The 54,825-nt window shown below is 59.7% G+C and carries 57 protein-coding genes (2 of these 57 running past the window's edge); 28 read left to right on the top strand and 29 right to left on the bottom strand.

Annotated elements, in window-relative coordinates; genetic code table 11:
- From BOP93_RS20910 to BOP93_RS20865, 10 genes are all read left to right on the top strand, one after another.
- Positions 1-389, top strand: partial view of a LysR family transcriptional regulator ArgP gene (locus BOP93_RS20910; RefSeq protein WP_104504512.1) — the 3' end only. Its footprint begins 505 nt before the window's first position; only the last 389 of its 894 coding nucleotides appear in the window; its start codon lies off the left edge, out of view; the stop codon is at positions 387-389.
- 52 nt (positions 390-441) lie between these two features.
- On the top strand, positions 442-1,440 hold the full coding sequence (locus BOP93_RS20905; RefSeq protein WP_104504511.1) for an NAD-dependent epimerase/dehydratase family protein: 999 nt from the start codon (positions 442-444) through the stop codon (positions 1,438-1,440).
- A gap of 127 nt (positions 1,441-1,567) precedes the next feature.
- Positions 1,568-2,392 (top strand): ATPase, encoded by an 825-nt coding sequence (locus BOP93_RS20900; RefSeq protein ID WP_104504510.1) that lies wholly within the window; start codon positions 1,568-1,570, stop codon positions 2,390-2,392.
- A gap of 263 nt (positions 2,393-2,655) precedes the next feature.
- The gene (locus tag BOP93_RS20895; protein ID WP_104504509.1) at positions 2,656-3,915 is read left to right on the top strand and encodes an AGE family epimerase/isomerase; all 1,260 of its coding nucleotides are present in this window, start codon (positions 2,656-2,658) and stop codon (positions 3,913-3,915) included.
- 104 nt (positions 3,916-4,019) lie between these two features.
- Entirely contained in the window at positions 4,020-5,306 is a 1,287-nt protein-coding gene (locus tag BOP93_RS20890; protein ID WP_104504508.1) for an ABC transporter substrate-binding protein, read from the top strand.
- Positions 5,307-5,463: 157 nt separating this feature from the next.
- The gene (locus BOP93_RS20885; RefSeq protein WP_104504507.1) at positions 5,464-6,372 is read left to right on the top strand and encodes a carbohydrate ABC transporter permease; all 909 of its coding nucleotides are present in this window, start codon (positions 5,464-5,466) and stop codon (positions 6,370-6,372) included.
- Complete coding sequence (locus BOP93_RS20880; protein WP_104504506.1) at positions 6,365-7,210, top strand: carbohydrate ABC transporter permease; 846 nt, start codon at positions 6,365-6,367, stop codon at positions 7,208-7,210. The genes BOP93_RS20885 and BOP93_RS20880 overlap by 8 nt, the downstream gene beginning before the upstream one ends.
- Before the next feature lie 2 nt (positions 7,211-7,212).
- The gene (locus BOP93_RS20875) at positions 7,213-8,373 is read left to right on the top strand and encodes an ABC transporter ATP-binding protein (protein WP_104504505.1); all 1,161 of its coding nucleotides are present in this window, start codon (positions 7,213-7,215) and stop codon (positions 8,371-8,373) included.
- 202 nt (positions 8,374-8,575) lie between these two features.
- Positions 8,576-9,922, top strand: a complete 1,347-nt coding sequence (locus BOP93_RS20870) for a carbohydrate porin (protein WP_065887680.1) — start codon at positions 8,576-8,578, stop codon at positions 9,920-9,922.
- A gap of 99 nt (positions 9,923-10,021) precedes the next feature.
- Entirely contained in the window at positions 10,022-10,867 is an 846-nt protein-coding gene (locus BOP93_RS20865) for a D-hexose-6-phosphate mutarotase (RefSeq protein WP_104504504.1), read from the top strand.
- Positions 10,868-10,988: 121 nt separating this feature from the next.
- Here BOP93_RS20865 and BOP93_RS20860 read toward each other — a convergent pair whose 3' ends face one another.
- Positions 10,989-11,849 carry a MurR/RpiR family transcriptional regulator gene (locus BOP93_RS20860; protein ID WP_170039859.1) on the bottom strand — a complete coding sequence of 287 codons (861 nt, stop codon included), beginning with the start codon at positions 11,847-11,849 and terminating at the stop codon, positions 10,989-10,991.
- Positions 11,850-12,069: 220 nt separating this feature from the next.
- On the opposite strand from BOP93_RS20860, the gene zwf reads away from it, so the two are divergent.
- Genes zwf through BOP93_RS20845 form a run of 3 tightly spaced genes read left to right on the top strand, consistent with a single transcriptional unit; the run spans position 12,070 to position 14,919 of the window.
- On the top strand, positions 12,070-13,536 hold the full coding sequence (gene zwf, locus BOP93_RS20855) for a glucose-6-phosphate dehydrogenase (protein ID WP_104504503.1): 1,467 nt from the start codon (positions 12,070-12,072) through the stop codon (positions 13,534-13,536).
- Positions 13,523-14,236 (top strand): 6-phosphogluconolactonase, encoded by a 714-nt coding sequence (gene pgl / locus BOP93_RS20850; protein WP_104504502.1) that lies wholly within the window; start codon positions 13,523-13,525, stop codon positions 14,234-14,236. Before zwf ends, pgl begins: the two co-directional genes overlap by 14 nt.
- 17 nt (positions 14,237-14,253) lie before the next feature.
- On the top strand, positions 14,254-14,919 hold the full coding sequence (locus BOP93_RS20845) for a bifunctional 4-hydroxy-2-oxoglutarate aldolase/2-dehydro-3-deoxy-phosphogluconate aldolase (RefSeq protein ID WP_104504501.1): 666 nt from the start codon (positions 14,254-14,256) through the stop codon (positions 14,917-14,919).
- Positions 14,920-15,600: 681 nt separating this feature from the next.
- On the opposite strand, the gene BOP93_RS20835 is transcribed toward BOP93_RS20845, so the two are convergent.
- Entirely contained in the window at positions 15,601-16,776 is a 1,176-nt protein-coding gene (locus BOP93_RS20835; protein ID WP_104504500.1) for an aminotransferase class V-fold PLP-dependent enzyme, read from the bottom strand.
- Positions 16,777-16,790: 14 nt separating this feature from the next.
- Entirely contained in the window at positions 16,791-17,027 is a 237-nt protein-coding gene (locus BOP93_RS20830; RefSeq protein WP_104505342.1) for a DUF3820 family protein, read from the bottom strand.
- Between the two features lie 205 nt (positions 17,028-17,232).
- Between BOP93_RS20830 and BOP93_RS20825 the strand changes: the two genes are divergently transcribed.
- Entirely contained in the window at positions 17,233-17,700 is a 468-nt protein-coding gene (locus tag BOP93_RS20825) for a ferritin-like domain-containing protein (protein WP_104504499.1), read from the top strand.
- Between the two features lie 172 nt (positions 17,701-17,872).
- Here BOP93_RS20825 and BOP93_RS20820 read toward each other — a convergent pair whose 3' ends face one another.
- The 3 genes from BOP93_RS20820 to BOP93_RS20810 form a co-directional block, all read right to left on the bottom strand.
- Positions 17,873-19,231 (bottom strand): sialidase family protein, encoded by a 1,359-nt coding sequence (locus BOP93_RS20820; protein WP_104504498.1) that lies wholly within the window; start codon positions 19,229-19,231, stop codon positions 17,873-17,875.
- Positions 19,232-19,557: 326 nt separating this feature from the next.
- Positions 19,558-20,028, bottom strand: coding sequence for a MaoC family dehydratase (locus tag BOP93_RS20815; protein WP_065949403.1), 471 nt, complete (start codon positions 20,026-20,028; stop codon positions 19,558-19,560).
- A 57-nt stretch (positions 20,029-20,085) separates the two neighbouring features.
- The gene (locus tag BOP93_RS20810) at positions 20,086-21,030 is read right to left on the bottom strand and encodes an alpha/beta hydrolase (protein WP_104504497.1); all 945 of its coding nucleotides are present in this window, start codon (positions 21,028-21,030) and stop codon (positions 20,086-20,088) included.
- A gap of 213 nt (positions 21,031-21,243) precedes the next feature.
- On the opposite strand from BOP93_RS20810, the gene fadD2 reads away from it, so the two are divergent.
- Both fadD2 and fadD1 read left to right on the top strand, forming a co-directional pair.
- Positions 21,244-22,932 (top strand): long-chain-fatty-acid--CoA ligase FadD2, encoded by a 1,689-nt coding sequence (gene fadD2 / locus BOP93_RS20805; protein WP_104504496.1) that lies wholly within the window; start codon positions 21,244-21,246, stop codon positions 22,930-22,932.
- A 380-nt stretch (positions 22,933-23,312) separates the two neighbouring features.
- Positions 23,313-25,004 carry a long-chain-fatty-acid--CoA ligase FadD1 gene (gene fadD1, locus BOP93_RS20800; RefSeq protein ID WP_104504495.1) on the top strand — a complete coding sequence of 564 codons (1,692 nt, stop codon included), beginning with the start codon at positions 23,313-23,315 and terminating at the stop codon, positions 25,002-25,004.
- Positions 25,005-25,121: 117 nt separating this feature from the next.
- Here fadD1 and BOP93_RS20795 read toward each other — a convergent pair whose 3' ends face one another.
- Positions 25,122-25,499 carry a hypothetical protein gene (locus BOP93_RS20795; protein WP_104504494.1) on the bottom strand — a complete coding sequence of 126 codons (378 nt, stop codon included), beginning with the start codon at positions 25,497-25,499 and terminating at the stop codon, positions 25,122-25,124.
- 200 nt (positions 25,500-25,699) lie between these two features.
- Here BOP93_RS20795 and BOP93_RS20790 point away from each other — a divergent pair, with 200 nt between their 5' ends.
- From BOP93_RS20790 to def, 3 genes are all read left to right on the top strand, one after another.
- On the top strand, positions 25,700-25,885 hold the full coding sequence (locus BOP93_RS20790; RefSeq protein ID WP_065887705.1) for a CsbD family protein: 186 nt from the start codon (positions 25,700-25,702) through the stop codon (positions 25,883-25,885).
- Positions 25,886-26,066: 181 nt separating this feature from the next.
- Positions 26,067-27,020 (top strand): YihY/virulence factor BrkB family protein, encoded by a 954-nt coding sequence (locus BOP93_RS20785; RefSeq protein WP_104504493.1) that lies wholly within the window; start codon positions 26,067-26,069, stop codon positions 27,018-27,020.
- Positions 27,017-27,556: a peptide deformylase gene (gene def, locus BOP93_RS20780; RefSeq protein ID WP_104504492.1), complete on the top strand. Its 540-nt coding sequence runs from the start codon at positions 27,017-27,019 to the stop codon at positions 27,554-27,556. The genes BOP93_RS20785 and def overlap by 4 nt, the downstream gene beginning before the upstream one ends.
- Positions 27,557-27,751: 195 nt before the next feature.
- Here def and BOP93_RS20775 read toward each other — a convergent pair whose 3' ends face one another.
- Positions 27,752-28,150, bottom strand: a complete 399-nt coding sequence (locus tag BOP93_RS20775; RefSeq protein ID WP_104505341.1) for a GNAT family N-acetyltransferase — start codon at positions 28,148-28,150, stop codon at positions 27,752-27,754.
- Positions 28,151-28,332: 182 nt separating this feature from the next.
- Between BOP93_RS20775 and BOP93_RS20770 the strand changes: the two genes are divergently transcribed.
- Positions 28,333-29,259, top strand: a complete 927-nt coding sequence (locus tag BOP93_RS20770; protein WP_104504491.1) for an aliphatic sulfonate ABC transporter substrate-binding protein — start codon at positions 28,333-28,335, stop codon at positions 29,257-29,259.
- Positions 29,260-29,494: 235 nt separating this feature from the next.
- On the opposite strand, the gene BOP93_RS20765 is transcribed toward BOP93_RS20770, so the two are convergent.
- From BOP93_RS20765 to BOP93_RS20735, 7 genes are all read right to left on the bottom strand, one after another.
- Positions 29,495-29,965, bottom strand: coding sequence for a hypothetical protein (locus tag BOP93_RS20765; RefSeq protein WP_104504490.1), 471 nt, complete (start codon positions 29,963-29,965; stop codon positions 29,495-29,497).
- Between the two features lie 133 nt (positions 29,966-30,098).
- Complete coding sequence (locus BOP93_RS20760; protein WP_104504489.1) at positions 30,099-31,508, bottom strand: MFS transporter; 1,410 nt, start codon at positions 31,506-31,508, stop codon at positions 30,099-30,101.
- An 11-nt stretch (positions 31,509-31,519) separates the two neighbouring features.
- Positions 31,520-32,257 (bottom strand): NAD-dependent epimerase/dehydratase family protein, encoded by a 738-nt coding sequence (locus BOP93_RS20755; RefSeq protein WP_104504488.1) that lies wholly within the window; start codon positions 32,255-32,257, stop codon positions 31,520-31,522.
- 16 nt (positions 32,258-32,273) lie between these two features.
- A complete protein-coding gene (locus tag BOP93_RS20750) occupies positions 32,274-32,906 on the bottom strand; it encodes a glutathione S-transferase family protein (RefSeq protein ID WP_104504487.1) in 633 nt (210 codons plus the stop codon).
- A 263-nt stretch (positions 32,907-33,169) separates the two neighbouring features.
- Positions 33,170-33,610: a hypothetical protein gene (locus tag BOP93_RS20745; protein ID WP_104504486.1), complete on the bottom strand. Its 441-nt coding sequence runs from the start codon at positions 33,608-33,610 to the stop codon at positions 33,170-33,172.
- Positions 33,611-33,762: 152 nt separating this feature from the next.
- A complete protein-coding gene (locus BOP93_RS20740) occupies positions 33,763-33,993 on the bottom strand; it encodes a DUF6124 family protein (RefSeq protein ID WP_420220238.1) in 231 nt (76 codons plus the stop codon).
- Between the two features lie 316 nt (positions 33,994-34,309).
- Positions 34,310-35,341, bottom strand: a complete 1,032-nt coding sequence (locus tag BOP93_RS20735; RefSeq protein ID WP_162303236.1) for a LacI family DNA-binding transcriptional regulator — start codon at positions 35,339-35,341, stop codon at positions 34,310-34,312.
- A gap of 212 nt (positions 35,342-35,553) precedes the next feature.
- On the opposite strand from BOP93_RS20735, the gene BOP93_RS20730 reads away from it, so the two are divergent.
- The gene (locus tag BOP93_RS20730; RefSeq protein WP_104504484.1) at positions 35,554-36,087 is read left to right on the top strand and encodes a gluconokinase; all 534 of its coding nucleotides are present in this window, start codon (positions 35,554-35,556) and stop codon (positions 36,085-36,087) included.
- An 83-nt stretch (positions 36,088-36,170) separates the two neighbouring features.
- Complete coding sequence (locus BOP93_RS20725; RefSeq protein WP_104504483.1) at positions 36,171-37,523, top strand: GntP family permease; 1,353 nt, start codon at positions 36,171-36,173, stop codon at positions 37,521-37,523.
- A 121-nt stretch (positions 37,524-37,644) separates the two neighbouring features.
- On the opposite strand, the gene alaC is transcribed toward BOP93_RS20725, so the two are convergent.
- Positions 37,645-38,862 (bottom strand): alanine transaminase, encoded by a 1,218-nt coding sequence (alaC, locus tag BOP93_RS20720; protein ID WP_104504482.1) that lies wholly within the window; start codon positions 38,860-38,862, stop codon positions 37,645-37,647.
- A 195-nt stretch (positions 38,863-39,057) separates the two neighbouring features.
- On the opposite strand from alaC, the gene BOP93_RS20715 reads away from it, so the two are divergent.
- On the top strand, positions 39,058-39,540 hold the full coding sequence (locus BOP93_RS20715; protein WP_104504481.1) for a GyrI-like domain-containing protein: 483 nt from the start codon (positions 39,058-39,060) through the stop codon (positions 39,538-39,540).
- Positions 39,541-39,560: 20 nt separating this feature from the next.
- Here BOP93_RS20715 and BOP93_RS20710 read toward each other — a convergent pair whose 3' ends face one another.
- The 4 genes from BOP93_RS20710 to BOP93_RS20695 all read right to left on the bottom strand — a co-directional run bounded on the left by BOP93_RS20710 (position 39,561) and on the right by BOP93_RS20695 (position 42,524).
- Positions 39,561-40,769, bottom strand: coding sequence for a type II toxin-antitoxin system HipA family toxin (locus BOP93_RS20710; RefSeq protein ID WP_104504480.1), 1,209 nt, complete (start codon positions 40,767-40,769; stop codon positions 39,561-39,563).
- A complete protein-coding gene (locus tag BOP93_RS20705; RefSeq protein WP_104504479.1) occupies positions 40,762-41,016 on the bottom strand; it encodes a helix-turn-helix domain-containing protein in 255 nt (84 codons plus the stop codon). Before BOP93_RS20705 ends, BOP93_RS20710 begins: the two co-directional genes overlap by 8 nt.
- Before the next feature lie 48 nt (positions 41,017-41,064).
- Positions 41,065-41,577, bottom strand: coding sequence for a GNAT family N-acetyltransferase (locus tag BOP93_RS20700; RefSeq protein WP_104504478.1), 513 nt, complete (start codon positions 41,575-41,577; stop codon positions 41,065-41,067).
- Between the two features lie 92 nt (positions 41,578-41,669).
- Positions 41,670-42,524: a LysR family transcriptional regulator gene (locus BOP93_RS20695; protein ID WP_104504477.1), complete on the bottom strand. Its 855-nt coding sequence runs from the start codon at positions 42,522-42,524 to the stop codon at positions 41,670-41,672.
- A gap of 88 nt (positions 42,525-42,612) precedes the next feature.
- On the opposite strand from BOP93_RS20695, the gene BOP93_RS20690 reads away from it, so the two are divergent.
- Positions 42,613-43,050, top strand: a complete 438-nt coding sequence (locus tag BOP93_RS20690) for a multidrug/biocide efflux PACE transporter (RefSeq protein ID WP_104504476.1) — start codon at positions 42,613-42,615, stop codon at positions 43,048-43,050.
- Positions 43,051-43,061: 11 nt separating this feature from the next.
- On the opposite strand, the gene BOP93_RS20685 is transcribed toward BOP93_RS20690, so the two are convergent.
- On the bottom strand, positions 43,062-43,823 hold the full coding sequence (locus BOP93_RS20685; protein WP_104504475.1) for an SDR family NAD(P)-dependent oxidoreductase: 762 nt from the start codon (positions 43,821-43,823) through the stop codon (positions 43,062-43,064).
- 105 nt (positions 43,824-43,928) lie between these two features.
- On the opposite strand from BOP93_RS20685, the gene BOP93_RS20680 reads away from it, so the two are divergent.
- Complete coding sequence (locus tag BOP93_RS20680; protein ID WP_104504474.1) at positions 43,929-44,825, top strand: LysR family transcriptional regulator; 897 nt, start codon at positions 43,929-43,931, stop codon at positions 44,823-44,825.
- Positions 44,826-44,992: 167 nt separating this feature from the next.
- Here the strand turns inward: BOP93_RS20680 and BOP93_RS20675 are convergent, their stop codons facing one another.
- The 4 genes from BOP93_RS20675 to BOP93_RS20660 form a co-directional block, all read right to left on the bottom strand.
- On the bottom strand, positions 44,993-46,597 hold the full coding sequence (locus tag BOP93_RS20675; protein WP_104504473.1) for an inorganic phosphate transporter: 1,605 nt from the start codon (positions 46,595-46,597) through the stop codon (positions 44,993-44,995).
- Between the two features lie 96 nt (positions 46,598-46,693).
- Positions 46,694-47,722 carry a transporter gene (locus BOP93_RS20670; protein ID WP_065887744.1) on the bottom strand — a complete coding sequence of 343 codons (1,029 nt, stop codon included), beginning with the start codon at positions 47,720-47,722 and terminating at the stop codon, positions 46,694-46,696.
- A 158-nt stretch (positions 47,723-47,880) separates the two neighbouring features.
- Complete coding sequence (locus BOP93_RS20665) at positions 47,881-48,189, bottom strand: PepSY domain-containing protein (RefSeq protein ID WP_104504472.1); 309 nt, start codon at positions 48,187-48,189, stop codon at positions 47,881-47,883.
- Between the two features lie 91 nt (positions 48,190-48,280).
- Positions 48,281-49,432 carry a glycerophosphodiester phosphodiesterase family protein gene (locus tag BOP93_RS20660; RefSeq protein WP_065887746.1) on the bottom strand — a complete coding sequence of 384 codons (1,152 nt, stop codon included), beginning with the start codon at positions 49,430-49,432 and terminating at the stop codon, positions 48,281-48,283.
- A 232-nt stretch (positions 49,433-49,664) separates the two neighbouring features.
- Between BOP93_RS20660 and BOP93_RS20655 the strand changes: the two genes are divergently transcribed.
- The gene (locus BOP93_RS20655) at positions 49,665-49,988 is read left to right on the top strand and encodes a DUF2025 family protein (protein ID WP_104504471.1); all 324 of its coding nucleotides are present in this window, start codon (positions 49,665-49,667) and stop codon (positions 49,986-49,988) included.
- An 88-nt stretch (positions 49,989-50,076) separates the two neighbouring features.
- Here the strand turns inward: BOP93_RS20655 and BOP93_RS20650 are convergent, their stop codons facing one another.
- Entirely contained in the window at positions 50,077-50,784 is a 708-nt protein-coding gene (locus tag BOP93_RS20650; RefSeq protein ID WP_104504470.1) for a CTP synthase C-terminal region-related (seleno)protein, read from the bottom strand.
- Between the two features lie 80 nt (positions 50,785-50,864).
- Between BOP93_RS20650 and BOP93_RS20645 the strand changes: the two genes are divergently transcribed.
- The gene (locus BOP93_RS20645; RefSeq protein ID WP_104504469.1) at positions 50,865-51,749 is read left to right on the top strand and encodes a LysR family transcriptional regulator; all 885 of its coding nucleotides are present in this window, start codon (positions 50,865-50,867) and stop codon (positions 51,747-51,749) included.
- On the opposite strand, the gene BOP93_RS20640 is transcribed toward BOP93_RS20645, so the two are convergent.
- The 3 genes from BOP93_RS20640 to BOP93_RS20630 all read right to left on the bottom strand — a co-directional run bounded on the left by BOP93_RS20640 (position 51,746) and on the right by BOP93_RS20630 (position 54,560).
- Positions 51,746-52,264, bottom strand: coding sequence for a DUF1003 domain-containing protein (locus BOP93_RS20640; protein WP_104504468.1), 519 nt, complete (start codon positions 52,262-52,264; stop codon positions 51,746-51,748). The two genes, BOP93_RS20645 and BOP93_RS20640, sit on opposite strands and share 4 nt — an antisense overlap.
- Before the next feature lie 74 nt (positions 52,265-52,338).
- Complete coding sequence (locus BOP93_RS20635) at positions 52,339-53,658, bottom strand: methyl-accepting chemotaxis protein (RefSeq protein WP_104505339.1); 1,320 nt, start codon at positions 53,656-53,658, stop codon at positions 52,339-52,341.
- Positions 53,659-53,933: 275 nt separating this feature from the next.
- Entirely contained in the window at positions 53,934-54,560 is a 627-nt protein-coding gene (locus BOP93_RS20630) for a TetR/AcrR family transcriptional regulator (RefSeq protein ID WP_104504467.1), read from the bottom strand.
- Positions 54,561-54,681: 121 nt separating this feature from the next.
- On the opposite strand from BOP93_RS20630, the gene BOP93_RS20625 reads away from it, so the two are divergent.
- Positions 54,682-54,825: the 5' end (the start) of an MBL fold metallo-hydrolase gene (locus BOP93_RS20625; RefSeq protein ID WP_104504466.1), read on the top strand. The gene runs 915 nt beyond the window's last position; the window shows 144 of its 1,059 coding nt (coding positions 1-144); the start codon lies at positions 54,682-54,684; its stop codon lies off the right edge, out of view.

The following is a 54,825-nucleotide window of genomic DNA, read 5'->3' as shown; positions in this document are numbered from 1 at the left end:
CCAGCCCCGGGTTTATAGCGCGGCATTTCCCGACTGGCGTGCAAGCCGATCAATTGGCCGGTACGCCGGCGCTGGTATTCGGGCCGGATGATTTCCTGCAACACCGTTACCTGGCTTCGCTCGGTGTAAATGGCGGTTTCGAGCACCATTTATGCCCGTCATCCGAAGGCTTTATCCGCCTGATGGAAGCCGGCCTGGGCTGGGGCCTGGCGCCTGAATTGCAGGTGCGCGCCTCGCTGGAAAAAGGCCTGCTGGTCGAATTGCTGCCAGATAAGCCCATCGATGTGCCGCTGTACTGGCATCATTGGCGCAGTGGCGGGCACTTGTTGGGCCTGTTGACCGAGCACCTGGCCCGGGTCTGTGGGCAGTGGTTGGTGCCGTTGAAGTGATGGCGCGCGTCAAGGCAATAGCGATGAAAAACGAAAGAACATGGGGTAGTGCATGAAAATTCTGGTCACCGGCGCAAGCGGCTTCATCGGCGGACGCTTTGCGCGTTTCGCCCTGGAGCAGGGCCTGGATGTGCGGGTCAACGGGCGACGCGCGGACAGCGTGGAACACCTGGTACGGCGCGGTGCCGAGTTTATCCAGGGTGATCTGAACGATGCCGACCTGGTGCGCAACCTGTGCCGTGACGTCGAGGCCGTGGTGCATTGTGCCGGTGCAGTCGGGCTGTGGGGCAAGTATCAGGATTTCCATCAAGCCAATGTGCTGGTCACCGAGAACGTCGTCGAAGCGTGCCTCAAGCAGCGGGTCGGGCGACTGGTGCATCTGTCGTCGCCTTCCATCTACTTCGATGGGCGCGACCACGTGGGGCTGACCGAAGAGCAGGTACCCAAGCGCTTCAAGCATCCCTATGCCGCGACCAAATACCTGGCGGAGCAGAAAGTGTTCGGCGCCCAGGAGTTCGGCCTGGAAGTACTGGCCCTGCGCCCGCGTTTCGTCACCGGCGCCGGTGACATGAGCATCTTCCCGCGGCTGTTGAAAATGCAGCGCAAGAACCGCCTGGCCATCGTCGGTGACGGCCTTAACAAGGTCGATTTCACCAGTGTGCACAACCTTAACGAGGCGTTGCTCAGCAGCTTGCTGGCGCCAGGTTCCGCGCTGGGCAGGGCCTACAACATCAGCAATGGCACGCCGGTGCCGGTGTGGGATGTGGTCAACTATGTGATGCGACAAATGGACCTGCCTCAGGTCACCCGCTACCGGTCCTATGCCTTGTCCTGCAGTGTGGCGGCGTTGAACGAGGCGTTTTGTGCGGTATGGCCGGGGCGGCCGGAGCCGTCGTTGACGCGCCTGGGCATGCAGGTGATGAACAAAAATTTCACCCTCGACATCAGCCGGGCGCGGCATTATCTCGATTACGACCCCAAAGCCAGTCTGTGGAGCGCCCTCGACGAGTTCTGCCTGTGGTGGAAGGCCCAGGCGCCGGGCCACCCATAAGCTCACAACCTGCAACACATCGGGAACCGAACGGCGGACGGCATGTCGACCCATGCGCCGGGAGCACGGTTTATACTCCCGCCGCTCGGCTCCTCGGCTGGCCATCTTATTGATTCAGGATAGATTCATGCGTAACGATGCTAAAGACGATTTCGACAACGTTCCCAGCCTGCGGGCAGATACAGGGGACGATGATGATTTCGTGCCGACAGCCGCCACCTCGGTGCGCTCGCGCACAACGCCTGTGGTCAAGGTTAAAAGAGCCAGCACCGGCCCGCTGTGGGCGCTGGTCGGCGCCTTGCTGATCGCCTTTGCGGGCCTGGCCTGGTGGAGCTTCCAGCAGATTTCCCTGATGGGCCAGCAATTGGTCGCCACCCAGGAAAGCTTTGCGCGCATCAGCGAAGAAGCGGCGGGGCGCCTGCAGGATATTTCCGGCAAGGTCGTGGCCAGCGAGGCCAATGTAAACAACGGCAGCGAAGCGCTGAAATTGCAGATCAAGCAGCTGGAAACGCAGTTGCTTGAGCAGGGCAAGCAACAAGTGGGCGTAGCCGGCCAAGCCACCGAACTGGATCAGCGCCTGGCGCAGATGAGTGCGAGCACCGCGGAGCTGACGAGCGCGAATGCCAAGTTGCAGGGCCAGGTCCAGGCGCTGACTGATGCTGTCGCCACGCTCAAGGCGGCGCAGGGCGAGATCAAGGATCTGGCCAATGAGGTAGCGACCTTGAAGAAACAAGGCAATCCGGCTGCCGCCATCGCCCGACTCGAGCAGGACGTGCTGGTGCTCAAGAGTGCACAGGAAAACCAGCCCGCCAACACCGATGCGCCGACCAATAAAGAGTTCGACGTATTCCGCATCCAGACCACGCGCAATATCACCACATTGCAGAGCCAGGTGCAGAATTTGAACCAGCGCCTCAATGCGCCGGCGGCGGCTACACCGCTGGGTCAATGACCCGTTCTGTGGACTGTGAATGCAATCAAACTGTGGGAGGGGGCTTGCCCCCGATTGCGGTGTGTCAGTCACGAAAATATTGACTGATTCACCGCTATCGGGGGCAAGCCCCCTCCCACATTTGAACTGTATTAGTCAGGTAAATCGCTGTTGCTCGAAGCTTTGTCACCGCCCGGTGACATTTATTGTCCCCTTCGTTACTTGCCACTCCCGCGCCCTTGTTTAGACTCCGGTCACCCCACAAAAAACAATAAGGGCCCCCCATGACCATGCAACCACTGCCTCCCAGCAGTTGGCTGAACGCGCCTGCCCACCACGCCTGGCTCGCGGCCGAAGGCCAGCGCCTGTTGACCTTTGCCAAGGCGTCGCGCCTGCCGGACGGCTTCGGCAATCTGGATGACACTGGCCAACTGCCGGCCGGCGCCCGCGCCGAAACCATGAACACCGCCCGCATGACCCACAGCTTCGCTATGGCCCATGCCATGGGTTTGCCGGGCTATGCCGATTTAGTCGCGCACGGCGTTGCGGCCCTGAGCGGCCCGTTGCACGATAGTGAACACGGTGGCTGGTTCGCCGTGCCCGGTGCGCTTGATGGCAATACCGGCAAGGCCGCTTACCTGCATGCCTTCGTGGCCCTGGCCGCCAGCTCTGCCACAGTGGCCGGTGCACCCGGCGCGCAAAGCCTGTTGAACGATGCTGTTCATATCATCGAACAGTTCTTTTGGAGTGAGGAGGAGGGCGCCATGCTCGAATCCTTCGCCCGGGACTGGAGCGGCGTCGAAGCCTATCGCGGTGCCAACAGCAACATGCACGCCACCGAGGCCTTCCTGGCCCTGGCCGATGTGACGGGCGACACGCGCTGGCTGGACCGCGCGTTGCGTATCGTCGAACGTGTCATCCATGCCCACGCCGCCGGTAACCGTTTCATGGTGATCGAGCACTTCGATACCCAGTGGAATCCGTTGCTCGCTTACAACGAAGACAACCCGGCCGACGGCTTCCGTCCCTACGGCATCACCCCCGGCCATGGTTTCGAATGGGCGCGGCTGGTGCTGCACCTGGAAGCGGCGCGCGAGCAGGCCGGGCTGGCTACGCCGGACTGGCTGGTGACAGATGCCCAAGGGCTGTTTGCCAGTGCCTGCGACTACGCCTGGGCGGTGGATGGTGCGCCGGGCATTGTCTACACCCTGGACTGGAACCTGCGCCCGGTTGTGCGTGAACGCCTGCACTGGACCCATGCCGAAGCCAGCGCTGCTGCCCAGGCGCTGCTCAAGCGCACCGGCCAGTTGCATTACGAGACCTGGTACCGGCGGTTCTGGGAGTTTTGCGAAACCCAGTTCATCGACCACCTCCAGGGCAGTTGGCACCACGAACTCAGCCCGCACAACCAACCCAGCAGCAGGATCTGGGGTGGCAAGCCGGACCTGTACCATGCGTGGCAAGCCGTGTTGCTGCCTGCATTACCCTTGGCACCCAGCCTGGCCAGTGCATTGGGCGGCGGACTTTATGTCACCAAGTGGTGACATTTGTACGTCCCTTTGTTACCTGCGCCTGGAAAATCCCTGTTTAAACTCCGTGCAGCGCAAGCTCTAGACTTGCATGCATAACAACAAGAAAAGGTACTCAGATGAACGCGATTAATCGCCTCGCCGTTGCTATTTCCATGGCCTCGTTGTTTCCCCTCAGTGCATTTGCCGCCGACTCCAAAGGTACGGTTGAAGTGGTGCATTGGTGGACCTCGGGCGGTGAAAAGGCGGCTGTGGATGTCCTGAAGGCCCAAGTCGAGAAAGACGGCTTCACCTGGAAAGACGGTGCGGTCGCAGGTGGCGGTGGCGCCACGGCCATGACCGTGCTGAAAAGCCGTGCGGTCGCCGGTAACCCGCCCGGTGTTGCCCAGATCAAAGGCCCCGACATCCAGGAATGGGCGTCCACTGGCCTGCTCGACACCGACGTACTCAAAGACGTCGCCAAAGAAGAAAAGTGGGACTCCCTGCTCGACAAGAAAGTCTCCGATACCGTGAAGTACGACGGTGACTACGTGGCCGTTCCGGTGAATATCCACCGTGTGAACTGGCTGTGGATCAACCCGGAAGTCTTCAAGAAAGCCGGCATCACCAAGAACCCGACCACCCTCGAAGAATTCTATGCCGCCGGCGACAAGCTGAAAGCGGCGGGCTTCATTGCGCTCGCTCACGGCGGCCAGCCTTGGCAGGACAGCACCGTGTTCGAAGCGGTGGTGCTCTCGGTGATGGGCGCTGATGGCTACAAGAAAGCCCTGGTCGATCTGGATAACGCTGCGCTGACCGGCCCGGAAATGGTCAAGTCGCTGACCGAACTGAAAAAGGTCGCGACCTATATGGACGTCGACGGCAAAGGTCAGGACTGGAACCTGGAAGCCGGTAAAGTCATCAACGGCAAGGCCGGCATGCAGATCATGGGTGACTGGGCCAAGTCCGAATGGACCGCCGCCAAGAAAGTCGCCGGCAAGGACTACGAGTGCGTAGCCTTCCCAGGCACCGACAAAGCCTTCACCTACAACATCGACTCCCTGGCGGTATTCAAGCAGAAAGACAAAGGCACCGCTGCCGGTCAGCAGGACATTGCCAAGGTCGTGCTGGGTGAAAACTTCCAGAAAGTCTTCAGCATCAACAAGGGTTCGATCCCTGTGCGCACCGACATGCTCACTCAAATGGACAAGCTGGGTTTCGACTCCTGTGCTCAGACAGCTGCCAAAGACTTCCTGGCAGACGCCAAGACCGGCGGTCTGCAGCCAAGCATGGCGCACAACATGGCCACCACCCTTGCGGTACAGGGTGCCTTCTTTGACGTAGTGACCAACTACATCAATGACCCGAAAGCCGACCCGGCCGACACCGCCAAGAAGTTGGGCGCTGCGATCAAGTCTGCCAAGTAACGCAGCAACTGCAGGAGCGAGCTTGCTCGCGAAAAACTCAAGGTCACCGCGTTCATCCTGTATGCACGCGCTATCGTTGAAGTCCTTCGCGAGCAAGCTCGGCTCCTACAGGGTTCGGTTCACCTGCTAGCCCTTTTTCCCTGTACTGGATTTTCCCATGAGTTCTGTTGCTGTGTTCAGCAAGGCCTCGCCGTTCGATGCATTGCAGCGCTGGCTCCCCAAACTGGTGCTGGCGCCGAGCATGTTCATCGTGCTGGTGAGCTTCTACGGCTACATCCTGTGGACGTTCGTGCTGTCGTTCACCACCTCCACGTTCCTGCCCAGCTACAAATGGGCGGGCCTGGCTCAATACGAGCGGCTGTTCGACAACGACCGTTGGTGGGTGGCGAGCAAGAACCTGGCCGTGTTCGGCGGCATGTTCATTGGTATCACCCTGGTGATCGGTGTGACGCTGGCGATTTTCCTCGACCAGAAAATCCGCCGCGAAGGTTTCATTCGCACCATTTACCTGTACCCGATGGCGCTCTCGATGATCGTCACCGGTACCGCGTGGAAATGGCTGCTCAACCCGGGCATGGGCCTGGACAAATTATTGCGCGACTGGGGCTGGGAAGGCTTCCGTCTCGACTGGCTGATCGACCCCGACCGCGTGGTCTACTGCCTGGTGATCGCCGCTGTGTGGCAAGCTTCGGGCTTTATCATGGCGATGTTCCTGGCCGGCCTGCGCGGTGTTGATCAGTCGATCATCCGCGCCGCGCAGATCGACGGCGCGAGCCTGCCGCGCATCTACTGGAGCGTGGTGCTGCCAAGCCTGCGCCCGGTGTTCTTCAGTGCGGTGATGATCCTGGCGCACATTGCGATCAAGAGCTTCGACCTGGTGGCGGCGATGACGGCCGGCGGCCCGGGCTATTCGTCCGACCTGCCTGCCATGTTCATGTACTCGTTCACCTTCAGCCGCGGCCAGATGGGCATGGGCTCGGCCAGTGCAATCCTGATGCTCGGTGCGATCCTCGCGATCATCGTGCCGTACCTGTATTCCGAGCTGAGGACCAAGCGTAATGACTAGTCTCGCCGCCAAACCTGCCGTCAGCCTGAGCCGTATCGCGATCTACGCGGTGCTGATTCTCGCGGTGCTGCTGTACCTGGTGCCGCTGGTAGTGATGCTGCTCACCAGCTTCAAGACCCCGGAAGATATCAGCACCGGCAACCTGCTGAGCTGGCCGACCGTGGTCAGCGGTATCGGCTGGGTCAAGGCCTGGGACACCGTGGACGGTTACTTCTGGAACTCGATCAAGATCACCGTGCCCGCTGTACTGATCTCCACCGCCATCGGCGCGCTGAATGGCTACGTGCTGTCGTTCTGGCGCTTCCGTGGTTCGCAGCTGTTCTTCGGCCTGTTGCTGTTCGGCTGCTTCCTGCCGTTCCAGACGGTGCTGCTGCCGGCCTCGTTCACCCTCGGCAAGATGGGCCTGGCCAGTACCACCACCGGCCTGGTGTTTGTGCATGTGGTCTACGGCCTGGCGTTCACCACGCTGTTCTTCCGTAACTACTACGTGAGCATTCCGGATGCGCTGATCAAGGCGGCCCGCCTGGACGGTGCCGGTTTCTTCACCATCTTCCGTCAGATCATTCTGCCGATGTCGACGCCGATCATCATGGTCTGCCTGATCTGGCAGTTCACTCAGATCTGGAACGACTTCCTGTTCGGCGTGGTGTTTTCCAGCGGCGACTCCCAGCCCATCACGGTGGCGCTGAACAACCTGGTCAACACCAGCACCGGCGCCAAGGAATATAACGTGGATATGGCGGCGGCGATGATCGCCGGTCTGCCGACCCTGCTGGTCTATGTGATCGCAGGCAAGTATTTCGTGCGCGGCCTCACGGCCGGCGCGGTCAAGGGGTAATCATGGCTACGCTTGAACTTCGCAATGTAAACAAGACCTATGGCGCCGGCCTGCCCGACACCTTGAAGAACATCGAACTGTCGATCAAGGAAGGCGAATTCCTGATCCTGGTCGGCCCTTCGGGTTGCGGCAAGTCCACCTTGATGAACTGCATCGCGGGCCTTGAGACCATCTCCGGCGGCGCGATCATGATCGGTGATCAGGATGTGAGCGGCATGAGTCCCAAGGATCGCGACATCGCCATGGTGTTCCAGTCCTACGCGCTGTACCCGACCATGAGCGTGCGCGAGAACATCGAGTTCGGTCTGAAAATTCGCAAGATGCCCCAGGCCGACATCGACGCCGAAGTGGCACGCGTGGCCAAGCTGCTGCAGATCGAGCATCTGCTAAACCGCAAGCCGGGCCAGCTCTCCGGCGGCCAGCAACAGCGCGTGGCCATGGGCCGTGCATTGGCGCGTCGGCCGAAGATCTACCTGTTCGACGAGCCGCTGTCGAACCTCGACGCCAAGCTGCGCGTCGAAATGCGCACCGAAATGAAGCTGATGCACCAGCGCCTGAAAACTACCACTGTCTACGTGACCCACGATCAGATTGAAGCGATGACCCTGGGCGATAAAGTGGCGGTGATGAAGGATGGGATCATCCAGCAATTCGGCACGCCGAAAGAAATTTACAACGACCCAGCCAACCTATTTGTGGCAAGCTTTATCGGTTCACCACCGATGAACTTCGTTCCCATGCGCCTAAAACGCCAGGACGGTGGTCTGGTGGCGGTGCTCGACAGCGGCCAGGCCCGTTGCGAGCTGGCGCTGAACATGAATGACGCAGGTCTGGAAGATCGCGATGTGATCCTGGGCCTGCGCCCGGAGCAGATCGTGCTGGCGGCGGGCGAGGGCAATGGTTCGTCGAGCATTCGTGCCGAAGTCCAGGTGACCGAGCCGACCGGCCCGGACACCCTGGTGTTCGTGCAGCTCAACGACACCAAGGTCTGCTGCCGTTTGGCGCCGGACGTGGCACCGCAGGTAGGCGAGACCCTGACCCTGCAGTTCGACCCGGCCAAGGTGTTGCTGTTCGACGCCAAGACCGGTGAGCGATTGGGTACCGCAGCTGCATCGCCGGCACAGGGGCATGCCGGCAACGTGACCCAGTTCAAGGGCCGTTGAAGCATTTGTAGGAGCGAGCTTGCTCGCGAAGGTCGTTAACGATGACGCAACGCTCCTGGTTTAGCGTGGCACTCTCGGGTTTTTCGCGAGCAAGCTCGCTCCTACAGTACTGTGATTAATGGTTAACTTGTTGTTTTAGCTAAAAAATGTAACCCGCGTTAGATAAAAACAGTTTAATAACAATAAAGACGAGGATGTAGGGATGAAAAAGCAACACAACAACACTCGGCTGTTCTGCCAACTGTCAGCAGCAGCAGCCCTCGTATTGTCCGCCAATGCGATGGCGGCCGATGCATTCAGCGCCGATTCCAAGTGGATGACCGGCGATTGGGGCGGCGAGCGTACCAAGCTGATCGAGCAAGGTATCGACATCAAGGCCGATTACGTCGGGGAAATGGGCTACAACGCCCACGGTGGCTACAACGACGACAAGACCGGTCGTTACTCCGACCAGTTCGGTCTGGGCGTGGCACTGGACCTGCAAAAGCTGTGGGGCTGGGATAACACCCAGGCCAAGATCCAGTTTACCAACCGTAATGGCCAGAATATCTCCAATGACCGCATTGGCGACCCGCGTGCCGGCACCTTGAGTTCGTCTCAGGAAGTGTACGGCCGTGGCCATATGGTGCGCCTGACCCAGTTCTGGGTTCAGCACCAGATGTTCGACAACAAGCTGGACGTGAAACTCGGTTACTTCGGCGAAGGCGAAGACTTCAACACCTTCCCGTGCGACTTCCAGAACCTGTCGTTCTGTGGCTCCCAGGTCGGTAACTATGTAAACACCTGGTACAACTGGCCGGTCGCCCAGGCCGCGATCCGCGTGAAGTACAACATTACGCCTGAGCTGTATGCGCAGATTGGTGCCTACAACCAGAACCCGTCGCAACTGGAGCACGGCAACGGCTTCAAACTCAGCGGCAGCGGTACCAAAGGCACCGTGATCCCGGTGGAGTTGGTCTGGTCGCCGAAAGTCAACAACCTGCCAGGCGAGTACCGTGTGGGTTACTACAAAAGCGCGGCCGATGCTCCGGATGTACGTGAAGACGTCAACGGCAACGATGCGGTCCTCACTGGTGCAAACTTGCGTACCCGCAGCAGCAAGAAAGGCTACTGGTTCGTTGCCCAACAGCAACTCACCACGCATAACGGCGACGCTACCCGTGGCCTGAACATCGCGGCCAACGCGACCTTCCACGACAAGGAAACCAACCTGGTCGACAACTACCAGTCGTTGATGCTGGTGTACAAGGGCCCATTCGACGCACGTCCAAAAGATGACGTCGGCATTGGCGTCGCGCGCCTGCACGTCAACGATGACGTGAAGAAGAACTCGGAGCTGCTCAATGCCGCCAACGGCATCAGCGACTACGATAATCCGCTGTACACGCCGATTCGCGAGACTGAGTACAACGTCGAACTGAACTACGGTTTCCACGTCACCAACTGGCTGACCGTGCGTCCTAACCTGCAATATGTTGTCCAGCCCGGTGGCGTGGACAAAGTCGACAACGCGCTTGTAGCGGGCCTGAAGATTCAGTCTACGTTCTAACGCTGTTGCGATAAGCTCCTCTCTCTGTGCGCATTTTGCGGATAGCCATGGCTATCCGCTTTTTTTTGCGTGGCACTGTGATATTCAGGACTGTGGCACATGCATGAGCAACCGCTGCAACGCTTTTTCAAGTCCCTGCGCGAGCGTCCGGTGTTCGCCTGGGAGCGCTTTCAGATGCGCGATGTGTTGGTGATCGACCATCCGCTGTGCCAGGCGGTATTCAGTCGCCAAGGCGCGCAATTGCTGCACTTTCAGCCCGCTGGCCAGAAACCCTGGCTGTGGTGTGCGGCCAAATGGCCCCAAGTCGGCGCGATCCGCGGTGGCGTGCCGGTATGCTGGCCGTGGTACGGCCGTCACCCCAGCGAAAACGCCTGGCCTTCCCATGGCTGGGCACGCTTGATCGACTGGAAACTGCTCGACAGCAGCACCGATGACGACGGCGTGCGCCTGCATTGGCAGTTGCAGTTGTGCGACTGGCAGGTAGACCTGCATGCGCAATTGGGCGAAACCCTGGAGTTGCGCCTGAGTACCGAGCATCAGGACGAGCTGCCGTGCCAATTGAGCCATGCGTTGCACGCTTACTGGCGTATTGGTCACGTTGACGAGGTAGCGCTGTCTGGGCTTGACGGTGCGCAGGGTTATGACCAGCTCAATCGCCAGGTCTGCCAGCAGGAAGGTGAGCTGCGGGTCGATGGTGGGTGCCAGCGGGTGTTCCAGCACGAGGGCGAATTGCAGCTCAAGGACCATGCCTGGCAGCGTGAACTGTGCATCGACACCGGCGACAGCGCCGACACGGTGGTGTGGCACCCGGGTAGCCGGCCGCTATTGGGCGTGAGTTTTAACGAAGCGTCAGGATTTGTGTGTGTGGAATCGGCGATGGCCGGTGCGAGCCTGGCGCCCGGGGAGCGGGCGCATTTGAGTCTGCAGGCCAGGGCAGGGGTCTAGTGGTGTGGCTGATGGCCTCATCGGGGGCAAGCCCCCTCCCACTTTTGAATGGGTTCACAAATCAAAATGTGGGAGGGGGCTTGCCCCCGATGAGGCCAGTAAAGCCAACATAGATGCCGGCTTAGTTGAACTCATCCCCCACCGGATACCGGCTGTCATTCAGGCTCTCCTTGATCTTGCGCAAGTGCGGCTGGAAATCCACGCCACGGCGCAACGTCATGCCGGTCGCCAGCACATCGAGTACCGTCAGCTGAATGATCCGCGACGTCATCGGCATGTAGATATCGGTGTCTTCCGGCAGCGGAATGTTCAGGCTCACGGTACTGGCCTTGGCCAACGGCGAGTTCTCGGCCGTCACCCCCAGCACCGATGCACCGTTTTCCCGCGCGATACGCGCCACTTCCACCAACTCACGGGTACGCCCGGTGTAGGAAATGATCACGAACAACTCACCCGTATGTGCCACCGAGGCGATCATGCGTTGCATCAGCACGTCGGCGTGGGCAGTCACCGCCAGGTTGAAACGGAAGAACTTGTGCAGCGCATCCATCGCCACCGGTGCCGAGGCGCCCAGGCCGAAAAAGTGGATCTGCCGCGCCTGGATCAACAAGTCCACGGCCTTGCTGATCAGGGCCGGGTCCAGGGCCTGGCAGGCGCTGTCCAGGGAGGCAATGGCGCTGCCAAAAATCTTCTGGGTGTAGGCCTCGGGGTTATCATCGGCTTCCACGGCGCGGCTGACATACGCCGCGCCACTGGCCAGACTTTGCGCCAGCTGCAATTTAAGTTCAGGGTAACCGCTGACGCCGAACGAACGGCAGAAACGGTTGACCGTCGGTTCACTGACCGAGGCGGCCTGGGCAAGGGCGGCGATCGAGAAGCGGGTGGCCTGCTGCGGGTTGAGCAGGATGACCTCGGCGACTTTTTTCTCGGCCTTGTTCAATTCTTCGAGGCGGTTCCGGATTTGTTCCAGAAGATTTCGCACGCGGTCCATTCAGTCTTTCCTTCGGGCGACGATGCAAATAAAAAGGCGGTAACCAATCGATGAGTGGCTTTTCGCGGTGGCCTATCCTACTGAGGGTAGCCGAACACCACCACACGCAATGCGTATTTGCGGAAAATGTTGTGGTTATTACTACATTTTTCCTTGAGTGATGCCTTGAAAAAAGGTATTTGTAGCTTAACTTGATAAAAGAACAAACATCATGCCTTCGATAACCGTGGAACCCTGCACCTTTGCCCTGTTTGGCGCCTTGGGTGATCTGGCGCTGCGCAAGTTATTTCCTGCTCTCTATCAACTCGATGGCGCCGGCCTCCTGCACGATGACACGCGCATCCTGGCCCTGGCCCGCGAAGCCGGCTCCGAGCAGCAGCACCTGGCCCATATCGAACAAGAACTGCGCAAGTACGTCGGCAAGGAACTCGACGAAGCCGTGGCCCAGCGTTTCCTGGCGCGCCTGGCGTATTTGCATGTCGACTTCATGAAGGCCGACGACTACGTCGGGCTTGCCGAAAAAGCCGGCAGCGAACAGCGCCTCATCGCCTACTTCGCCACCCCGGCCGCCGTATATGGCGCGATCTGCGAAAACCTGTCCAAGGTCGGCCTGGCAGAAAACACCCGCGTGGTGCTGGAAAAACCGATCGGTTCGGACCTCGAATCCTCGCGCAAGGTCAACGACGCCGTGGCGCAGTTTTTCCCGGAAAGTCGCACCTATCGCATTGACCACTACCTGGGCAAGGAGACGGTACAGAACCTGATCGCCCTGCGTTTTGCCAACAGCCTGTTCGAAACCCAGTGGAACCAGAATTACATTTCCCACGTGGAAATTACCGTGGCCGAGCAGGTCGGCATCGAAGGCCGTTGGGGCTACTTCGACAAGGCCGGCCAACTGCGCGACATGATCCAGAACCACCTGCTGCAGTTGCTCTGCCTGATCGCCATGGACCCGCCGGCCGACCTGTCCGCCGACAGCATCCGTGACGAGAAGGTCAAGGTGCTCAAGGCCCTGGCGCCGATCAGCCCGGAAGGCCTGACCACCCAGGTGGTGCGCGGCCAGTACATTGCCGGCTACAGCGCTGGTAAAGCGGTGCCGGGCTACCTGGAAGAAGAGAATTCCAACACCCAGAGCGACACCGAGACCTTTGTTGCCCTGCGCGCCGATATCCGTAACTGGCGTTGGGCCGGGGTGCCGTTCTACCTGCGCACCGGCAAGCGCATGCCGCAAAAGCTGTCGCAGATCGTCATCCACTTCAAGGAACCGTCCCACTATATTTTCGCCCCCGAGCAGCGCTTGCAGATCAGCAACAAGCTGATCATCCGCCTGCAGCCGGACGAAGGTATCTCCTTGCGTGTGATGACCAAGGAGCAGGGCCTGGATAAGGGCATGCAACTGCGCAGCGGTCCGCTGCAACTGAATTTTTCCGACACCTATCGCAGCGCACGCATCCCCGATGCCTACGAGCGTTTGCTGTTGGAAGTGATGCGCGGCAATCAGAACCTGTTTGTTCGCAAAGATGAAATCGAAGCCGCGTGGAAGTGGTGTGACCAGTTGATCGCCGGGTGGAAAAAATCCGGTGATGCGCCCAAGCCGTACGCGGCGGGTTCCTGGGGGCCGATGAGCTCGATTGCACTGATCACGCGGGATGGGAGGTCGTGGTATGGCGATATCTGAATTGAAACTGCCTCAGGGCGTTACTGCCCATGAGTATCGTACGCCGGTGTTGCTGGCCGAAGGCCTGGCCACTGAAGTGGCCGAACAATTGCGCGCGGCCATCAGCGCTCGTGGCGCGGCGACGTTGGTCGTGTCCGGCGGCCGCAGCCCCGTGGCGTTCTTCCAGAACCTGGCCAGGCAGGTCCTGGACTGGTCCAAAGTCACCATCACCCTGGCCGATGAGCGCTGGGTGCCGGTAGAACACGCCGACAGCAACGCCGGCCTGTTAAAGCAGCACCTGTTGCAAGGCCCGGCGGCCGAGGCCCGGTTCCTCAGCCTGTACAGCGCTGCCGCCAACCTGGAAGACGCTGCCGAGCAGGCCGATCGCCTGCTGGCCGAGTTGCCGGCCATCGATGTGCTGGTGCTGGGCATGGGCGATGACGGCCACACCGCATCGCTGTTTCCCGACAGCCCGAACCTTGCCCAGGCCTTGCAGGCCGACGGTACCCGCCGTTGCTGGCCGATGCTGGCGCCGACCGTGCCGCACCAGCGCCTGACCATGAGTCGCGCATTGCTGGCGACGGCCCACTACACCGTACTGTCGATTTCCGGCAGTTCGAAGTTGACCACCTTGAGCGCCGCGCTGGCCGGTGACGATGTCGCCGCCATGCCGATTCGCGCGTTTTTGCAACCTACATTAGAGATTTACTGGTGCCCATGAGCCAAGGATCAGCCGCTATGAAAAGCCCTCAACCGACCGTGTCCATGGCGGATAAAGTTGCCCTGATCGACAGCCTCTGCGCCAAGGCGCGGATCCTGCCGGTGATCACCATCGTCCGTGAACAGGACATCCTGCCGCTGGCCGATGCCTTGGCCGCCGGTGGCCTGACCGCATTGGAAGTGACCCTGCGTTCCGAGTTCGGGCTCAAGGCTATCCAGGTGCTGCGCGAGCAGCGCCCTGAACTGTGCACCGGTGCCGGCACTGTGCTGGACCGTCATATGCTCGAAGCGGCAGAAGTGGCCGGCTCGCAGTTTATCGTCACCCCCGGCATCACCCGCGACCTCCTGGAAGCCTCGGTACACAGCCCGATCCCGCTGCTGCCCGGCATCAGCAATGCGTCCGGCATCATGGAAGGCTATAGCCTGGGTTATCGCCGCTTCAAGCTGTTCCCGGCCGAGGTCAGCGGCGGTGTGGCGGCGATCAAGGCCTTGGGTGGCCCGTTCGTTGAAGTGAAATTCTGCCCGACCGGCGGCGTCGGCCCGGCCAACATCAAAAACTACATGGCGTTGAAAAACGTGATGTGCGTGGGCGGTAGCTGGATGCTTGATCCCGAGTGGGTCAGGAACGGCGACTGGGCGCGCATCCAGGAAGTCACCGCCGAGGCGCTGGCGCTGCTGGATTGATCTGATTTATCGAATCGTTGTTGCTGTGCTTAACGGCATTTTTGCGGTGCACTTGGTCGGTGTACCGCTTTTTTTTGCCTGTAGATCCAGGCCACCACACATTCCAATGTGGGAGGGGGCTTGCCCCCGATGACGGCCTCAGAGCCGACCAGGATGTTGTGTCGATCCTGACCCAAATGTGGGAGGGGGCTTGCCCCCGATGACGGCCTCAGAGCCGACCGGGATGTTGTGTCGATCCTGACGTGTGGGAGGGGGCTTGCCCCCGATGGCGGCCTCTGGGCCGACCAGGATGTTGGATCAGATCGAGTACATATCCGTTTCTGCGGTAACGGCCACTTAGGGTTCCGCCCTGACGGCGGCTCACTTTTGAAAAGCGCAAAAGTAAGCAAAACGCTCTTGCCCCACCACTCGGCACCTCGCTTGGGCTCGGTGTGCCCGAACGCAGGCTTGAATCCGTGGGCCGCCGCAATGGGCCATCCCTGGCCCAGTGCGGCTAACCCGGCGTCCTGCCGGGTTACCCACGGATTCAAGCCTGCGTTCGGCCAGCGTGGTTTAACGGGGCGCCTAGGATCAAAAGCAGATCAAGATCAAGAGCGACTCGCTTCGCATCGTGGTTACGGTTGGGCGCTACAGAGTTGTGTGGATACCTATGGCCATCGGGGGCAAGCCCCCTCCCACATTTTAATCTGCGTTTAGTTGGGTAATTGCGTGGACCAACACATCGATGTCCGCAGCGGTAGTCACCAGCCCCGGCGTCACTCGAATACAGGTGCCAAACGCCGCGCCCGAGCGGGTTGTGGTGAACACGTCATACTCCTTGAGCAACCTGTCGACCATCACCTGCTGATCGCGCCCAATGAACTTGAACGCAGTAATCGCGCAATACAGCCTCGGGTCATCCGGCGTCAGCACCTCAATGCCCGGCAACTCGCGCACCTGGCTCACCCACATGTCCCGCAGATAGTTGACCCGCGCACCTTTGGCCGCCGCGCCACCCAGTTGCAGATGCTCGTCAAGCACCAATGGCAAGGTCATCAACGCCGGAAAGTTCGGCGTGCTGTAGGGCGTACGTGCCCGTACATCCGTGGCGGGGTAGTGGAATTCGCCCATGTCCGGGTCGATATCCGGCAGGCGTTCGGGGGCAATGTAGAGAAAGCCCAGGGTCAGCGGCGCGCCGATCCATTTGTGCAGGTTGAAGCCGGCGAACTGAATGCCCAGTTCGCCAAGGTCGAAATCGATCTGGCCCAGGGCGTGGGCGCCGTCGAGGATCACGTCGACCCCCTGATCACGTGCAGCCCTGGCAATCGCCGCCACCGGCATCACCAGGCCGGTACGGTGGGTGACATGGGTCAGCGCCATCAGCTTCAGGCGCGGGTATTGATCGAAGGTGTCGCGATAGGTCTGCACCAGGCTGTCGAAACTGGCCGGGTGTGTGTGGGAGATTTCGATCACTTCGACACCGCGTACGCCGGCCAGCCAGCGCATCGCACCTTTGACCGTGTCGTACTCCAGATCACTGATCAGCACCTGATCGCCCGGTTGCAGGCGGTTGTAGTTGCGGATCAGCGACTGCAAGGCTTCGGTGGCGTTGCGGGTGAAGGCCACCGAGTCGGGGTCTGCATTGATCAACGCGGCCAGTTGGCGGCGAATCTCGATATTTTCCCCTTGTTCGAAGCGCTGACGCACATACACCGAGTTGCTGCGGTTGATAAACGCCACGTGCTCCAAGTACTGCGCCTGGACTGCACGGCTCATGCGCCCGAAGTAACCATTTTCCAGATTGATCGGGCCCGGCTCCAGTTCGTAGCGCTGGGCGATGGCCCGCCAGTGAGGTTCGTTGTTTGCATTCCTTGGCATGGCGTGACTCTCAATTAATGGCGAGGGGCGGGTTTACCGTGTTTGACGCGCAGCGGCTCGAGCAATTCGGCCAGGCCGTTGTGGTCGATTTCCTGCATCAAGGCCAGCAAACCGCCCAGTTCTCCATGGGGAAATCCCTCGCGGGCGAACCAATTCAGGTAAGGGCCGGGCAGGTCGGCGATGATTCGGCCTTTGTATTTGCCAAAGGGCATTTCGCGTGTGATCAGCAATTCGAGTTTTTCGGGGTTCATGGTTTTGAGCAGTGAAAGCGAGACCTTCGAAAATACAGGCATTCTGCATGAAGGCCAAATGACAGATCATGCAAATAACATACATACAGATGGTTCAATTATTATTAACTTATTGAATTTAAAGATAAAAGTGATTTTTCAAAACCTGGCACGGGCGCTGCAATCATTAAGGCAACCTTCCTCAATCCACACAAGGAATTGAAAAATGACTGACATCAACAAAGAATCGATCTCTGTACTGAATGACCTGATCGAGACCAGCATCGATGGCCAGAAAGGTTTTAAAGAGTGCGCTGAAGACATCAAGCACCCTGAACTCAAAGCCCTGTTCGCCAAGCGCTCCGCCGATTGCGCCACTGCCGCCGCCGAGCTGAAGACCGCCGTGCGTGCTCTGGGTGGCGATCCGGAAGACTCCGGCAGCATGGCCGGTGCACTGCATCGCGGTTGGGTTGACGTGAAGTCGATGGTGACCGGCAAGGACGAAGAGTCCGTGCTGAACGAAGCCGAGCGCGGTGAAGACCACGCACTGAAGGCTTATCGTGAAGCGATCGAGAAGATCAACAAGCACAACCTGCTGGGCATTCGTGACCTGGTTGAGCGTCAGTATCACGGCGTGCAGCGTAACCATGATCAGGTCAAAGCCCTGCGTAACCAGGCACGTGCTCAGTCTTGATTTGAACGCTGTACGGCTGCATGCCCGTTGACTGATAGGCAACGCGTAACAAAATCCGAGGTCCCTTTGGGCCTCGGATTTTTTTTCGCCTGCACGCAGCGCCGCCAGTCCTCAAGGTTCAAGAGATACCACGTTGTCAGGTTTTGATAAGCGTGACCTCGGCGCTTGCGGCTCAGCTCCTGTGTTTTTTATAGGCGTACACGGGGTGGAAGTCTTTGGAGATCTGGTCGATTGGCGAGGGAAGCGTGGCGGTGCTGATGGGTTTGAGCCGAAACTTGTTCCTGATTTGAAACATTTCCCTCTCCTTGTCATCCGGTGCAAATAAAAACACCATGCCCTCAATGTCGAGTACTCGGCCTATTTCATCCGCAACGCGTTCGGTAATAGGCGCCCCCATCAAGGTAATGATTTTAACTTGCTCGCAGGCGATGGGAAAATCAGGATCATCGTAAGTAGCGACCGGCATGATGTTCGGGATTGCACTGTGGCGGTTGACGCCATTGGAGACGGGCTGACGGTATAAATTCAGATTAACGGCCGCGTCGAAACCGGATATCAAGGTACCTGCGTGGATGCGTCCTTCTCCCCAGACATCGAGTAGAGGCACGGTTCGGTTAATAATTTGATAATGCTGAAAGGCGTACGACAGGGAGTGGTCATTATTTCGATAGAAGCAATAAAGCAGCCCTTCGTATTCTACCAGGCACGGACTGTTTGAGATGCCGTCCTTCACGATAATCTTGTCAGGGCACCACGTTCCATTGTCCAGATAGTTGACACAGAGACTGGTGTGTTCGGACTTTACGGTACGTGCGCTGAAGAGGCTGTCGTTGTAAACATAAAGGGAAGGGCTTTCCGAAACATTGGCAGACAGGCTCATTTCGTGAGACCACTGTATACCGTCAAATTTAATACACCAGGCAGTTTTGGTATTTGCCTTGTGATAGGCGCAGTAGAGTTCGCCCTTGTACACGGCAAGGGTCGGTGATTCAGTTATCTCAAGGTTGCGGATATGCTGATCCTGGTCCCAGTCGGTGCCATTGAATGTCGAATACCACAGGGTGCCGCGGTCTTCCTCCCAGCCTTGATGGAAGCAATATAATTTATCCTGATAAACCGCCAGGGAGGGGGAGGTCAAGATGCCTTTCTTCGTGGTAATGACGTTTGACCAGGTGTCTCCGTTAAAGGTCGTGTACGTTAACTTTTGCGAGTCGCCACCGGGCCGAAATGCGCAATAGATTTTATTGTCGTACACCGCTACTGCAGGCGTACCGGTGACATAGATATGAGGGATGGTGTGTTTGGCAGTGTTTTTCAGTTGGCCCGAGGGCGTGCGCTGGAAGATCAGGTAATCGACTTTACCGTTGTCGATGCTGCCATAGTGTTGAATAAAGACATATAACTCGCCTCTGAAGACCACCGCGCTGATACTGGCCGACGATCTATCAGGCAGGTGCGTACCGCTGAACCAAGTTCCCGATTCCTTGAACGTGTTGTTTTCATAAACCACATTGTCGAGTGGGTTCTTCATTGTATAGTTTCCTGGCGTGTTCTAGATACGTTGTCAGTCGTACAGTGGAAAGGGCGACTGAATAGGCAACCGGCAATACATATTGAAAGCCTGTTGATTTTTATCGAACGTACAGAACCGGGCCAGTCCGTATTGCGGGCGCTGGACGTGGGACAACGCCCTGTTCACTGAGGGTCGTTGCGTGGGGATTACCCGCGGGCAAGTGTATGTGTACTAGGTTAGTTGCACGGTATGAATAAGACGGGTGTAAAGCAGGTGCCGGACGTGAAGTACGGTTATCGATCAGGACGGCCAATGGAAGGCCGTCCCTTACCCGATGCCATGGGTCAGCCAATGCTGATCGGCGGCAGTTCGGTCAGCGTCACAACCTGCTGCTTACGCGGCGCAAGGATCTCCGCTTCGCCATCCACTACCAGCTCATCACGCTGATTGAACACGCGAGTGGCGATGCGTACACGGAACTTGGGCAGCTTCTCCAGGATTTCCAGGCGCACCGTCAGGGTGTCACCGATTTTGACCGGCTTCTGAAAGCTCATCTGCTGGCCAATATAAATCGTGCCCGGCCCAGGCAATTCGCAGGCCACGGCCGCGCTGATCAGCGCACCACTGAACATGCCATGGGCGATACGCTCCTTGAACATGGTCGCCTTGGCATAGTCGGCATCCAGGTGCACCGGGTTGTGATCGCCGGACATGGCGGCGAACAACTGGATATCGCGCTCTTCGACGGTCTTGCTGAAGCTGGCGGTCTGGCCGACTTCGAGGGCCTCGTAGGGAGTGTTGGTTACCTGGGTCATCTAAACGTGCATCCTGTGGCTAATCGGTAATTTAATGGGTTGATTTTAAACGTAAAGTCATTCGCAGCGGGTGGGCCTGCGCAAGGTCAGGGCGTGTTCGAGCCACGTCAGTACATCTGCCGTGACGTCGTCGCGGTTGGTTTCGTTGAACACTTCATGACGTGCCTGCGGGTAGATCGTCAATTGCAGGTGCTGGCAGCCGGCCTCACGCAGGGCATGGGCCAGGCTTTTGAGACGCTTGCCTTCACTCACCGGATCACATTCACCGCCGATTACCAGAATCGGCAGGCCCGGATCGATCTGCGCGAGATTGGACGCTTTGCTGATGTGCTGCAAGCCGCCGAGCAGGTCGATCCACAGTTGATTGGTGCAGCGGAAACCGCACAGCGGGTCATGGATGTACTTGTCGACTTCATCCGGGTCGCGGCTGAGCCAGTCGAAGGCGGTGCGATTGGGTTTGAACGCCTTGTTGAATGAACCGAACGACAGGAACTCAATCAACGCACTGCGCCCACGCAGGCCCTGGCGTGCGCGCTCGATACGAGCAACCAGCCGCGCTGCGCGGTACAACGCCACCGGCTGGAAATTCGAACCGCTCAGAATTGCGCCGTGCAGGCTGGCACTGTGATGCAGCATATACGCCTGGGCGATATAGCTGCCCATGCTGTGGCCCAGCAAGATGATCGGCAGTTCCAGGTGCTGCTGGCCGATGTGCTGGTTGAGGCTGGCCAGATCGCCCACGACCTTGTTCCAGCCATCGCTCTGGGCATAAAGCCCCAAGGTGCCCTCATCGGCGGTGCGGCCATGTCCGCGCTGGTCCAACGCATATAAACCGTAGCCGGCGCCGCACAATGCCTGGGCCAGGCGTGCATAGCGCCCGCTGTGCTCGGCCATGCCGTGGGACAGCATCACCAGGGCCTTGGGGGGAACGTCAGGCATCCATTGATTGACGAACAGGCGGCTGTGGTCGTTTGCGGTCAGCCAGAAAGTGCGGTGGTTCATGGCGGTTCCTTTGCTCAGGGTCGTTGCAGTGTATAGCTCATCTGCCGCAGGGCGGGGTATCTGCCTATGCCTTAGCAACAAGATTCATACAATCAATGACACAGTTCAGCGTATTTGCCTGTTTGGCCATTACTGCTAACGTCCTCCAAGCTCCGCTCTTTATAGCTGCACCGAGAAGCGGCCGGACCTGTTCAGGTAAAGAGGACAAGAATAATGCAACCTGATTTCTGGAATGACAAACGCGCCGCGGGCGTTCCCAACGACATCGACCTCACCAGTTACAAATCGGTGATCGAAGTCTTCGAGCGCTCCTGCAAGACCTTTGCCGACCGTCCGGCCTTCAGCAACATGGGCATTACCCTGACCTACGCCGAGCTCGAGCGCCACAGCGCGGCGTTCGCCGGTTACCTGCAGCGGCACACCGATCTCAAGCCGGGCGAGCGCATCGCGGTACAGATGCCCAACGTGCTGCATTATCCAATTGCCGTTTTTGGCGCACTGCGCGCCGGGCTGATCGTGGTCAATACCAACCCGTTGTACACCCCGCGTGAAATGCGTCACCAGTTCAAGGATGCCGGCGTGCGCGCACTGGTGTACCTCAACCTGTTCGGTTCGCGGGTCCAGGAGGTGTGCACCGACACCGAGATCGACTACCTGATCGAAGCCAGAATGGGCGACTTCATGCCCGCCGCCAAGGGCTGGCTGGTCAACACAGTGGTCGACAAGGTGAAGAAGATGGTTCCGGCCTACCACCTGCCGCGCGCGGTGTCGTTCAAGCGCGCCCTGGGCATGGGCGCCGGCCTGGGTGTGACCCGCCACCCGGTCACCCTCGGCGATGTCGCTGTGCTGCAATACACTGGTGGCACCACCGGCCTGGCCAAGGGCGCGATGCTCACTCACGGCAACCTGGTGGCGAATATGCAGCAGGTACGGGCGTGCATGTCCCAGACCGGCGACGATGGTCACCCGTTGATCAAGGAAGGGCAGGAGGTGATGATTGCGCCGCTGCCGCTGTACCACATCTATGCGTTTACCGCCAATTGCATGTGCATGATGGTGTCCGGCAACCACAACGTGCTGATCACCAACCCTCGGGACATTGGCGGGTTCATCAAGGAACTGAAGAAGTGGCGTTTCACCGGGTTGCTGGGGCTCAACACACTGTTTGTGGCGCTGATGGACCATCCGGATTTCAAGAGCCTGGACTTTTCCCATCTCAAGCTGACCAACTCCGGCGGCACGGCGTTGATCAAGGCCACCGCCGAGCGCTGGCAGCACATCACCGGTTGCGCGATCGGCGAGGGCTACGGCCTGACCGAAACCTCGCCGGTGGCCAGCACCAACCCGTATGGCAATAAGTCGCGACTGGGCACCGTCGGCATTCCGGTGCCGGCCACGGCCATGAAAGTAATCGATGACGAGGGCACCGAGCTGCCGCTGGGCGAGCGCGGCGAACTGTGCATCAAGGGCCCGCAGGTGATGAAAGGCTATTGGCAGCAACCGCAGGCCACCGCCGAAGCGCTGGACGCCGAAGGCTGGCTCAAGACCGGCGATATCGCTGTGATCGATGCCGATGGCTTTATCCGCATTGTCGATCGCAAGAAAGATCTGATTATCGTGTCGGGCTTTAACGTGTACCCCAACGAAATCGAAGACGTGGTGATGGCCCATCCAGCCGTGGCCAACTGCGCGGTGATCGGCGTGCCGGACGAGCGTACCGGGGAGGCGGTGAAGCTGTTTGTGGTAGCGCGGGCCCAGGGGGTGAGCCTTGAGGAGTTGAAAGCGTACTGCAAGGCCAACTTCACGGGGTACAAGGTGCCCAAGCATGTTGTGCTCAGGGATTCGCTGCCGATGACGCCAGTCGGCAAGATTCTGCGCAGGGAGCTGCGCGACATCGCCTGATTTGAAATAGGGTCAAAATGTGGGAGGGGGCTTGCCCCCGATGGCAGTGGTTCAGTCAACACAGTGGGTGACTGACACACCGCCATCGGGGACAAGCCCCCTCCCACATTTGTTATTTGTCGCTCAGTAAGCCCATTCCAGAGCGGATTTCAGTGGTATAGAATCTTTGCTCTAAAAATGACCATTGGATATTCTTGAGTCATGTTTATGACTGTAGGGCCCGCTTTTGGCTCTAGGCGGCCCTTGGCAAAGCTGCTACTCTCGGCGCGCTTTGTGACGTCTAGGCCTGCTTGAAAGCGCCAGATTCACCTTAAAACACACACCAATAATAATCGCATCAAATGCGATGATGAATTCGCGTCGCTGAGGAGTGGGCTTCCATGAACGAAGACTTTTGGAAGGATAAGTACCCCGCCGGGATTGCTGCACAAATCAATCCGGACGAGTATCCGAATATTCAGGCGGTACTGAAGCAGTCCTGCCAGCGCTTCGCCAACAAACCGGCTTTCAGCAACCTGGGCAAGACCATCACCTACGGTGAACTGTACGAATTGTCCGGCGCGTTTGCCGCCTACCTGCAACAGCATACCGACTTGAAGCCCGGCGATCGAATCGCCGTGCAACTGCCCAACGTCCTGCAGTACCCGGTCGCTGTATTCGGCGCCATCCGTGCCGGGCTGATCGTGGTCAACACCAACCCGCTGTACACCGCGCGGGAAATGGAACATCAATTCAACGACTCCGGAGCCAAGGCCCTGGTCTGCCTGGCCAACATGGCGCACCTGGCTGAAAAAGTCGTGCCCAAGACCGCCGTCAAGCACGTGATCGTGACCGAAGTGGCCGACCTGTTGTCGCCGTTCAAGCGCCTGTTGATCAACAGCGTGATCAAGTACGTGAAGAAATTGGTCCCGGCGTATCACCTGCCGCAAGCGATCAAGTTCAATGACGTGCTGGCCAAGGGGCACGGCCAAGCGGTCAGCGATGCCAACCCGGCCAGCGGCGATGTGGCGGTGTTGCAGTACACCGGCGGCACCACCGGCGTGGCCAAAGGCGCGATGCTCACCCATCGCAACCTGGTCGCCAACATGCTGCAATGCAAGGCGCTGATGGGCTCCAACCTCAATGAAGGTTGCGAAATCCTGATCACGCCGCTGCCGCTGTACCACATCTATGCGTTCACCTTTCATTGCATGGCGATGATGCTGATCGGCAACCACAACATCCTGATCAGCAACCCGCGCGACTTGCCCGCGATGGTCAAGGAACTGTCTAAGTGGAAGTTCAGCGGCTTTGTCGGCCTCAACACGTTGTTCGTGGCACTGTGCAACAACGAAGGTTTCCGCAAGCTGGATTTCTCCGCGCTCAAGGTCACCCTGTCAGGCGGCATGGCGCTGCAACTGGCGGCGGCCGAACGCTGGAAGGCCGTGACCGGTTGTGCCATCTGCGAGGGCTACGGCATGACTGAAACCAGCCCGGTGGCCACTGTGAACCCGATCCAGCATATCCAGATCGGCACCATTGGCATTCCGGTGCCTTCCACCGTGTGCAAGGTGATTGCCGACGACGGCACCGAGTTGGCGCTGGGCGAAACCGGCGAGCTGTGCGTCAAGGGCCCGCAAGTGATGAAGGGCTATTGGCAGCGTGAAGACGCCACCGCCGAGATGCTCGACAGCGAAGGCTGGCTGAAGACCGGTGACATCGCGATCATCCAGCCCGATGGCTACATGCGTATTGTCGACCGCAAGAAGGACATGATCCTGGTCTCGGGCTTCAACGTGTACCCCAACGAACTGGAAGACGTGCTGGCAGGCCTGCCGGGTGTGTTGCAGTGCGCGGCCATCGGCGTACCGGATGAAAAGTCCGGGGAGCACATCAAGCTGTTCATTGTGGTCAAGCCGGGGGCTACCCTGACCAAGGAGCAGGTGATGGAACATATGCGCGCCAATGTCACCGGCTACAAGGTGCCCAGGGCGGTTGAGTTCCGCGATGCGTTGCCGACCACCAACGTGGGCAAGATCCTGCGGCGTGAATTGCGCGACGAAGAACTCAAGAAGCTCGGCCTTAAAAAGTAACGCAAACCAAATGTGGGAGGGGGCTTGCCCCCGATAGCAGTGGTTCAGTCAACACATTGAGTGACTGACACACCGCCATCGGGGGCAAGCCCCCTCCCACATTTTTTGATCGCGTTCTTACAGAGCGAACTGGGCGAAGCCGATTCCCGCACCCGCCGGTCGCACATCCTTGAGGAACGAGTCCTTGTCGGCGCTCAGTTCCAGGGTGATCTCCGGCTTGCGTTTGCCGGCATTGCGCACCACCAGCCCTTCGAGGTTTTCGCGCAGGAACAGGGTCGGCACCTTCAGGTGCAGCAACTGGTCGGTGTCGGCGTTGTGCATCAACAGGTGGATCCACTCGTACTGGCCCACGCCGATCCGCACCAGGGGCAGGTCGAACCACCAGATGTTGCGTTTGCGGTCCAGGTCGGTGAAATGACAGTTGTTGACGCCGAGTACGGCACCCCCCAGTTCCTGGTTTCTGCGGGCGATGGCCTGTGCTTTATCGAGTTTCATAACCTTCCTACGGGAGCTGTTATTCAGCGTGTGAGCCTGAATGTGCCGGGCATTCTCGTGGGTTGGCTGCAAAACATAAAGGCAAACCTGCCCCTTTCGATGAAATGCCTGCTGAAAATAATTGAAACTCTGGCGCGTGGCGTTGAGTCAACCGCAGCGTAGTGACCAAAAACCATTTGATTGTTATCAGGAGTAATACCATGGGCAGCACTTCCGATAAGGTAAAAGGCATGGCCAACGAAGCCGTCGGTAACGTCAAGCAAGGCGTCGGCAAGGCTACCGATAACGACAAGCTGCGTGCTGAAGGCGTGATCCAGGAAAAGAAAGGTGAAGCACAGCAGGCAGTGGGCAAGACCAAGGATGCGGTGAAAAAAGCCACCGAGTAACACGGCTTGACTGGCTCCCCTCCAGCAGCCCGACGGCCATCCACGGATGGCCGTTTTTGCAGGTGCTGGCGCAACTAAACTTCAGAAATTGTTTCAAAGTCGCCAAATGGGCTACTTTGATGTAGAAAACGGCCCCTGAGTCGCCCACGACTTCAACTCTTTGCGGCGAAAGGAGACGCTAATGATTTTTCCGGTCCTCGATGGTCTCAAGCTGCACAAGGTGCTGGTGCGCACCGTCACCGAATTCGTCGACGACGAGATGCCCACCTATGCCTCGGCACTGGCGTACCAGATGCTGTTCTCGCTGTTTCCCTTCCTGCTGTTCCTGATTGCGCTGATCGGTTTCCTGCACCTGCCGGACTTTTTCACCTGGCTGCGTCTGCAGTCGGAGCTGGTATTGCCGCCCCAGGCCCTGGAGCAGGTCAACCCGGTGATCGACCAACTGCAGCAATCCAAGGGTGGGCTGCTGTCGGTGGGTATCGTGATCGCCCTGTGGACCGCCTCCGCCGGTGTGCGCCTGATGATGAGTGCGATGAACGCGGCGTATGACGTGGTGGAGGGGCGGCCGATCTGGAAGCGTTTCCCGCTGTCGATTTTCTACACCGTCGGCATCGCCGGCATGCTGCTGGCCGCCGCCGCGCTGATGGTGCTCGGCCCGCAAGTGATGGAGTGGCTGGCAGGGCAGATCGGCATGCAGGAGTTCGTCGTCACCCTGTGGACCATCCTGCGCTGGCCGCTGATCGTGATCCTGCTGATGTTTGCCGTGGCCCTCATGTATTACGTGATGCCGGATGTGGAGCAGGAGTTTCGCTTTATCACCCCCGGTTCCGTGCTCGCGGTGGTGGTGTGGATCGTCGCTTCCCTCGGCTTTGGCTACTACGTCAAGACCTTCGCCGACTACAACGCCATGTACGGCAGCATCGGTGCGATCATCGTCCTGCTGCTGTACTTCTATATTTCTGCCGCCGTGCTGCTGCTCGGCGCGGAGATGAATGCCGTGATCGAACACATGTCCGCCGAAGGCAAGGACCCCGGTGAGAAGGAAATCGACGGACCCGGCAATACGACTGAAAAACAGCATGTCTCAGGCTTAGGCCGCGACCACTCCAAGCCCCTCATCGAGCCTGATCAATGATTCGTGAAATCCTCAAAATGGGCGATGAACGTCTGCTGCGCGTCGCCCCGCCAGTGCCGCCGGAAATGTTCGACAGCCCCGAACTGTGGCAACTGATCGATGACATGTTCCAGACCATGGAACACGTAGGCGGCGTCGGCCTGGCCGCGCCGCAAATCGGTGTAGACCTGCAATTGGTGATCTTTGGTTTCGAGGCCAGCGAGCGCTACCCGGACGCGCCGCCGGTACCGCAGACTATCCTGATCAATCCGTTGATCACCCCGCTCAGCCCGGTGCTGGAAGAGGGGTATGAGGGTTGCCTGTCCGTTCCGGGCCTGCGCGGGGCCGTGGACCGTTACCAGCAGATCCGCTACGAAGGTTTCGACCCCAAGGGCGAGCCGATCGTACGTTTTGCCGATGGCTTTCATGCGCGGGTGGTGCAGCATGAATGCGACCACCTGATCGGTCGCCTGTACCCGTCGCGGATTACCGACTTCAGCAAATTCGGCTTTATCGAGGTGATGTTCCCGGAACTGGCCCCAACCACGGACGAATAACCAGCAGACTACAGCAGGTCCAAATGTGGGAGGGGCTTGCCCTTTGTAGGAGCGAGCTTGCTCGCGAAAGAAGTCAACGATAACGCGTGCTTCCTGAATGAACGCGGTGCCTGTGGGTTTTTCGCGAGCAAGCTCGCTCCTACCCACCGCTATCGGGAGCAAGCTCCCTCCCACATGGGTTGTGTGTCATCCAGGTTATTGCAGTCCCATCGCAATCATCGGCTTGTTGCGCTTGTAACGCATCAACCGCTCACTGAGCGATTGCGGCAGCACCGTGTCTTGAGAAAACCCCATGCGCTGGTACAGCGTTTCAAGGTCCGGATGGCACAGCAACCAGACAGTGCCGTCCCTATCCGCCACTGCCTGTTGAACCAATTGCGCTGCCAGCCCCTGGCCGCGATAGGCCGGATCAACGAACACGCCCGTCAGCCACTGCCCACCGGCCACGGGTGTCAGGCACAACCCGGCCACAATCTCGCCGTCTCTTGCCACCCACAACTGCCCACCCTTGAGCGCCTTCATTGATGAGTTGTGGCTGCGGTAAAACTTGTTCAGCAACGGCCATAGCGGCGCTGCCAGCCGTTCGATGTGCATGGTCAACCAATTAAAAGGGGCGAGGCGCGCATTGTAACTGTTGCTGGCAGAGCGCAAACAGCGGCTGCCCTCATCGTGCATAAAGTTATAAGAAGATGAATTTTAAATATTTTTAAAGAATAAGTGGGCTTGTTAGGATCGCTCCCATCCGCACCCGCCGCCAAGCCCAAGGAAGCGCTCTTATGCTGAAAATGATTGCTGTCGTCGTTCTTTCACTGGTCGCTGCCAACGTACTGGCCGCCGATCCCTCCACGCTGCGCATTGGCTATCAGAAAAGCTCGGTGAGCATGGTGCTCGCCCGTGAGCACAAGCTCTTCGAAGCCGCGCTGCCCGGCACACAGGTGCAGTGGACCGAGTTCCTCGGTGGCCCGCCGCTGATCGAGGCGCTGAACGCCGGCAGCCTGGACATCGGCAATATCGGTGACATCCCGCCCATTTTCGCCCAGGCCGCCGGTATCGAGTTGCAGTACATTGCCGTCGAGCCCAATGACGGCAAGACCGAAGCCGTGCTCGTGCCCAAAGCCAGTACGATTCAGAGCGTGGCCGAACTCAAGGGCAAGCGTGTGGCCCTGCTCAAGGGGTCCAGCGCGCACAACCTGTTCCTCAAGAGCCTGCTGCGCGCCGGCTTGCAGTGGAAGGATGTGAACGTGGTGTACCTGTCGCCGTCCGACGGCCGCGCCGCATTCGAGCAGGGCAAGGTGGACGCCTGGGTCGTGTGGGACCCGTATTACTCGGCCGCCGTGGTCGACGGTGCCGCCCGTGTGCTGGGCACCGGCGAAGGCCTCAATCCGGCCGGCAGCTTCTTCGTGACCAGCGGCGCGTTTGCCCGGCAAAATCCCTACGCCATCGCTACCATTATCCAAACCCTCGGCAAGGCACAGCGCCTGTCGCTCGACCAGCCCGAGGCCAGCATTGCGCTGATGGCCAAGACCCTGGGCCTGCAACCGGCCGTGGTCAAAAGCTACTTCGAGCACCGCTCGCCGGCGCCGATCCGGCCGCTGCAGGGGGGCGACATCGCCACTCAGCAAGGCACCGCCGACCTGTTTTTCGCCAATGGCCTGATCCCGAAAAAGATCGATGTGCAGCAGGTTGTGTTCAAGGGGCCATAGGCCACTGGAGAAGCTGCTTTCAGCGCCCTGCAGGCGATAGACAGCCAGGTGGAAGAAGTGAGGCCTCCGGCGTATGGGCATTGCATGGTTGCCTCAAACGCTGCTGATCTCATGTGAAAGATATTCAACATGTGGGAGGGGGCTTGCCCCCGATGCGGTGTGTCAGCCACGACTTATTGACTGATCGACCGCTATCGGGAGCAAGCCCCTCCCACATTGTTTTCAGCGGTGTGGCTTAGATGGCTGCCAGGGTGTCTTTCATTGCCTGCGCCTGTGGCGCAGCCGTCTTCGCCGCGACCTGCTGCTGTTGCTGCTCCTTCAAGCGCTCAGCCACTTGCCTGGCAATGGCGTCTTGCTTTTCCTGTGGCAGTGCCTGTACCTGCTCCTCGGTCAAACCTTGCTCCTTGAGCATTTGCTCACGAATGCGTTCGGCCGGGGATTTGCTCATATATTCGGTGAGTTCAGCCCGTGCCCCCGAGGTCGGCGCATTGGCCTGCAGCTGCACGCGAGTCTTGGCAAAGGCCTCATCGATGCGGTCGCTCGCCTTGTCCAGTTCCTTCTGCGCGGGCGGCATTGTCACGCTTTGCTGTGCAGCCTGCAGGGCGCCGCTGTACAACGCGCTGGCGGCGGCATTGGCCGGGTCCATGTCGGGCCGCTTGATCTGTTGAGCCGTCGAAGCGGCTTGGGTGGAGTTGTTAACCAGCATGATCGGTCACCTGTGCAAATATGCGGTGTGACAGCTGGAGCAATTAGCATGCCGGGCGCACGGTGCGCGTTTTTGCTGGGGGGCAAGCAGCCGTCGCGGCAAACTCTGTCCCGTCGACGGCCAAGCGTTGCCGTCAGTGGGCGATATGCTCCAACGCCAGGTTACGCGTACGCGGCCCGAACCAACTGATGGTGATCATCACGATCAACATGCTGCTGGCAATAAATGCCAGCACGCCCGGCGTGCCCAGGTGTTCAAGGATAAAACCGATCAGCAGGCTGCTGAATACCGTGGACAAGCGGCTGAACGAATAACAGAACCCCACCGCGCGCGCACGGATATTGGTGGGGAACAATTCACTCTGATACGAGTGATAGCTGAAGCTCAGCCAGGCATTGCAGAAGGTGATCATCACCCCGCAGAAAATCAGTCCCACCGCCGTGGTTTGCAGGGCGAACAGGCTGCCGAAGATCACCGCGCCCATGGCCGAGCCGACGATCTGCCATTTGTTTTCAAAACGGTTGGCGACCTTCACGAACAGCAACGGGCCCAGCGGGTAGGCGAGGGTGATGATAAAGGCATAGAGCAGACTGTGGGTCACGCTGACGCCCTGGCCCGACAGCAAGGCCGGCAGCCAGTTGCCAAAGCCGAAGAAACCAATCGCCTGGAACACGTGGAACACGATCAGCATCAAGGCGCGGCGACGGTAGGGCGGCTGCCAGATATCGGCGAAACGGCCGCTGCCCTGCACGCTGACAGCCTCCGGCTCTGGCGCATCCAGGGGTTTGCCGTGATCCTTCAGGCAGCGCGCCTCCAGGTTGTCCATGATCGCGCCGGCTTCCTCGAAACGACCTTTCTGTGCCAGCCAGCGCGGTGACTCCGGCAGGCGCTTGCGCAGTTGCCAGATAAACAGCGCAAACACCGCACTGCTGAGCACCACCCAGCGCCAACCGGAGATGCCGAACGGCGCCTGGGGCACCAGCCACCAGGACATCAGCGCCACCGCCGGCACCGACAGGAACTGGATGAAAAACGCAAAGGCAAACGCCGAACTGCGCATGCGCTTGGGCACCAGTTCCGACAGGTAGGCGTCGATGGTCACCAACTCGATGCCCAGGCCAATGCCCACCAGAAAGCGCATGCCGATAATGCCCACGGCCGACGTCTGGATGCCCATCAACACCGTGGCGACGGTGTACCAGATCAAGGCAAAGGTGAAGATCGCCCGGCGCCCGAAACGGTCCGCGATGGGGCTTAGCAGGCTGGCACCGAGGAACAGGCCGAGGAAGGTGGCCGAGGCGAACGCTGCCTGGTCAGAGAAGCCAAACACGCCCTCGTTGCCGGTGTGGAAGATCCCGTCGCTGATCAGGCCGGGGCTGATATAGGCGGTCTGGAACAGGTCATACAGCTCGAAGAAACCACCGATCGACAGCAAGGCCACCAGGCGCCAGATGCTGGCGGCTGCGGGGAGGCGGTCGATGCGTGCGCTGATATGGGCGGCGCGGGTCGGGTCGATGCCGTCGGAGGCAGAAAATGAAGGCATGGCGGGAAAACTCAATAGGTAATGGGGATTTCAAAGGCTTGAAACGCATCATCCACAGGACGGTAGCCCAGCACCCGCGTGGTTTCGCTCAGGTCCAGGCGCTTGAAACGGTTATTGGAAATGCCATGGGCGACCAAGTGTTTCACGCCCTCGGCCTCTACCGAACGCTGCAACAATTGCACGGCATCGCGGGGGCTGAGCCAGGCGCTGAGGTCGCGGGCGTTGTTCAGGCCGTGGGTTTCGGGGAATTCAAAGGCGCCAATGCGCAGGGCGATGGTCGACAGCGATGTCTTGGCTGCGTAGTAGCCACACAGCGCCTCGCCGTAGCATTTGGTCACGCCATACAGGTTGGCGGGCATCACCGGCATGCCAGGCGTGATCTGGCGATCCACCGGGTAGCCTTCGATGGTTTGCGCGCTGCTGGCAAATACCAGGCGCTGCACGCCGGCGTTCACGGCGGCTTCGAACAGGTAGGTCGTAGCGAGGATATTGTTGGGCAACAGGTCGTCGAACGTGGCGTCGGCGTTGGGAATGCCCGACAGGTGCACGATTACATCGATGCCTTCGAGCAGGGTGGCGAGGCCGGATTTATCACTGAGATCGGCGTGTACGAAGCGGTGATCGCCCCAGTCGAAGTCCGGCGTGATGCGGTCAGTGAGGCTGAAACGGTAGCGATCTTTCGAGGCCTGGAAAAATGTCTTGCCGATTCTGCCGCAGGCGCCGGTAAGCAGTACGTTGAGTCCGTTCACGAGGTTGTCCCTGTGTTCAGTTGTGGCCGTCGAGAGCGAAGGTCCTGAAACCGGCGTGCTGGCTGAGCCGCTGGTAGTAGGCGGCAACGGCCGGGTAGGGCGGACGCTCCATCGGCGTCACCTGCCAGCGGTGTACCGAGAGACCGATCAGGATATCGGCAAGGGTGAACTCATCGCCGGCCACATACGCACCGGTCCTGGCCAACTGCTGTTCGAGAATGCCCATCTTGTCGTTCCACACCTGCACGGCGGCGGCAATCTGCGTCGCGTCCAGCCCATCGGGATTGTTACGCACCAGCGCGGTGAACGCGTCGCCCCAGGCACGGTTGAGTTCGGTGGCTTGCCAGTCGATCCATTGCTCGATGCGGGCCCTTGGCGCGGGCTCGAAGGGCAGCAGGTCCGTGCGTTGATACAGGCCGACGAGGTAGCGGCAGATGGTATTGGACTCCCACAGCACGCCGTGGTCGTCGATCAGCACCGGAACCTGGGCGTTGGGGTTCAGGGCGAGGAACTCGGTGGACTGGGTAGGCTTGAAACCGATGCCCCAGTCCTCGCGCACATAGTCGATGCCTAGTTCCTGGCAGGTCCAGAGTACTTTGCGCACGTTGATGGAGGATGCACGACCCAATATTTTCAGTGAATGTCCCATGGTGCTTCCCTGCGCTTGTGAATGGCAGAGGCAATTTAACAGACGTTTGGTGACGATAGCGAGGTGGTGCCGTCAGCAAGAAAAGGCGAGCAATTGTCCGTTCACGGAAAATGTCGCCTTGATATGGGAAGAGGCTCAGCGGGTGATTGGGCTATTTGCTGCATTTATAATTCAGATATCGTGCAGTCGTGTGGTCATCAATAGCAGTGCTCCTAACTGCCCGCCCTTGCCGAATGAAACAGAAGGACTTAAACAGCATCATGTCAGGCACTCGGTCCGGTGATTGTAAGGACGCCGTTCTGCACCGCCATGGGTTGTTCGTCGGGTGTATTTGTTGATGTGAATGCAAACGTTGCGTCTATCTCAAGCTTTTCAAAATCAACGCTCTTCAACACAAACTTCCCTTCCTCGGCATGGTAATACCATCCAAAGTTTTCATGTGCGTGGTAGTAATAAGCAAACACTTCCGGGTTTTCCGGGTTGATTTTAAAGTCATAAGTGCCTGGGGTAATTTTTTTATTCATCCTGATATACACCATGCGGGGATTTGCCTTTCCATCATATGCCACGATGCTATAGTCGGTCGCGCTTGCGTCGTAAAAATTCACGCTATCTGAAGTGAATGGAGTCGCCGCGAATGATACGTTGCAACCTACTACGCCTTTGGCAAATATAGTTTTTTGCCCTTTTTTTGATGTGTGCATGACGAGGTCCTTTTTAGTAGGGATTGGTGGAAGACAATGCAGCCAACAACTCACTTATAGGACATTGCCATGCACTCGCCTACTGTCAAAGTTGACAGGTATGGGGGGCTGCACTTTCGACAGTGTGTAGAGAGAGCACTTTTCGCTCATGATTAAGCCAGCGGTGCGTGTTGGTCCATTGCCTTACCTACCATCAAGACGCTCAGTTCACTCAATTGATGAATGGCGAGTGCTATATCGCGGTGCTTGCCAGTGAGGTCATCGGACAGGTCGAGCAGCAAGGTACTGACGGAGCATATGGTTTCGTAGCTGTTGATCAGCAGGGTTTCGGTGGGGGTGTTGGGGATGACAGTGAAGAGCGTATGCATGGGGATGCTTTGCATTATTGAAGTACCTGATCTGGGCTGATACCTCATCGCTACTAAACGAGGGTGGCAGCTGCACGCAGGTTAGTAGACCGGTATCCCACACAAACCCGGCGCACCCGAAGGCGCCCTACGCACAGCCACCGTCAAGCATCGGCAGGCTCATGCATCTTGTGTGGAGACGTTCGGGCTACTAAACCCGATCACCGAGAAATTCAGCGACCGGCCAACCTTAGAGACCGCCACCCAGGCGCACAAGCCGGCGGATTCTGACGTAAGCGTAGGTAACGGAGCAAGGCGCTTGGCCTAATGTCAGCCGCTTCCTACAGACGTCCTACGTACTCTCGCGCACCTGCAACTCAAACCCCATATCCACCACCGGCTTGGCGATCCGGTTACCCGCCATGATCGTCAGCAAATGCTCCGCTGCACGCCGGCCAATGGCTTCGCGTGGCGTGCTGATGCTGCTCAGGCGCGGCACCATGAACGAGGAGGCGGGCAGGTCGTTGAAACCCAGCACGGCGACACGCTCCGGCACTTTGATGCCGTGGCGCAGGGCTTCGAGCAAGGCGCCCTGGGCCAGGTCGTCGTTGCCGAAGAAAATCGCGTCCACATCCGGATGAGTGGCCAGTAGTTGCAAAAACAACTCGCCACCCAGGCCCACCGAAGAAGGGCGGGGCGTCAGCAATTCCAGCGCCGGGTCGTATAGGCCGGCCTGCTGCAAAGCGCGCCGAAAGCCTTCGCCGCGCAACAAGGTGCGCTGGTCCAACTGCGCGCCGATATAGGCCAGGCGCTTGCGGCCGCGCGCGAGCAAATGCGCCGCTGCCGTTTCACCGGCGGCCAGTTGGGAAAAGCCCACGCAGTTCACCCCGGCGTTGGGGTCCAGGTCCATCATGTACACGCAGGGCACGTTACTGGTCTCGACCATCCGCCGCGCGCTTTCGGTGCGGTCGAACCCGGTCAGCAGCAAGCCCCGTGGCTGGTAGGCCATGTAGTTGCGCAGCAGGTTTTCTTCTTCGTCGCGGCAGTAGTGGGAGTTGCCGATCAGCACTTCAAAGCCCTTGGGCCGCAGTACTTGGTGAATGGCTTCGAGGGTTTCGATAAACAGCAGGTTGGACAACGACGGCACCAGTACCACCACCGAATGGCTCTGGGCCGACGCCAGGGCGCGGGCGGCGGGGTTGACCACGTAGCTCAGTTCGGCGGCGGCCTGCTGCACTTTCTCCACCAGCTCGGTGGCGACCGTGCTGATGCCACGCAGGGCGCGGGAGGCGGTGATCGGGCTGACGCCGGCCAGACGGGCAACTTCATTCAAGGTGGGGCGACCGGTGGTGCGGGTATTTTTATCGTTCTTGGAGGTCATCAGGCGGCTTGCCAAACAAAAATCGAGGCACTAAGGTAGCGCTGTCTCCAAACGGCTGCAAATGCTTGAACGTTGGGTTGCCTGATCCCGTTCAAATGATTGGAGCGGATGCACGCGTCACTCCATAAAAAAAGACAAGACGGCGCGGGAAAAGCCTGTTTTTGCACTAGCCTTACGCTGTGCAAAGGTAGCGCTATCTGCGTCCTGAGGTGTTTATGAGTCAACCTGTTACTGCCCTGGTCATCATGGGTGTTGCCGGCTGTGGCAAAACCAGCGTCAGCGAGGCCCTGTGCCGGCTGAACGGCGCCACCGCCATTGAAGGCGACAGCTTTCACCCGGCCGCGAACATCGAAAAGATGAGCGCCGGCCACCCCCTCAACGACGACGACCGCGCCGGCTGGCTCGACATCCTCTGCGATGAACTGCGCCGTTCGCTCAAGGCCGGCGAGCACCCCGTATTGACCTGTTCAGCCCTCAAGAAGAAATACCGCGACCACCTGCGCGAAGCCGCGCCGGGCCTGGGCTTTGTATTCCTGGAGCTGACCCGTGAAGTGGCCGCTGACCGCGTGTCCCATCGCCCCGGCCATTTCATGCCGGCCAGCCTGATCGACAGCCAGTTCGCCACCCTCGAGTCGCCCAAGGGCGAGCCGCTGACCCTGGCCCTCAATGCCAGCGAAGACAGCGTCGAGGAATTGGCCGAGCAGACCAATGCCTGGTGGCGCGAGCACGGCTTTGAACCAATCCATTAATTTTTTGCCGGAAAGATAGCGCTATCCCCGGCAGGAAGTTCATCACCCGCTTTAATAACAACAACAAACAGGAGAGACCCCCCATGTTTGGCATGTCCCACGAGTCGTACCTGCTGCTGGACGCAGTCGTCACTATCATCGGGTTGATCGTTCTGATCACCAAGTTCAAGGTGCACCCGTTCATCGCACTGATCATCGCGGCCGGCTTTCTCGGCCTGACCTCGGGCATGCCCGTGGACAAGATCATCAAGGCGTTCCAGGACGGCTTCGGCGGGGTGCTCGGCTTTGTCGGCATCATCCTCGCGCTGGGTACCATGCTCGGCAAGATGATGGCCGAGTCCGGCGGTGCCGATCAGATCGCCCAGACCCTGATCCGCGCCTTTGGCAAGGAAAAGGTCCAGTGGGCCATGATGTTCGCCGCGTTCCTGGTGGGCATCCCGCTGTTCTTCGAGATCGGCTTTGTGCTGCTGATCCCGCTGGTGTTCATCGTTGCGCGGCGTACCGGTGTGTCGCTGATCAAGATCGGCATCCCGTTGCTGGCCGGCCTGTCGGCGGTGCACGGCCTGGTACCCCCGCACCCGGGCCCGCTGCTGGCCATCGGCGTGTTTGGCGCGGACATCGGCAAGACCATCCTGTATGGCCTGATCGTCGCACTGCCGACCGCCATCATTGCCGGCCCGATCTTCGGTACCTTCATCGCCAAGTACATCCCGGGCAATCCGTCCCAGGAGCTGGTGGATCAACTGGCCCGCGAGACCGATAACAAGTCGCTGCCCAGCTTTGGTATCACCCTGGTCACCGTGCTGTTGCCGGTGTTCCTGATGCTGCTCAAAACCTTTGCCGACATCGCCTTTGCCGAAGGCAACGTGGTGCGCAACTGGATGGACATGATCGGTCACCCGATCACCGCGTTGCTGCTGGCGTTGCTGCTGTCGCTGTACACCTTCGGCCATCGCCAGGGCATCCACTCCAAGCAGATCCTCAAGTTGCTCGACGCCAGCCTTGCGCCGACCGCCGCGATCATCCTGATCATCGGTGCCGGTGGCGGCTTCAAGCAGATGCTGGTGACCAGCGGCGTGGGTGACGTCATCGGCCACATGGCGGTGAACGCCCAGATCAACCCGATCCTGCTGGCGTGGCTGGTGGCGGCGGTGATTCGGATCGCCACCGGTTCCGCGACCGTGGCGACCATTACCGGTGCGGGCATCGTGGTACCGGTGGTCGGCATGATCCCAGGGGTTAACCGCGAGCTGCTGGTGCTGGCGACGGGCGCCGGGTCGTTGATCCTGTCTCACGTCAACGATGCGGGGTTCTGGCTGGTCAAGCAGTACTTCAACATGACCGTGGCCGAGACGTTCAAGACCTGGACGGCGATGGAGACCATTCTGTCGGTGGTGGCGCTGATCTTTATCATGTTGCTGTCGTTGGTGGTCTGACAGACACACCGCAAGACAAATGTGGGAGGGGGCTTGCCCCCGATAGCAGAGTGTCAGTCACTGTATTTGGTGACTGATACACCGCTATCGGGGGCAAGCCCCCTCCCACATTTTGACCGAGTCAGACGCTGGTTTTCGGTACTAGCCCATCGGCCCTGAACATCCCGCGAATCCCGCGCACCGCCTGGCGAATCCGGTCCTGGTTCTCGATCAGCGCAAAGCGCACGTGATCATCCCCATACTCACCAAAGCCGATCCCCGGCGACACACACACCTTGGCTTCCAGCAGCAGCTTCTTGGCAAACTCCAGCGAGCCCATGGCGGCATACTGCTCGGGGATTTTCGCCCAGACGTACATCGACGCCTTGGGATTTTCCACCATCCAACCCAGCTCATGCAGGCCCTTGACCAGCACATTGCGGCGCTGGCGGTACTGCTCGGCGATGTCTTTCACACACTGCTGATCGCCTTCCAGCGCCGCAATTGCCGCCACCTGCAACGGGGTGAAGGTACCGTAGTCGTGGTAACTCTTGATCCGCGCAAGGGCGTTGACCAGTTCCGGGTTGCCCACCATGAAGCCGATGCGCCAGCCCGCCATGTTGTAGCTCTTGGACAGGGTGAAAAACTCTACCGCAATGTCCTTGGCGCCCGGCACCTGCATGATCGACGGGGCTTTCCAGCCGTCGTAGACGATATCGGCGTAGGCCAGGTCATGCACCACCAGCACGTCGTACTGCTTGGCCAGGGCGATCACCCGTTCGAAGAAATCCAGCTCCACGCACTGCGCAGTGGGATTTGACGGAAAGCCCAGGATCATCATCTTCGGCTTGGGGATCGAACCGCGAATCGCCTGCTCCAGCTCTGCGAAGAAATCCACGCCGGGCACCAGCGGCACCGAGCGCACCTGTGCGCCGGCAATCACGGCACCGTAGATGTGAATCGGGTAGCTCGGGTTCGGCACCAGTACGGTGTCGCCCTGGTCGAGGGTGGCCAGCATCAAGTGCGCCAGGCCTTCCTTGGAACCGATGGTGACGATGGCCTCGGTTTCAGGGTCGATATCCACTTCATAACGGTCCTTGTACCAGCGCGAAATTGCCCGGCGCAGGCGCGGAATGCCTTTGGAGGTGGAGTAGCCGTGGGTGTCTTCGCGCTGGGCGACGGTGACCATCTTCTCGACGATGTGCGGTGGTGTGGCGCCGTCGGGGTTACCCATGCTCAAGTCGATGATGTCTTCGCCGCGCCGACGCGCAGCCATCTTCAGCTCGGCAGTGATATTGAACACGTAGGGGGGGAGTCGATCTATGCGCGCAAAGCGGCGCGGCGAACCTTGGTCTGCCATTGTTGCCTCGAGGTACGTAAGCGCCCGGAACCGTCCGAGCGACGTCGGCCACTGCGGTGGCCTGCGGGGCAGACAATACGGTCGATGATGGCAAGTTGTCCAGATGCGTAGGAAAAATTTCTACATGGAGTACGGCGCGGATATGCCCCTATACTCGATGCGGGTTTGTTCCCTCATAAGAAGGAGACTGTTCGTATGGATCAGCAGACAAGACAACCGTTGGAACCACGCATGGAAGCTGGCAAGGCCCTGGTAATCGCCGGCGTCCAGGGGCGTTATTCGAAAGCCACCGTGGGTGATATTCCGCAGCTATGGGAATTGTTCAACAGCTGTATCAAGGACATCAAGAAGCGCATCGGCGGTGTGACCTATGGTGTTTGCCATAATCCCAGGCAGGGCGAATTCGACTACATGGCCGGTGTGGAAGTCCCCAGCAAAAGCGATGTACCGAGCAATTTCCAGTTCATTGAAATTCCGCCCCTGAACTATGCCGTGTTCCCTCATCACGGGCCGGTGCAGGCGCTTGAGCAAACCTACGAGCGCATCATGTTCGAGTGGCTGCCGCACTCGGGCTACAAGGTGATGGGCGCGGATTTCGAGCGCTACAGTGCGGATTTTGATGCAAGGAAGGGCACCGGGACGGTGGAGATCTGGTTGCCGGTTGGGCAGAAAGTCTGAGCGCCAAGTCCGGGGGCGATTCAGCCCCCGAAGCTGGTTTGAAACCCCTGAGCGGATTGGCGTATGGCGCCCGCCACCTCAGGCGCCAACCTGCAGTAGTCGTCTTCGCGCTTGAGCACCACTTCAAGGGTCTGGAGCAGCGCCTGAATACGCCTTTCGGGATGTTCGACTTCGCAGGTCCTGGCAAATTCGAGAATGCCCAGGCGCGAGGCGAATAACGATTTATTTCCGCTCAGGTCCAGGGCCAGTGAGTCCTCGCGCAGGTAAGCGGTGGTGTTGACGATGTCGTAAGTCGGTGCCAGCCGCGTATCTGATTTAAGTGGATCGCTATAGAGCACGCCGAAATTCTTCAAATGGGCATCGCCATTACCCACGATGCAACTCAACGCCACGCTATCGAATAATTGCTCCAGCGAACTGCGTTGATAGGCCGGGGCGCAGAACACGCGTACAGCCTTGGCGATGGCGGCGTAACTCTTGGTGTACTTTTGCTCGGCGGACAGTCCCATCAGTGCGGTCATGTCTTCGAAGCCCAGTGGGTTGAGCTGTGCGTCCCGATCAAAGCGCCGCATGATGAACAGCTTATGGTTGCGCGACAGATAAAACGGCGGTACGGGCAGGCCCGCATCCCTGGCAATGGACATGCACAGGTATTCATTGATCGCCAGCCCGGGAAACTCGTCCCGCCCGCTTTTAATGATCAGGTCGTCGGTTTTCGAGGTGAATTTCTGTTCGGGGGTTTGTGGTTTCTCCGGCACCAGTACTTTGGGTTGCACACCGGAAATACCCGCTCGCAGGATATAGCGATCTACCAGTTCGACGAACAGATCCTCCGTGCCGTCCCAGGCAAGAATTTCGTCGAGGTTTTCTCCGCTGGTGTGAGGGCTGTTGCGATGGATCAGATTGTTCACTTGTTCAGAAGACACGAAAACCCTACCAATTGGCGCGCTGCGGCCCGATAGCGCCAGCAATAGCATCGGGTCTACCCTGACCGTTTTGGCGAGGCGATTGCGCAATTGTTCAAGCACATAACCTTCCGGCAAATTCATCTGAAAGATGGGATGCAAGTCCCGGCGCCGGTATTCGTCCGCGCGTACGGGCATCGTCAGGCTAATTGCACTGGCGGCCTTTGCCTCATCGCTGTAGCGAAACAAATAGTCTTCAGCACCAAACCGCACGCTGCCGCCGTCTCCTTGAGGCGTATGAACGCGTAGCGTGGGGCTATTCATCGAACACGTCCTCCAGTTCCTCCAGAGTCGGCAAGGTCACGGGCACCAGCTTGAATTCGCTGCCCAAGGCGGCTACCACCCGAGCATAGGCATTCATCGAGACCGAGAGGCTGCCTTTTTCTATTTCGATCAGTTTTTGCCGAGTAACCCCGGCCAACTTCGCCAGATCCGCCTGTTTATAGCCGCGATTGGAGCGCATGGTGCGCAGGTGCACGCCGAGACGTTGGGTGATTACGGTAGGGTCCATGTCTTATATAGGTTACTTTTCTGATTTTGGGTTATGTATACGTTACATTTAGACGATGTCAACGGCGTCCTGATCAAACGCCCGCCTGAACCTGCGCTCATACCCAATCCGTCCTCTGTAAGCTTCACCGCTGTCCACCCAACCAGCCCCCAGATACAACCCCATCGCCGCCACATTGTCCGCATCCACCGACAATTCCAGCGCCTTGATCTGCGGCCACGCTTGCAGTGCCGCTTCCGGCAACGCCTGCAGACAGGCCTTGCCGAAGCCATGGCCCTGATGCTGCCGATCCACCTGCAAGGCATGCAAGGTGGCGCTATGTTCATCCGCCCAATGGGGCATGCACGGCGGGCGTTTGAGCAGCAGGAAGGCGACCGGCACGTCGCCCGCGAGCAGGGCAAAGCCTTTGACGCTGTCGGGGTTGGGATTGACCAGCAGGCTGTTCAGCGCGCAGTAGATATCACCGGAGTACGCCAGTTGTTCTGGATTGACTTCCAGACCGTCCAAATGCTGTTTTTGCAGCGCGTTCAACATTTCATAGGGGACGAGGCGGGTTTGCATGAGCGGCGTATCCTAAAATCCTACGAAGAAACGGGATTCTACCTCATCCGCTTACAGCGCTTGCGCCCCTTGCATACGTCGGTCCTCATTGCTCACTCAAGCATCTTCGCCAACAACCAACTTCCCGCCGGCCCCGGCGGTTGTTGGCGCGACCACAGCGCATCCACTGCCACCGAGCGTGGCCAACCGCGCACCTTGAGTTCGACCAACTGGTCCCCGCCAAAGCGCTCCACCAACCAGCGCGGTATGGGGGCCCAGCCAAAGCCCAGTTGCGCCATCTCCATCAGCATCAGGTAGCTCGGCGCCGACCATACACGTTGTGCGCCACGGTTTTCGTCAGGGTTGATGATGCTTGCCAGGCGCAGTTCCCGATGGTGTTGCAGGGTGTGCGGATCAACGCTGGCCAGGCTTGCCAGCGCGTGTCTGGGCGAGACGAACAGGGCGATCTCGGTGCGTTCTTCAACCGGCGAGCAGCTGAGGTCCGGAGGGTAAACCTGCTGCTGCTCGATAAACGCGATCTGCGCCCGGCCACTTTGCACCAGGGCGATCAGGTCTTCGCATTCGGCGATCAGGCATTCCAACTCAAGGTCCGGGTAGCGTTGTTCAAAGGCGCTGAGGGCGACCTCGAAACGGTCGGACTGATAGGTATCGGACATGGCGATACTCAACCTGGGCTCCAATCCCTGGGCCAATTGACTGGCCGCCAGCTCCAGCCGGCTGCTGGCCTCCAGCACCTGCTGCGCACGCTGCAACAGCACATGGCCGGCCGGGGTCAGCGTCGGCTTGCGGCTGCTGCGATCGAACAACACCACATCCAGATCGATTTCCAGGCCCGCCACGGCCGCACTCACAGTGGATTGGCTCTTGCCCAGTTTGCGTGCGGCGGCGGAAAACGAACCCTGGGTGGCGGCCTGAACAAATGCCTGGAGCACTTCATGGGAAGGCATGACTATCGCCTTAATCGATGGTTATTGGTTAGGAAGTATCGGTCCGGCGCGTGATCATGGCAACCATCGTCACTCACGGAGCCGGCTCATGAACCCCACCAAATCAATGACTGAACGCGTTTTCCAAGCCTTGGGCTTCGAAGGTTTGGCCTTAGTGATCTGTACGCCTTTGCTGGTCTGGGTGACCGGTCGACCGGCCTTGGAAATGGGCGCGGTGACCTTGGGCATCAGCTTGCTGGCGCTGAGCTGGAACGTCATTTTCAACAGCCTGTTCGATCGCCTTAAAGTGCGCCTGCAGCTGTCCAATGGAGGCCGGACGCGGGTGCTGCACGCGCTGCTGTTCGAAGGCGGGTTGATTCTGCTGGCGGTGCCGTTGATTGCCGCATTGATGAAGATCAGCCTGGTGGAAGCCTTCATCCTCGACATCGGCGTGCTGCTGTTCTTCCTGCCGTACACCTATGTGTACCACTGGGCGTATGACGTGATCCGGGAAAAAGTCACCCGCAAAACGCCAATCGCCCTGTAGCCGCCAGCCGCTTAAAGAAACATGCCGCCCGAGGCCTCGATCCGCTGGCCGGTGATCCATTGGCCACCCTCGGCCAGCAGCAGCGCGATGGCCCCGCCAATATCGTCGGGCAAACCGGCGCGGCCCAGGGCGGTGTTGTTGGCGACCATGGCATTGAGGTTGGCGTTGTCGCGTACCGCACCGCCGCCGAAGTCGGTTTCAATCGCGCCAGGGGCGAGGATATTCACGCTGATGCCGCGCGCGCCCAACTCCTTGGCCTGGTAGCGGGTCAGCACTTCCATCGCGCCTTTCATCGCCGCGTAGGCCGCGTAGCCCGGCAGGCTGAAGCGCGCCAGGCCGCTGGATACATTGAGAATGCGCCCGCCGTCGCGAATCAACGGCAACAGCTTCTGGGTCAGAAAAAACGGCCCCTTGAATTGGATAGCGACCAGTTGGTCGAACTGGGCTTCGGTGGTTTCGGCAAAGCTTGCGTGAATACCGATACCGGCGTTGTTGACCAGAAAATCAAACTGATCCTGTGCGAATACATCCTTGAGCGCGTCAGTCACTTGATCGGCAAAGCCTGCAAACGTCGCGCTCTGGCTCACATCCAGTTGCAACATCGCCGCGCGGCCGCCCAGTTGTTCGATTTGCGTCACTAACGCCTGCGCCTCATCGGCCCTGCTGTGGTAAGTGCCGAGGATATCGACACCCTGGGCGGCAAGGTGCAGCGCAGCGCTTTTGCCCAGGCCACGGCTGGCGCCGGTGATCAGTGCGATTTTACGTGGGGTCATGGTGCAGTCCTCTTGGGTGATGATGGGACTGAGTGTATTTGTCCGCCCATAACGTGATAAACAGCGCTATACCGGAATCACTGGTCGGACAAGGCGAACAATCCCATGAATAAACTTGAGCTGCTGCGCACCTTCGTGCGCGTGACCGAACTGTCGAGTTTTACCCAGGCCGGTGAAAGCCTCGGCTTGCCGCGCTCCACCGTGTCCGAACAGGTGCGCGCCCTGGAAGAACTGCTCGGCGCCCGCCTGTTGCAACGCACCACGCGCAAGGTGCAGGCCACCCAGGACGGCCAGGTGTTGTATGAGCGCAGCAAGGATTTGCTGGCACACATGGAGGAACTCGAAGGGCTGTTTCGACAGGACGAAACCCAGTTGGCCGGGCGCATACGGGTGGACATGCCCAACGTGATAGCGCGCACGCTGATCGTGCCCAACTTGCCCCCGTTCATGGAGCGCCACCCCCTGATCGAGATGCAAATCGGCAGCTCGGATCGCCAGGTCGACCTGATTGCCGAAGGCTTCGACTGCGTCGTGCGCGTGGGCGCCCAGCCCGATCAGAGCGTGGTGGCGCGGCGGGTGTGCAGCATGCCGATGGTCAACTGCGTGAGCGCGGGGTATGTGCAGCGCTACGGCATTCCGCACACTCTGGCTGACCTGGAACAGCATCGGCTGGTGCATTACGTACGGCCGCTGGGTGCACGCTCGGCGGGGTTCGAGTACCTGCAAGGCAACAAGGTACTGCGGCTGCCAATGGCCGGGCGGGTGACCGTCAACAGCACCGATGCGTACCAGGCGGCGTGCCTGGGCGGCTTTGGCATTATTCAAGTGCCACGGCTCGGCATTCGCGACTTGCTGGCCAGTGGCGAATTGGTCGCGGTGCTGGCCGATTACCCGGCGCCGCCTTTGGACGTGTCGCTGCTCTACGCCGGCCAGCGGCATTTGCCGTTGCGCGTGCGGGTGTTCATGGAGTGGCTGGCGGCCACGCTGCAGGCCCATCTTTAACTGTACGCCGGGAACAAGGTGGGTGGGGGCTTGCCCTAATAACGCTTTTGTAGGAGCGAGCTTGCTCGCGAAAAACGTCAACGATCACGCGTGCTTTCTGAATGAGCGCGGTGCTTGTAAGTTTTTCGCGAGCAAGCTCGCTCCTACATTATTCGATTGAGGGTGGGTCAGAACAGTTGGGTGAACAGCCAGTAAAGGCTGCCCGACAACACAATCGCCGCCGGCAACGTCAATACCCAGGCCATCAACAAATTGCGGATGGTGCGCATCTGCAGGCCGCCGCCGTTGGCCACCATGGTCCCGGCCACGCCCGATGACAACACGTGAGTGGTCGATACCGGCAAACCGAACATGTCCGCCGCGCCAATGGTCAGCATCGCCACGGTCTCGGCCGAGGCGCCCTGGGCGTACGTCAGGTGGGTCTTGCCGATCTTCTCGCCCACCGTCACCACGATGCGCTTCCAGCCGACCATGGTGCCAAGCCCCAGGGCGATGGCCACCGCGATCTTGACCCACAGCGGGATAAAGCGCGTGGCGCTGTCGATCTGTTGCTTGAACAACTGCAGCTTGCCCTGGGTGTCGGCGTCGAAATTGCCGACCTTGCCCTTGTCCATCAGGCGAATGGTTTCGCTGGTCAGGTACATGTCGTTACGCACGTTGCCCACCGCTTCAGCCGGTACCGCGGCAAGGGAGCCATAGCCTTTGACTTCGGCGCCGATGTGCCCGGTGATGGCGGCAAGGGCGGGCACCAGTTCCGGGGTGGCTTCTTTGGTGCGCACGTAAGTGGATAAGGTTGCTCGTGAATCGCCGGGAGCCGGCTGCGGTGCGGATTTCACCAATGCGGCCTGGGTGACTTCCGCCACCGCTGCAAATTGCAGTGACTGATCGGCCGGCATGGTGCGGTTCAGCGCGTAGGCCATCGGCAGTGTGCCCACCAGGATCAGCATGATCAGGCCCATGCCTTTTTGCCCATCGTTGGAGCCGTGGGCGAACGACACTCCGGTGCAGGTCACGATCAGCATGCCGCGAATCCACCACGGCGGCGGGGTGTCGCCCTTGGGCGCTTTGTACAGCGAGCGATTCTTCACAAAGGCGCGCAGCGCCAGCAACAGCAAGGCGGCAAACGCAAAGCCGATCAGCGGCGACAACAGCAGCGCGTAACCGATCTTGGCCGCCTGGCTCCAATCCACTCCACTGGTGCCATCGCGACCATGCATCAACGCATTCGCCACGCCGACGCCAATGATCGAGCCGATCAGTGTGTGGGACGACGACGCCGGCAAACCCAGCCACCAGGTGCCGAGGTTCCACAGGATCGCGGCGATCAGCAGGGCGAAGATCATGGCGAAGCCGGCCGAAGAGCCCACCTGCAGGATCAGCTCCACCGGCAGCAGGGCAATGATGCCGAACGCCACCGCGCCGCTGGACAGCAGCACGCCGAGAAAATTGAAAAAGCCCGACCACACCACCGCGAAATGCGGCGGCAGCGAGTTGGTGTAGATCACCGTGGCCACCGCATTGGCGGTGTCGTGAAAGCCGTTGACGAACTCAAAGCCCAGGGCGATCAGCAGCGCCACGCCGAGCAGCAGGAATGGCGTCCAGGTGGTGAGTTGGGCGCCCATTTCGTGCATGTCGTGCATCAGGCTGTAAGCGGTGAACAGCAGGCCCATGGCGAGCACGGCGAAGAACATGATCACCGTGACCAGGCCGGGCTTGGTGTCCAGGCGCGGTTTGGGGGCGGAGGGTGAGGCTGTCAGGGAAGGGGTGGCCATGCCGGAGCATCCAGTGTGAGGAGGATGGCGTTCATGATCATTGCAAATTGTTACAGAGATGCTGCGGCAGGTCAGTGTTCAGGTGGGGAGTGCGTTTCAATTCATCAAGTCCTTACGCTTTCTGAATGCCCAGCGCCCGGCAATCAGGGTGAAGGTCGCCACCAGCGCGACCAATATCCAAAAGCCTTCAGGGTCCTGGGACAGCGGTACCCCACCCACATTCATGCCGAAAAAGCCGGCGATGATGTTGATCGGCAGCGCCAGCACCGTCACCACCGTGAGGGTGAACAGCGTGCGGTTGCTCTGCTCGTTGAGATTGGCGGCGATCTCTTCCTGCAACAGCTTGATGCGTTCGCCCAGGGCCGTCAGGTCGTTGATGATCAGCGCGAACTCTTCGGTGGATTTGCGCAACTCCTTCACGTCTTCCTTTTGCAGCCATTGCGGCGGCCGGTTGAGCAGGCGCAACAGCGAGCCCGGCTCCAGCGCCAGCAGGCGTTGCAAGCGCACCAGCACGCGGCGCGCGGCACCGAGTTCGGCGCGGTTGGTGGACAGGCGCGAGGACAGCAACTGGTCTTCGATATGATCGACGCTGAGGCTGGTCTTGCGCACGATCTGCGTCAGCACTTCACCCTGGTCGCGCAGCAAATGCACCAGCAATTCCAGCGGCGAGCGAAAACGTTCACCGGCCTTCACCGACGAGCGCAACTTATCCACCGAGTGCAGCGGTTGCAGGCGCGCACTGATCAGCAAGCGACTGCGTGCGCACACCCACAAGGTGGAAATATCCGACGAGACCATGCTGCTGAAGTTGAACACCACATCGTTGACCACCGCCAGCAGGGCCGAATCAACGTGCTCGATGCGCGTGGAGCGCGAGCCCTCGTGCAACGCTTCGAAGAACTCCTCGGGCAGTTCCAGGTGCGCTTGCATCCAGCGCTCACAGGCGGCATGGGCCAGGTTCAGATGCAGCCAGAGAAATTCCTGCGGATCGCCGGGTTGTTGCAGACACTGGAGTGCGGTAGCTGAGTCAATCTGCTGGCCTTTTTCGCCGGGCAGAAAGCGGAAACCGTAAAGCAGGCCAAACAGGTCGGGGTCCTGATGGGCGTGGTCGATGCTGTGATTCATGGAGGCTCGCAGAGAAAGCGCCTGTAGGACGTTTCACAGGTTCGCATGCGCGAATCATTGCAAGGCGTGATGACGATTATGTGACGATTGAACGTGCGCCCACAAAAAAACGCGCCACCCGAAGGTGGCGCGTTTTTCGGCAGTTCAACTCAGCTGACTCAGGTATCGAGTTTGTCTTCCAGCACAGCGCCGGTTTTGGCGTCGAGCTTCACTTCGTAGTTCTTGCCGGCGGTGTCGGTCAGGTCAACTTCATAGACCAGTACGCCGCTGTTGTTGTGGTCCAACTCGGTGTCGTTAATCGTTGCGCCAGCGTGTTTGGCCACGGCCGCAGCGTTGAGTTTTTCGAATGGCATCACGGCATCGGAATTGAGCAGGCCTTGAATCTGGTCCGGACGAACATCCGCCTGGGCCAGGCCGGCAGTCAGCGTCAGGGCAGTGGCAGCGAACAAAGCGGTCAAGGTTTTCATGGTGTGTGTCCTTCTGGTTGAGCTGTTTAAGTGGCGCCAGATTAACCGGCGCAACTTAACTCATCCTTAATGGCTCACTGACACCAACGCCTCAGTATTTATGATCGCTCAGCAGGTCCTGCACGCTGGAGGACGGCCAGCGCTTGTAGAACTTCAACAGTTCGGCGGCACGGTTGGTGAAGATGCCATCGACACCGGCCTTCATCACCTTGTCGAAGTCGACCGGCTCATCCACGGTGTACACGTGCACCAACAGGCCCTTGTCGTGGGTCAGCTTGTTCATCTCAGGCTTGACCAGGTCGGTGTAGCTCTGGTCGCCATGGTCGGTCAGCTCTGCCGAAGGGCCGGTGCCGATGGCGCCGAGGCTTTTGGCCTGGTCGACCCATTTTTCGAATTCGGCCGCGTCTTTCGGTTCCTGCTTGGCGTAATAGGCGGCTTTGGTCGCCTCGCCGGATTCGGCGAACGTCACCTTGGACTTGGGCTCAATGCTGCCTTCACCGACCCACAACAGCAGGATCTTCGGCGTGTTGGGCATTTCTTTCTGCAGTTCTTTCAGGCTGGCCACCTCAAAGGTTTGCAGCACCACACGGCCCTTGCCCTGGCCGACGCCGGTGTTGCTCTTGCCCAGCTTGGAGCCGGCGGAGCTCAACCAGCCCTTGTCGAGCAACTTGTTTTTCAGGTCGGCTTCGATGCCCGGGAATTGCTTGGGCTCCTTGGTCTCGATGTACAGGCCTGGCTTATGTTGCGGATTGCCTTCGGCGATCTTGATGATGTCATCCAGGCTCTGGATTTTCAGGCCGACGAAACCCGGGCGTGCACGGTCCGGGTAGGCGGCGTTGAACCAGCTGCCGGCGTCCAGGCTTTGCAGTTCTTTCCAGGTGAATTCGTTGGCCGGCGCGTCTTTGCGCTCGGGGAACTTGGTCGCCACGTCGGTGGTGCGCTGCAGGTTGTTGTCGTGCAGGGCGAACAATACGCCGTCCTTGCTGCGCTGCAGGTCCAGTTCCAGGTAGTCGGCGCCCAGGTCCCGCGCGACCTTGTAAGCAGCGGCGGTGGACTCGGGAGCGTCATAGGACGCGCCACGGTGGGCGATCACCGCAGGGTAGGGGATGCCTTCGTTTGTCGCCAATTCAGCCGGGCTGATCGGGTCGGCAGCCTGTGCGGGCGCAAGGCCGAGCATCAGCGCCAGCAGCACGGCACTCCCTATCGTGGTGCGCACCAGGCCGTTGGTTAACGTGACAGGCATATGGGAAGTCCTTTCGTGGAGGTAACTTTGAGAAGGCGTCCTTTTTAACAATTGATTGCGAAAGGCGCTATCACCAAACCGACATTAACCTGCGCGCGGACCAACTTTTAGGGTTTTTCTGTGATGTATTGCAGTACTCTTGGCCGCAACTGCCCCGTCAGAGGGCGGTATTTTTTGCCACGCGTGTAAACCATCTTTCCAGTCCCTGTGGGACTTTTCAGTGAGGTTTACCATGCGCATCACTTCCGAGCTTATCTGCCAGGCCGCCGACCAACTCCACGGCTTTGTCGGCCTGAACCGCAAGACGGGTCAGTACATCGTGCGTTTCAGCGAAGATGCCTTCGGCATGGACGTGGCCGATGACGGCATCATTCCCACCGCCGAGTTCGTCTGGGTCCCGGCTGCCGACCACAGCATGATCCTGTCGCGCGCGCGCATTCAGTTACTGCTGGAGCAGAATATCGACGACCGGCTCAACATCAGCGAACCGTTGCGGGTGTATATGCGTCGGGTCGAGATCGCGCAGATCAGTGCGTTGCGTAGTCTGGTCAGCTAGGCCTGTGTGATCGCGCTACCCTGGTCGCCATCGGTGTGCAGTGAGCTGAAAATCACTGCGTAGTGAGGCGCTGCCGGTGTCTTGGCGATCATGCCGAGGCCTCCTGGCACGCCTTGAGCAGGGCTATCGCCAGTGGCGGCGTGGTGCCTTTGAGGGCGGCGCGTTCGGGCTGGAACAGGGTGGCGAGGAAAAATGGATGGCCCAGCAGCTCTATCGCGCGAAGCTCGCCAGCCGCGTCATGGCCGCTTGGAATCATCTCCCCGTCGAGCAGTGCGTGAGCGAACTGCGGATTGATACCGTAGCTGCAACGATAACCTTCGTGGATATCCAGGCTGCCGTAGGCTTGGGCGATACGCGTATTGGGTAGCAGGCGCACGGTGTCGCTGGCTTCCACCAGCGCACAGCTCAATGGCGTGATGACCGCGCGTTCGGCGTCCGGTACCAACTCGCCGTGTTCGGCATCCGCCCATCCCAGCACGTTGCGGGCATATTCGAGTACCACGTGCTGAAAACCACCGCAGGTGCCGAGGAAAGGTCGCCGCTGTTCGCGGGCAAAGCGGATGGCTCGCAGCGCGCCTTCGATGTCGCGATAAGGGCTGGCAGGCACGCACCAGAAGCCGTCAAACCTGTGCAGCGAGGCCGGGGAGGTGAGGGTGTCGGTGCCGAGCCAGTGCAGGTTGATGTCAAGCTTCAGGGCTTGGGCCGCTTGTTGCAGCGCTACCGGGATGGCCTGGTGCGCAATCACGTCGGGGTTGTAATCGCCGATCAGAGCGAGGTGCAGCGGGGTGTCGTTCATCGTGTGCATCCCATGGCTTGTGGTGTCCTGGTGGGCACTATAGATTGGCGCTCACGCAATCGATATTGGCGTTTTCCCACATGGTCAATGCAGTCACGCACTATCAGCTCGACTATAACGACCTGTCGCTGGTCCTCGCTCTGGTGCGTGGCGGCACGCTGGCGCGGGCGGCGGGGTTGCTGCGCGTGGATGTGTCCACGGTGTTCCGCGCGGTACGGCGCCTGGAGGCAGCCCTGGGCCAACCGCTGTTTGAAAAAAGCCGCGCCGGCTATCTGCCCACCAGTCTGGCCAACCACTTGGCGCAACAGGCCGAGCGCGCAGAGCTTGCCCTGGAGGCTGCACGCATCGGTGTGGAGCAGGGCGGTGAAGTGATCAGCGGCACGGTGCGCCTGACCTGTTCCGACTCGGTGCTGCAAGGTCTGCTGCTACCCGCCCTGGCCAGCTTCATGGCGGACTATCCGGCGTTGATCCTGGAGCTGAGCACCTCCAACGATTTCGCCAACCTCAGCCGCCGCGATGCGGATATCGCGCTGCGCCTGACCAGGAACCCGCCGGAGCATCTTGTCGGACGTTGCCTGGGCACGGTGACGTATCAGGTGTGCGCCAGTGCCGACTATGCCCGTCGGCATGCAGGCCATGAACTGGCCGACCTGACCTGGATCGCGCCGGATGACTTCTTGCCTGACCACCCCACCGTGACCTGGCGCCGCGAGCATCTGCCGGGCGTGCGTCCCGGTTATCGCTGCAACAGCATGCAGTCGGTGACGGAATTGGTACGCGCCGGGCTTGGGGTGGCGGCGTTGCCGGATTTCCTGATCGACGATGGCTTGCAACGGCTGGGCCCCGCTTTGGCAGGACATGACACGGCGCTGTGGCTGTTGACGCGCCCTGATTGCCGGGCGTTGCGTTCGGTGGTGACGCTGTTTGATGAGCTGGGGCGACACGTGCGCTGGCTGCGCCGTTAGGTTTTGCGCACAAAGTGCTCATGCATTTCACTGGTCAGGGTTTCGATACGCTCGGTCAGCTGTTTGGTCATTTGCGTCAACCGCGTGTTCTGCTCCAACAGTTCCAGCAGCTGTTGGGTGGTCTGTTCGGCCTGGGCCTGGCGTGCGGTATTGGCGGAGGCCAGGGCTTCGCGGTGCTGCGCGTCGGCGTCGGACTGGGCTTTGTCGCGTGCTGCCTGGCGCGTCTGGGCCAGCAGGATCAGCGGCGCGGCATAGGCCGATTGCAGGCTGAAGGCCAGGTTGAGCAGGATGAAGGGGTAGACGTCGAAGTGGGTGATGCCGGTCGCGTTCAGCACCACCCACAGCACTACAATGGCGGTTTGCGCGCCAAGGAATGTCGGCGTGCCAAAGAAGCGCGCGAAGGCTTCGGCCTTGAGGGCAAAGGTATCGTTGCCAAAGGTCGGCGCCAGGTGAGCGTGGTGGCGATGGAAGCGCAGGTGGTCGACAGGGATCGGGTCGGGTTTATCTGAGGTCATGGCAGGCTCGAGTCGAGGGCGTAAGGCTTACGCACTATAGACCGAGCCTCCCGGCCAGGCACATGAAGAAGCCGTCAGCGATTGCCCCGCTCGTTGGCGAACGCGCTCACCGCCTGCACCGCCTCGCTGGTGCCTTCACGAATCTGCAGGATTACCGTACCGGCCTGGTTGGCCAGCTCCACGCCCTGGGCCGCACGGTCGCGGGTGGCGTCCATGCTGTCGATGGCCTGGCGGGTTTCGTCCTGGATCATGGCAATCATGCCGGAAATTTCCGTCGTGGAGCCGCTGGTACGCGCCGCCAATTGGCGGACTTCATCGGCGACCACGGCAAAGCCACGGCCTTGCTCGCCTGCGCGGGCGGCCTCGATGGCGGCGTTGAGGGCCAGCAGGTTGGTCTGGTCGGCGATCCCGCGAATGGTGTTGACGATGGTGGTGATCTGTTGCGAGCGCTCGCCCAGCTTGGCGATCAGTTGCGAGGAAGCGTCAATATCCACGGCAATGTCGCGCATGCCGGTGGCGGTTTTCTGAATCACGTCGGCGCCTTTTTCGGCCATGTCCTGGGTATTGAGCGACAGGTGATACGCCTGCGCAGCGCTTTGCGCGTCAGCGGCATGCTGTTGCACACGTGCGGTGACGTCCGACGCAAACTTCACCACCTTGCACAGACGCCCGCTGGCGTCGTACACCGGGTTGTAGTTGGCTTCGAGCCACAGCGTGTTGCCGTGTTTGTCCACGCGCTCGAACTGGCCGTTGAACAGTTCACCCTGGTTCAGACGTTTCCAGAATTCGCTGTAGGCGGCGCTGCCGGCCAGCTCTGGTGTGCAGAACAGGCGGTGATGCTTGCCCTGGATCTGCGCGAGGCTGTAGCCCATGCGCTGCAGGAAGTTCGCATTGGCGGTGATGATGGTGCCATCGAGGTTGAACTCGATCATCGCCATGGCGCGGTCGATGGCTTGCAGCTTGGCGTTGGCTTCACTTTCGGCCTGCAGGCGCGGGGTGACGTCCATCGCGTATTTCACCACTTTGATCACGCGGCCGGCTTCATCCTTTACCGGGTTGTAACTGGCTTCCAGCCACACCGATTGGCCATTGGCGCCCACTCGCTCAACGGTGCCCGACTCGAATTGGCCGTTGCGTAGATGCGTCCACAGCTGGTTGTACTCGGCGCTGCGGGCGAACGCCGGTGTGCAGAACAGGCGGTGGGGTTGGCCCAGGATCTGTTCGGCGCGATAGCCCATGGTCTTGAGGAAATTGTCATTGGCGCGCAGCACCGTGCCCTGCGTGTCGAATTCGATGACCGCCATGGAGCGCTCGATCGCGTCCAGCAGGCTGGCTTGTTGCGCATTGGTGTGTTGCAAGGCGCTGATGGTTTTTTTGTAAGCATTGAATAGCATGGTCGGAAGCTCGAGCAGGCATGCGGATGAGGATTCCATGTAGATGCGCCTGACCCCGTAGGGCATCTGGGCCTCACGGTTGACTTGCTCATTGCCAGCTTCCTTGTGCTGACAGAGGGGTGGAACAACGGGTTCAGAGTGATTGGCCAGCCAGGAAGTTCGCCGCTTGGGAAACGTATTTTGTGTTGGGCGACCAATGGCGGCATTATGCTATCGCGGCGGGCTTGCGGAAGAAGATTCAGACGAGGAGTTGTAAGACAACCCAGGCCGACCGCTTACCGGGAGCGGCGAGAGTCGACCTCATAACCTGCGAGGAACAGATCGATCGCCGATTCGATCACATGGACCTGGGAGGCTGCGTCGAGGGTCGGTTGGCCAAGGGTAATCTGCGGCCAGAATGCGAAGGCCTTGAGCAGGCTTTGTATCTGGTGAGCGGCGAACGCCGGGTCGTCGCCACTCAGACGGCCGTCTTCCTGGGCGGCGCGTACCCATACGGTAAAGCCTTCTTCGCGCGCGCTCAGGCGGTTGACCATGTCCTGGGCGCGCTCCGGCGAATGGATCGTGGCCGCGATGGCCACGCGCGCCAGGTCGAGGAAGTTGGCATCCAACATCATCTTCATTTTCGCTTCCAACAACTTGCGCAGTTGATCGCGCAAGGGTTGCTCGCTGCTGTACGCCACATCCAGCTGCGCGGAGCTGCTGGCCCACAACTGGTGCAGGATTTCGGAGAACAGCTCTTCTTTACTGGGGAAGTGGTTGTAGACCGTACGCTTGGAAACACCGGCAGTGGCGGCGATCCTGTCCATGCTGGTGACCTCGAAGCCATTCTCGCGAAACTCGGCGATGGCCGCCGTCACGATGGCTTCGCGTTTACGGTCGGTGAGGCGTGGGGAGGCATTCATGGAGGAAGTTAGGCTCAAGGATGAAATTACACTTGGCAGTTTACTTGTTCAGGGTTTTGTTGCAATGTAGAAACTACACTGTGCAGTGTAATTTATCAGCGGACGCAGGAGTCACTCTGTAATGGCCACCCTTTCAACCCGTCTTGATCCCGCACCCACTGCGCTCAAGCCTGCCGAGCGGGACCAGGGGCATTTCAATAACGATGCGCCGGTGCCGCACGGTGGTGTTGGCAAGACCTTGCGTATCTTTTGGAACATGTTGTTC

This window comes from Pseudomonas orientalis (assembly GCF_002934065.1).
Lineage (GTDB): Bacteria > Pseudomonadota > Gammaproteobacteria > Pseudomonadales > Pseudomonadaceae > Aquipseudomonas > Aquipseudomonas orientalis_A.
The sequence above is the reverse complement of the archived record's forward strand: the minus strand, read 5'-3'. Positions and strand labels throughout refer to the sequence as shown.

What these genes read in the sequence shown, in the direction of transcription:
- BOP93_RS20830 (WP_104505342.1), bottom strand. Translation starts at nt 17,027, where the DNA reads ATGAACCCCGAAAAACTCGAATTGCTGATCACACGCGAAATGCCCTTT.
- def (WP_104504492.1), top strand. Translation starts at nt 27,017, where the DNA reads ATGATTCGTGAAATCCTCAAAATGGGCGATGAACGTCTGCTGCGCGTC.
- BOP93_RS20875 (WP_104504505.1), top strand. Translation starts at nt 7,213, where the DNA reads ATGGCTACGCTTGAACTTCGCAATGTAAACAAGACCTATGGCGCCGGC.
- BOP93_RS20865 (WP_104504504.1), top strand. Translation starts at nt 10,022, where the DNA reads ATGCATGAGCAACCGCTGCAACGCTTTTTCAAGTCCCTGCGCGAGCGT.
- BOP93_RS20770 (WP_104504491.1), top strand. Translation starts at nt 28,333, where the DNA reads ATGCTGAAAATGATTGCTGTCGTCGTTCTTTCACTGGTCGCTGCCAAC.
- BOP93_RS20895 (WP_104504509.1), top strand. Translation starts at nt 2,656, where the DNA reads ATGACCATGCAACCACTGCCTCCCAGCAGTTGGCTGAACGCGCCTGCC.
- BOP93_RS20815 (WP_065949403.1), bottom strand. Translation starts at nt 20,028, where the DNA reads ATGACCCAGGTAACCAACACTCCCTACGAGGCCCTCGAAGTCGGCCAG.
- BOP93_RS20665 (WP_104504472.1), bottom strand. Translation starts at nt 48,189, where the DNA reads ATGAAAACCTTGACCGCTTTGTTCGCTGCCACTGCCCTGACGCTGACT.
- BOP93_RS20870 (WP_065887680.1), top strand. Translation starts at nt 8,576, where the DNA reads ATGAAAAAGCAACACAACAACACTCGGCTGTTCTGCCAACTGTCAGCA.
- BOP93_RS20660 (WP_065887746.1), bottom strand. Translation starts at nt 49,432, where the DNA reads ATGCCTGTCACGTTAACCAACGGCCTGGTGCGCACCACGATAGGGAGT.
- BOP93_RS20650 (WP_104504470.1), bottom strand. Translation starts at nt 50,784, where the DNA reads ATGAACGACACCCCGCTGCACCTCGCTCTGATCGGCGATTACAACCCC.
- BOP93_RS20680 (WP_104504474.1), top strand. Translation starts at nt 43,929, where the DNA reads ATGAATAAACTTGAGCTGCTGCGCACCTTCGTGCGCGTGACCGAACTG.
- pgl (WP_104504502.1), top strand. Translation starts at nt 13,523, where the DNA reads ATGGCGATATCTGAATTGAAACTGCCTCAGGGCGTTACTGCCCATGAG.
- BOP93_RS20725 (WP_104504483.1), top strand. Translation starts at nt 36,171, where the DNA reads ATGTTTGGCATGTCCCACGAGTCGTACCTGCTGCTGGACGCAGTCGTC.
- BOP93_RS20630 (WP_104504467.1), bottom strand. Translation starts at nt 54,560, where the DNA reads ATGAATGCCTCCCCACGCCTCACCGACCGTAAACGCGAAGCCATCGTG.
- fadD1 (WP_104504495.1), top strand. Translation starts at nt 23,313, where the DNA reads ATGAACGAAGACTTTTGGAAGGATAAGTACCCCGCCGGGATTGCTGCA.
- BOP93_RS20750 (WP_104504487.1), bottom strand. Translation starts at nt 32,906, where the DNA reads ATGGGACATTCACTGAAAATATTGGGTCGTGCATCCTCCATCAACGTG.
- BOP93_RS20730 (WP_104504484.1), top strand. Translation starts at nt 35,554, where the DNA reads ATGAGTCAACCTGTTACTGCCCTGGTCATCATGGGTGTTGCCGGCTGT.
- BOP93_RS20885 (WP_104504507.1), top strand. Translation starts at nt 5,464, where the DNA reads ATGAGTTCTGTTGCTGTGTTCAGCAAGGCCTCGCCGTTCGATGCATTG.
- BOP93_RS20690 (WP_104504476.1), top strand. Translation starts at nt 42,613, where the DNA reads ATGAACCCCACCAAATCAATGACTGAACGCGTTTTCCAAGCCTTGGGC.
- BOP93_RS20700 (WP_104504478.1), bottom strand. Translation starts at nt 41,577, where the DNA reads ATGCAAACCCGCCTCGTCCCCTATGAAATGTTGAACGCGCTGCAAAAA.
- BOP93_RS20835 (WP_104504500.1), bottom strand. Translation starts at nt 16,776, where the DNA reads ATGCCAAGGAATGCAAACAACGAACCTCACTGGCGGGCCATCGCCCAG.
- BOP93_RS20710 (WP_104504480.1), bottom strand. Translation starts at nt 40,769, where the DNA reads ATGAATAGCCCCACGCTACGCGTTCATACGCCTCAAGGAGACGGCGGC.
- BOP93_RS20640 (WP_104504468.1), bottom strand. Translation starts at nt 52,264, where the DNA reads ATGACCTCAGATAAACCCGACCCGATCCCTGTCGACCACCTGCGCTTC.
- BOP93_RS20795 (WP_104504494.1), bottom strand. Translation starts at nt 25,499, where the DNA reads ATGAAACTCGATAAAGCACAGGCCATCGCCCGCAGAAACCAGGAACTG.
- BOP93_RS20635 (WP_104505339.1), bottom strand. Translation starts at nt 53,658, where the DNA reads ATGCTATTCAATGCTTACAAAAAAACCATCAGCGCCTTGCAACACACC.
- BOP93_RS20845 (WP_104504501.1), top strand. Translation starts at nt 14,254, where the DNA reads ATGAAAAGCCCTCAACCGACCGTGTCCATGGCGGATAAAGTTGCCCTG.
- BOP93_RS20655 (WP_104504471.1), top strand. Translation starts at nt 49,665, where the DNA reads ATGCGCATCACTTCCGAGCTTATCTGCCAGGCCGCCGACCAACTCCAC.
- alaC (WP_104504482.1), bottom strand. Translation starts at nt 38,862, where the DNA reads ATGGCAGACCAAGGTTCGCCGCGCCGCTTTGCGCGCATAGATCGACTC.
- BOP93_RS20715 (WP_104504481.1), top strand. Translation starts at nt 39,058, where the DNA reads ATGGATCAGCAGACAAGACAACCGTTGGAACCACGCATGGAAGCTGGC.
- fadD2 (WP_104504496.1), top strand. Translation starts at nt 21,244, where the DNA reads ATGCAACCTGATTTCTGGAATGACAAACGCGCCGCGGGCGTTCCCAAC.
- BOP93_RS20880 (WP_104504506.1), top strand. Translation starts at nt 6,365, where the DNA reads ATGACTAGTCTCGCCGCCAAACCTGCCGTCAGCCTGAGCCGTATCGCG.
- BOP93_RS20765 (WP_104504490.1), bottom strand. Translation starts at nt 29,965, where the DNA reads ATGCTGGTTAACAACTCCACCCAAGCCGCTTCGACGGCTCAACAGATC.
- BOP93_RS20645 (WP_104504469.1), top strand. Translation starts at nt 50,865, where the DNA reads ATGGTCAATGCAGTCACGCACTATCAGCTCGACTATAACGACCTGTCG.
- BOP93_RS20825 (WP_104504499.1), top strand. Translation starts at nt 17,233, where the DNA reads ATGACTGACATCAACAAAGAATCGATCTCTGTACTGAATGACCTGATC.
- BOP93_RS20760 (WP_104504489.1), bottom strand. Translation starts at nt 31,508, where the DNA reads ATGCCTTCATTTTCTGCCTCCGACGGCATCGACCCGACCCGCGCCGCC.
- BOP93_RS20905 (WP_104504511.1), top strand. Translation starts at nt 442, where the DNA reads ATGAAAATTCTGGTCACCGGCGCAAGCGGCTTCATCGGCGGACGCTTT.
- BOP93_RS20810 (WP_104504497.1), bottom strand. Translation starts at nt 21,030, where the DNA reads ATGAACCACCGCACTTTCTGGCTGACCGCAAACGACCACAGCCGCCTG.
- BOP93_RS20820 (WP_104504498.1), bottom strand. Translation starts at nt 19,231, where the DNA reads ATGAAGAACCCACTCGACAATGTGGTTTATGAAAACAACACGTTCAAG.
- BOP93_RS20775 (WP_104505341.1), bottom strand. Translation starts at nt 28,150, where the DNA reads ATGCACATCGAACGGCTGGCAGCGCCGCTATGGCCGTTGCTGAACAAG.
- BOP93_RS20900 (WP_104504510.1), top strand. Translation starts at nt 1,568, where the DNA reads ATGCGTAACGATGCTAAAGACGATTTCGACAACGTTCCCAGCCTGCGG.
- BOP93_RS20785 (WP_104504493.1), top strand. Translation starts at nt 26,067, where the DNA reads ATGATTTTTCCGGTCCTCGATGGTCTCAAGCTGCACAAGGTGCTGGTG.
- BOP93_RS20740 (WP_420220238.1), bottom strand. Translation starts at nt 33,993, where the DNA reads ATGCAAAGCATCCCCATGCATACGCTCTTCACTGTCATCCCCAACACC.
- BOP93_RS20790 (WP_065887705.1), top strand. Translation starts at nt 25,700, where the DNA reads ATGGGCAGCACTTCCGATAAGGTAAAAGGCATGGCCAACGAAGCCGTC.
- BOP93_RS20705 (WP_104504479.1), bottom strand. Translation starts at nt 41,016, where the DNA reads ATGGACCCTACCGTAATCACCCAACGTCTCGGCGTGCACCTGCGCACC.
- BOP93_RS20675 (WP_104504473.1), bottom strand. Translation starts at nt 46,597, where the DNA reads ATGGCCACCCCTTCCCTGACAGCCTCACCCTCCGCCCCCAAACCGCGC.
- BOP93_RS20695 (WP_104504477.1), bottom strand. Translation starts at nt 42,524, where the DNA reads ATGCCTTCCCATGAAGTGCTCCAGGCATTTGTTCAGGCCGCCACCCAG.
- BOP93_RS20685 (WP_104504475.1), bottom strand. Translation starts at nt 43,823, where the DNA reads ATGACCCCACGTAAAATCGCACTGATCACCGGCGCCAGCCGTGGCCTG.
- BOP93_RS20670 (WP_065887744.1), bottom strand. Translation starts at nt 47,722, where the DNA reads ATGAATCACAGCATCGACCACGCCCATCAGGACCCCGACCTGTTTGGC.
- zwf (WP_104504503.1), top strand. Translation starts at nt 12,070, where the DNA reads ATGCCTTCGATAACCGTGGAACCCTGCACCTTTGCCCTGTTTGGCGCC.
- BOP93_RS20890 (WP_104504508.1), top strand. Translation starts at nt 4,020, where the DNA reads ATGAACGCGATTAATCGCCTCGCCGTTGCTATTTCCATGGCCTCGTTG.
- BOP93_RS20745 (WP_104504486.1), bottom strand. Translation starts at nt 33,610, where the DNA reads ATGCACACATCAAAAAAAGGGCAAAAAACTATATTTGCCAAAGGCGTA.